Here is a 56,851-nt window from a genome sequence, read left to right on the forward strand (position 1 = left end):
CCGATCTTGGGAACGATTTGGACTAATTGGGTCAAACCCTGTGTCCCGAACCCCTCGCCAGGTCATCAAAGAACTGCCCGAGCCATTCGGGTACGACTTGGAAGCCACTGTTACAGGATTCGGGATGCTTGAATTAGTTGCCGCGTTTATCTGCCTCACCACCCTCCTCACCTACGTCAACTACCGCTTCATCGGCCTGCCACCCGCCATTGGCGTGATGGTCACCGCGTTATTGTTCTCCCTGATGCTGCAGGGCCTGAGCCTGATCGGCTTCCCTGGCCTGGAAGAACGCGTCGAAGGCCTGATGAACCAGATCGACTTCAACGATTTGCTGATGCACTGGATGCTGGCGTTCCTGCTGTTCGCCGGCGCCTTGCACGTCAACCTCTCGGACCTGCGCAGCTATCGCTGGCCGATCGGCCTGCTGGCCACCATCGGTGTGCTGATCGCAACCGTGGTCATCGGCTACCTGTCGCATTGGGTGTTCGCGATGTTCGGCTGGGAGGTGCCGCTGATCTATTGCCTGCTGTTCGGCGCGCTGATTTCGCCCACCGACCCGATTGCCGTGCTCGGCGCATTGCGTACCGCCAATGCATCCAAGCCACTGAAAACCACCATCGTCGGCGAATCGCTGTTCAACGATGGCACCGCAGTCGTGGTGTTCACTGTGCTGCTGGGCATCATCCAGCTGGGCGAAACCCCCAGCGTCTACGACACGGCGGTGCTGTTCGCCCGCGAGGCCATTGGCGGCGTGGTGTTCGGTGGGCTGATCGGCTACGCCACCTACCGCATGATCAAGAGCATCGAGCAGTACCAGGTCGAGGTCATGCTGACCCTGGCGCTGGTCATCGGTGGCTCGGCGATGTGCTACGAGCTGCACGTCTCGGCGCCGATCGCCATGGTGGTGGCCGGCCTGATCATCGGCAACATGGGGCGCAACCTGGCGATGAACGACATGACCCGTCGCTACATGGACGGTTTCTGGGAGTTGATCGATGACATGCTCAACGCCTTGCTGTTCGCGCTGATCGGCCTGGAGCTTCTGCTGCTGCCGTTCAACTGGATGCACCTGGCGGCCGGTAGCGTGCTGGCGTTGGCGGTACTGCTGTCGCGGCTGTTGACCGTGGCCCCGGCAATCGTGCTGCTGCGGCGCTGGCGCCCGGTCCCCAAAGGCACTGTGCGGGTGCTGACCTGGGGTGGTCTGCGCGGTGGGGTTTCGGTGGCCCTGGCGCTGTCGCTGCCGCTGGGCGAAGAGCGCGACCTGCTGCTGTCGATCACCTACATCGTGGTGCTGTCGTCGATCCTGGTGCAGGGGCTGAGCATTGGCCGCGTGGTGCGCAAGGTCAGCGCCCAACCCTGAAAAACAACGGGGCCGCTTTGCGGCCCCCTGGTTTCACTCCACCGCAGAATCCGGGAACTGGTCCTGCACGTACTTGATCTCGGTCCGCCCATGCGCCGCCGGCTGGCCATCTTCACCGAGGTTGACGAAGACCATCTTGTCGACCGTCAGGATGCTCTTGCGGGTGATCTTGTTACGCACCTCGCACTTGAGGGTGATCGAGGTACGGCCGAACTCGGTTGCGGTAATACCCAGCTCGATGATGTCGCCCTGGCGCGAAGCACTGACGAAGTTGATCTCCGACATGTACTTGGTCACCACACGCTGGTTGCCCAGTTGGACGATGGCGTAGATGGCCGCCTCCTCGTCGATCCAGCGCAACAGGCTGCCACCGAACAGGGTGCCATTGGGGTTGAGGTCTTCGGGTTTTACCCATTTGCGGGTGTGAAAGTTCATCTGTACTCCTGACCTGCTTGGCTAACGTGTACTCATGATGGCAGAGCGGCCGTCACCGCTCCATTGAACATCGACTATCGTCTCGATTAATCGACAGAAAACCTTGGGCGAAGGTCCCGGTCACGGCTATAATCTGTGCCGTTTTACATGGCCACCCGCCGCGGGGCCATGCCCGCCACCTGTCCGAGGGGCGCTGCAGCAGGCTAGGCCTGTCAGGCTCGGATGGGGCGTTGTCCGCTTCTGCGGACGCTCAACGCACAACGGCGCCCATTCGCACACTACGAATGGAGGCTCTCATGAGCGCTGTAAACACGCCTGCTGGTTTTACCGATTTCAAAGTCGCTGACATCTCCCTGGCCGCCTGGGGCCGTCGCGAAACCATCATCGCCGAATCGGAAATGCCTGCACTGATGGGCCTGCGCCGCAAGTATCTCGCCGAGCAACCGCTCAAGGGCGCGAAGATCCTGGGCTGCATCCACATGACCATTCAGACCGCCGTGCTGATCGAAACCCTGGTTGCCCTGGGTGCCGAGGTGCGCTGGTCGTCCTGCAACATCTTCTCCACCCAGGACCAGGCCGCTGCCTCCATCGCCGCCGCCGGTATCCCTGTGTTCGCCTGGAAAGGTGAAACCGAGGAAGAGTACGAGTGGTGCCTGGAGCAGACCATCCTCAAGGATGGCCAGCCATGGGACGCCAACATGATCCTCGACGACGGCGGCGACCTGACCGAGCTGCTGCACAAGAAATACCCGGCCGTGCTGGACCGCGTCCACGGCGTGACCGAAGAAACCACCACCGGCGTGCACCGCCTGCTGGACATGCTGGCCAAGGGCGAGCTGAAAGTCCCGGCGATCAACGTCAACGACTCGGTCACCAAGAGCAAGAACGACAACAAGTACGGCTGCCGTCACAGCTTGAACGACGCCATCAAGCGCGGCACCGACCACCTGCTGTCGGGCAAGCAAGCCCTGGTGATCGGCTACGGTGACGTGGGCAAGGGCTCGGCCCAGTCCCTGCGTCAGGAAGGCATGATCGTCAAGGTCACCGAAGTCGACCCGATCTGCGCCATGCAGGCGTGCATGGACGGCTTCGAGCTGGTCTCGCCGTTCATCGACGGCATCAACGATGGCAGCGAAGCCAGCATCGACAAGGCCCTGCTGGGCAAGATCGACCTGATCGTCACCACCACCGGTAACGTCAACGTCTGCGACGCCAACATGCTCAAGGCCCTGAAAAAGCGCGCCGTAGTGTGCAACATCGGCCACTTCGACAACGAGATCGACACCGCCTTCATGCGCAAGCACTGGGCCTGGGAAGAGGTCAAGCCGCAGGTACACAAGATCCACCGTACCGGCGCTGGCGATTTCGACCCGCAAAACGACGACTACCTGATCCTGCTGGCCGAAGGCCGTCTGGTGAACCTGGGTAACGCCACCGGTCACCCAAGCCGCATCATGGACGGTTCGTTCGCCAACCAGGTGCTGGCCCAGATCTTCCTGTTCGAGCAGAAGTACGCCGACCTGTCGGCCGAGAAGAAAGCCGAGCGCCTGACCGTTGAAGTGCTGCCCAAGAAGCTCGACGAAGAAGTGGCCCTGGAAATGGTCCGCGGCTTCGGCGGCGTCGTCACCAAACTGACCGCGCAGCAAGCCGAGTACATCGGTGTGACTGTCGAAGGCCCGTTCAAGCCGCACGCCTACCGCTACTGATAAGCGGCAAGCTTGAAGCTGCAAGCGGCAAGAAAAGGCGCCCCGTGCCGCTGTCGCTTGTGGTTCATGCACTAACGATCTTGAACGATGCCAAGCCAGATCGGCCATCACCGATCTGGCTTTTACTTGCAGCTTGCCGCTAGCAGCTTGCTGCTTGAGGAAAGAGTGATGTCACAAGAACGCCGCTACAGCTTCGAATTCTTCCCGACCAAGACCGATGCCGGTCACGAAAAGCTGATGGGCGTTGCCCGCCAGCTGGCCACCTACAACCCGGACTTCTTCTCCTGCACCTACGGTGCCGGCGGCTCTACCCGCGACCGCACGCTGAACACCGTGCTGCAGCTGGAAAGCGAAGTGAAGGTACCTGCCGCACCGCACCTGTCGTGCGTTGGCGATAGCAAAGAAGAGCTGCGCAGCCTGCTGGCCGAATATCAGGCAGCGGGCATCAAGCGTATCGTCGCCCTGCGCGGCGACCTGCCCTCGGGCATGGGCATGGCCAGCGGCGAGCTGCGCTACGCCAGCGACCTGGTCGAGTTCATCCGCCAGGAAACCGGTGATCACTTCCACCTGGAAGTGGCCGCCTACCCCGAAATGCACCCGCAGGCGCGCAACTTCGAGATCGACCTTGCCAACTTCGTGCACAAGGTCAAAGCCGGTGCCGACAGCGCCATCACCCAGTACTTCTTCAACGCCGACAGCTATTTCTACTTTGTCGAGCGTGCGCAGAAACTGGGCGTCGAGATCCCGGTGGTGCCCGGCATCATGCCGATCACCAACTACAGCAAGCTGGCACGCTTCTCCGACGCCTGTGGCGCCGAGATCCCGCGCTGGATCCGCAAGCAGCTCGAAGCCTATGCCGACGACACCGCCAGCATCCAGGCATTCGGCGAAGAAGTGATCACCCGCATGTGCGAACAGCTGCTGCAAGGCGGCGCACCGGGCCTGCACTTCTATACGTTGAACCAGGCCGAAGCGAGCCTCGCGATCTGGAACAACCTGAAGCTGCCCCGCTGAAACGTCTTGGCAATATCTGTTTAAGAAATGATTAAGGCTTTGGTCATAGACTAAGGCCTTATTTATTTTCGGGTTAAACAGGTCTTGCCTGACATGCAGCATCCCCAGCCATCGCGCCCTCAGCTCGTCTACCTGGCTTTCGGCCCGGCCACCTACCATCAGGAAGCCTGCTTCAGCATCGTCAGTGCCCTTGCCCACCTGGGCCGGTCGGCAGGCGAGGCCCTGGACATCCAGGTCTACACCGACAACCCAGCGCCGTATGCCAAGCTGCCGGTCACGGTGCATCTGCTCGACGAAGCCACCCGCACAGCGTGGAATGCGCCCCACGGTTATCACTTTCGCAGCAAGCACGTGCTGCTCCGTCAGGTACTCGAGCAGCACCCACTGGCCATACTGATCGATACCGACACCTTCTTCCGGCACTCGCCGATGCGCCTGTTCGAGCGCGTCAAGCCCGGCCAACTGCTGTGCAACGCCATCGGTGGCCGCTACGGCGCCAACCAGAAGTGTCTGTTGTACAAGAACCTGCTGGCTGTTCTCCAGGACCGGGGCCTGGCCGATTGCCAGATGCCGCTGATCAACTCTGGCGTGATCGGGCTCAGCGCCGAAGACGCGCCGACCCTGGACCACTCCATCGCCATGATGGACGAGTTCTACCCGCTGGCCCGCGAGGCCTACACCCTGGAGGAGTTCTGCCTGGCGGTGGCGGCCTACCGCACGCTGAAAGTGGCCGAATGCACCGACGTCATTCACCATTACTGGAGCCGCAAAGCCCAGTTTCGCGCCAAGATCCAGGCCTGGCTACGCAAGCACGGCGATGAGCCGCTTTGCGAGGCGGCGCTGGCCGATGTCGCGCGGGTCAACGATCAACTGCCACGGCCGCCAACCCTGCACCGTTTGGGTTACAAGGCACTGAGCCTGACCCTGCCCCGCCACGAGCGGCAGTTTGCCCGCGAATTGCTCTACGGCAGCTACCCCTACCCCAATGAATTCGACCGCGCCTGTGCATCGGCCTGGTGGGACAAAGCCCTGGAAAACTTCAATACGCGCCACGGCCGCATCGAGCCCGAGCAGTTGCGCCAGTGCCTGCGCCACCCGGGCTTGCGCCTGTCGCTGGGGGCGCGGCGCAAGGATATCGAAGCGCACCTGCTGTGCTCGAAGCAGGCCTGAACAGCCTGCTCTTCACTGGCCTTGAGCAGGCCGAGCGCGTAATCTGCGGGCCATGCCCGCCATCACCCGCCTGTTCTGGATCCTGCTGCTCGCCTGCCTGAGCCCGTTGGCCCAGGCCGAACGCCTGCGCCTGGTGTCCGACGACTGGGCGCCGTATGTCTACCAGCAGAACGGCCAGCCCCGAGGCATCGATTACGAGGTCACCACCCAGGTCTTCAAGCGCCTGGGCGTGGAGGTGGAATGGCAGTTTCTACCCTGGAAGCGCTGCCTGGCGATGATCGAGCAAGGGCTGGCGGACGGTATTGTCGATATCTTTCAGATCGACGCGCGCAGGCCTTTTCTGATCTACCCGTCGGAGCCCATGTCGGATGTCGAGTTTGTGCTGTTCCAGGCCCGCAGCCGTCGGCACACAGTGACCAGCCTGAATGACCTCGCCGGCCTCAGCGTAGGCACATCGCCCGGCTATACCTACGGCGCGGCCTTCAACGGCTCGTCCCGTTTCCGACGTGAAGCAGCCCCCACCCATGAAGCCAACCTCGGCAAGTTGGTGCTTGGCCGCATCGATCTACTGATTACCGACCGCAGGGTTGGCCGCTACCTGATGCGTCAACTGGGCCTGGAACAGCAGGTCGAGGAACTGCCACTGCTGATCAGCCGACAGACGCAGTACCTCGGGCTGACCCGTAAACCTGGGCGAGAATCGTTGGCCCAGGCGTTCGCCGAAGAATTGCAGCGCTTCAAGCAAGAACCCGCCTATGCCGCCATCAACAACCGCTACACAGGCGACATCGGAAACATTCTCAACGCCGTTGAGCAGCAGGAAAGCAGCACGCCGCGATAGCTCTGTTATACTCGGGCCTTCCCGCCAGGCTTACGCCCGGACGCTCGGCCTAGCAACAGGCATCCCGATCGGCATCGACGCCCTACCGCGTCAGCCCTCCGCTTCCTGGATGTGCAGTGAAAGCCAAGCTGGACCGGACGCGATCGCATCTCACCGATGCCCGTCGCGCCAGGCAGAACATCCCAACGGGCCCAGCCCACACGAGAACAGGATCGCCCATGTCCTTTGCTTCCCTCGGTCTCTCCGAGGCTCTTGTCCGCGCTATCGAGGCTGCGGGCTACACCCAGCCGACTCCGGTGCAACAGCGGGCTGTTCCCGCCGTGTTGCAAGGCCGCGATCTGATGGTCGCCGCACAGACAGGTACTGGTAAAACCGGCGGCTTTGCCTTGCCGATCCTCGAGCGCCTGTTCCCCGGTGGCCACCCCGACAAGTCGCAGCGCCATGGCCCACGCCAGCCCCGCGTACTGGTCTTGACCCCGACCCGCGAACTGGCGGCCCAGGTGCATGACAGCTTCAAGGTCTATGCCCGTGACCTGCCACTGGTCAGCGCCTGCATCTTCGGCGGTGTCGGCATGAACCCGCAGATCCAGGCCATCGCCAAGGGTGTCGACGTCCTGGTGGCGTGCCCTGGTCGCCTGCTCGACCTGGCCGGTCAAGGCAAGGTTGACCTGTCCCATGTAGAAATTCTGGTCCTCGATGAAGCCGACCGCATGCTCGACATGGGCTTCATCCACGACGTCAAGAAGGTCCTTGCGCGCCTGCCGGCCAAGCGCCAGAACCTGCTGTTCTCGGCCACCTTCTCCAAAGACATCACCGACCTGGCCGACAAGCTCCTGCACAACCCGGAGCGCATCGAGGTCACGCCGCCCAACACCACGGTCGAACGCATCGAGCAGCGCATCTACCGCCTGCCCGCCAGCCACAAGCGTGCACTGCTGGCACACCTGATCACCCAGGGTGCCTGGGAACAGGTACTGGTGTTCACCCGTACCAAGCACGGCGCCAACCGCCTGGCCGAGTACCTGGAAAAGCACGGCCTGACCGCCGCCGCCATCCACGGCAACAAGAGCCAGAACGCCCGCACCAAAGCCCTGGCCGACTTCAAGGCCAATGCCGTACGGGTTCTGGTTGCCACCGACATCGCCGCCCGCGGCCTGGACATCGATCAGTTGCCCCACGTGGTCAACTTCGAGCTGCCCAATGTCGAAGAAGATTACGTGCACCGTATCGGCCGTACGGGCCGTGCAGGCCGTTCGGGTGAGGCTATTTCCCTGGTCTCGCCAGACGAAGAGAAGCTGCTCAAGAGCATCGAGCGGGTCACCAAGCAGAAGATTGCCGATGGCGACCTGATGGGCTTTGATGCAAGCCAGGTGGAAGCCGAGAAGCCTGAAGTACGCGAACGCCCGCAGAACACCGGCCGTGGTGGTCGCAACCAGCCACGCGGCGAAGGCGGTAAAGATGCCAACGGTGGCCGCAAGGACAAAGGCAAGGAAAAAGGCAAGGCCAAGCAGCCCGCTGCCGACAAGCCTGCCGAGAAGGAAAGGTCCGGCGACAAGCCGCAGCAGCGCAAGCCGCGTGACAACAAGCCACGCCAGCAGCAAGCCAGCCAGAACAGCACGCCCAAAGCGCCATCTGACCGTGCACCGGATGAGTTCCTGGATGACGAAGTCGACAACTTCGGTAACCGAGCCGACTACGTCAGCCCGTACCAAGGCAAGAACCAGGGGCGTAACCGTCGTCCTGGTGGGGGCGGTGGTACTGGTGCAGGCCAGAGCCAAGGTACTGCCCCGCGCAGCAACGGTGGCGCTGGCGCTGGCCAGGCTCGCAATGGCGGCCAGCCACGCAGCGCCAGCGGCGAGAAGCGCCCACCGCGCAACAACAATGGTGGCGGTGCACGCCGTGATGGCGGTGGTAGCGGCCGTGGTCGCCCGGTGCGCGATGATGCTGCCCGTCAGGAACCTGCAGTGCGCAGCTCGCGTGAGCCGCAGAACCAGCCGGTGATCATCCGCAAGGAATCCAAGCTCGACCGTTACCCGACGCCTGAGCAACTGGACGACTTGCCAAGCCGCCCTCGCGGTGAGCGCCCGGCGCTTTTGACGCGTAATCGCTAACCACTGGTGAGTCAGCAATAAAATGCCGCCCAATGGGCGGCATTTTTATTTGCAGTTTCGCCCTGCAGTGCACGCGGACTGGGAGATTACGAGCAAAAGATGCCTAGGCTCTGTACGAAACGTTTTGTGGGGGCGGCGGTGCGGCGATCCGACAACGATGGATGACCCTACTTTTCGTAAAAAACCTAGTGTGGTGTTTCACAAATACCGCTGAAAATCTGAGCTAGGCTCTGTAGAAGCCAACTCTCCAAGGGCATCGACATGGGCTGACCAGCAACCGTCATTACCCTTTCCGAAACTGAAAAGTCGGAACTGCTACGCCGGATCAAACTTCGCAAAGGCGCTCAGGATGCCCGCCTGCGCGCAGAGATAATTCTCGGCTGTGCCGCAGGCGAATCAGGCAATGACATCGCTCAGCGCTTAGGCACGAGCAAGGATGTGGTTTCGCGGTGGCGTCAGCGCTTCTCTAAGTTGGGGCTGCTGGGGCTGAACGATGAACCGCGCTCTGGCCGGCCTCGCACTATTTCCGATGAGCAAGTTCAGCAAGTGGTAAACCAAGTGCTGCAAGGTAAGCCCGACGACTCCAGTCATTGGAGCACGCGACGGATGAGTCGTGAGACGGGCCTGTCTCCTGCAAGCGTGATGCGCATCTGGCACGCGTTTGGGATCAAGCCGCACTTGGAAAAGACCTTCAAGCTTTCCACTGATCCGTTGTTTGTCGACAAGGTTCACGACATCGTTGGGCTCTACTTGAACCCACCCGAACGAGCTTTGGTGCTTTGCGTTGATGAGAAGAGCCAGATCCAAGCGCTGAACCGCACGCAGCCGGGCCTACCGCTTTCCCCAGGTAACTCAGCAACCCGCACACATGACTACAAACGACACGGAACGACCTCGTTGTTCGCAGCCCTGGATGTGGCAACCGGTGAGGTGATTGGCCGACTCAAACGACAACATCGCAGTACCGAGTTTCTCGCCTTCCTAAGGGAGATCGATGTGTCAGTGCCTGCCGATATGCCGATCCATCTGATCATGGACAATTACGCGACTCACAAGACCGACAAAGTCAGGGCGTGGCTTGCGGCGCGACCGCGCTACAACATCCACTTCACGCCGACCTCGGCATCTTGGCTGAATCTGGTTGAGCGGTTTTTCTCAACGCTGAGCGAGAAGTGGATCAAGCGGCAGGCACATATCAGCGTTAAAGATCTGGAGGCGTCGATCGAGTACTACCTGGAAACCTACAACCAGAACCCGAAGCCATTTCGGTGGCACAAGAAGGCCGAGGACATCCTTGCCTCAGTCGCTCGCGCGGCGCGAGCGCTGGGCAAATGATTTTCAGTGGTATTTCTGAAACACCACACTAGTTCTGAACTCTCTCGCACGTTTACGCCCTAGCATTTCTGCCAGTTGTGACCCGTGTGGGCTGACGCCATCATAAAAACTCTTATATGAGGTGATGCCCCATGAAAGCTCAGGATGAACGTCTACCCGTTGATTCACTTACGGGCACCTGTCACGCGCTGAACTGTTGCGACACGGTCGCCCTGCAATCACCCTCTCTTGCACTCGATGTTGGCCCGACAATCGAGACGTTCTCACTGAGGTTCCGGCAAGGTACGAACATAGACGTCCGGGGCAGCACCTCCGCGCGCGGTGGGCTGGTGCATGCACTGACAACGGAAGGCTGGAAAGCCATCGCCGACGTGCAGAGCGATGGCACATTCTCGAATCCAAATCTGCCTGAAAGCTACCTCACCGCCCACAACACTTTGACCATCCGCGTAGAACACAATGGTACTTCTCATCCTGTAACCGCCACCAACCACTTTGTCCACTCACGTTCACTTTCGATATACCCCACGGCCACTAAACCGCAAGACCAACAGTTCTATCAGTGGCGCCTGCAATGGGCAGATTATCAACCCACCGGCTATTGGATTCCTGCCCAGACCCGGGTGCCAATCTGGCTTGAGGGCGATGATCAACAGGTGACGGCCTACATTGGCACACAAGGCCTCGCCGAGATGAATGATCGCAGCCGACAAACTGAAAACATGCGGGCTATCTCGCTGAAGCGCGGCGAGAACCTGCTGCCCTTGGACCCAGGCGGCGCGCTGCATATCAGTAATAATGGCCGTTCCGCATGTCGCGTTATCATTGGCCCTGAAGCAACACCTCTGGCTTTCTTCCGATTGCACCATACGGACCCCGCTGACTGGTATCAAATGCTCGAAAGAAGCCAGCGCTTACCCGTTCAACTCGTAGGAGACAGGGTGGCAATTACTTGTCATACCGACACCTACAGGCGCCACGCCCATGCTGATGTGGGGGAGATCGTCAGGTCTCATGAAGAGGTCTTGAGCATTGAAGCTCAAGCCGCAGGGCTGGATGGTTCCGCACCTCTTCATACCCGCAGCACTATGTGGATACATGCAGTAGAAGCGGCCTCCTCCCTTCCCCCACATGCAACTACAGGTTATATCGGCCTGCCCCACGCTTCGGCCCCTGGCAACCCGTACATGGAAGCGTTGGTAGGCGGCGTTGCACATAACCGCTGGGTCACGCTTCATGAGTACGGCCACCACTTTCAGAATCGTACTAACACGGTTTCGCCTCAGTTTGACGAAAACACGGTCAACATCTACTCACTGGCAGTCCATCGGCTTCATCGAAATGAATACACTGATGTATTTCCGACAAGATGGCCCGCGCTTCAAGCGTGGCTGGCCAGGCCCCGCCCGCAGAAAAATTATATGGAATCACCCGACACGCAAGCGATCTTCGAACAGTTACGGCTTGAGTTTGGTCCTAACTTCCTGATCAACTGGGACCGCTACGCAAGAGAACACCCTTCAGCCAATAACGACCTGACCAACTTTGCCACTTCGCTCTCCCGAGTGGCGGGGCGAAACCTGGCACACTTCTTCGCGGACTGGGGGGTTATTCGTGAAAATGACGCGGTCTGGCAGGCATTGCATGCGTTGAGTCTTCCCCACGCACCTGACAGTTTGACCCGCCGGGTGCCTTATACATAAACACGCGGCCAACGAAAACGCCGCCCAGTGGGCGGCGTTCGGCTGGTATCACATGAAGCGAATTTACTCCTGCTTCACGCCTTCGACGCTGATATCCAGGTCCAAGGTCTGCGAAGTCGCGCCTGGCCCTTTGATACCGAAGTCATTCAGGTTCAGCGTCGTGGTGGCGTTGAAGCCAGCACGCTCGCCGCCCCATGGGTCCTTGCCTTCACCGTTGAACGTGGCCTTGAAGGTGACCGGCTTGGTCACGCCATGCAGGGTCAGGTCACCGGTCACGTCAGCCGTTTTGTCACCGGTCGATTTGACGGCAGTGGAAACGAACTTGGCGTCTGGATATTTCTTCACATCCAGGAAGTCTTTGCTGGCGATGTGCTTGTCACGCTCAGCGTGGTTGGACCACAGGCTGGCAGTCTTCAGGTCGACGCTGATCTTGCTCGCCTCAGGCTTGGCGCTGTCCCAGCTGAAGTTGCCGTCGAAGTCCTTGAAGGTACCGTGGATGAAGCTGTAGCCCAGGTGGCTGATCTTCCAGTCGACGAACGCGTGCTGGCCTTCCTTGTCGATCTTGTACTCGGCGGCCATGGCGCCAGCGGAGAACAGCGCAGTACCGAGCGCCAGAGCGGCAAAAGTCTTTTTCAACATCCTTTCTATTCCTTGCAATTGAGGTTGAGGGTCAAGCTTTGCGGCCCAGCATACGGGTCAGGGTCGCGTCACGGTCAATGAAGTGGTGTTTCAATGCTGCCAGGCCATGAAGCACGGCAAAAACCACCAGGCCCCAGGCCAGCCAAAGATGAATCACGCCAGCCAGGTCCGCCTGATCGGGCAGGTCACTGACCAGTGCCGGTACTTCGAACAGCCCGAATACCGGAATACCGACGCCGTCGGCGGTGGATATCAGGTAACCGGCGATCATCACCGCGAACAGCCCCACATACAGTGCCAGATGGCCCAGCTTGGCGGCCACGCGGGTGAGTGCCCCGTGGTTGGCCGGCGCCGGCGGTGGCGGGCTGATGAAACGCCAGACGACACGCAGCAGCATCACCGCGAGCAGCATCAGACCGATGCTTTTGTGCAGGTCTGGGCCAGATTTGCGCCAAGGGTCGTAGTAGTCCAGACCGACCATCCACAGCCCCAGGCCGAACAGGCCAAAGACTGCCAGCGCTACACCCCAGTGCAGGATGATGCTGACCACGCCGTAGCGAGAAGGTGAATTGCGCAGTTGCATGTTGGCGTGTTTCCCCGTGAAAGCTGTGCACAGACTAACGCGTAACGTATCGAATAAAAGCGGAAAAAATTGCTTCGGATTATCGAGAAATCCGATATTTATTGTGAAAGCTTCCCATTAAGGAAACATTAACGATAGTTGGATTAGCGCGGGGCGCCAGTGCCGGCCCTTAAGCCGGCACTGGGAGGAGGTCAGCCTGCCTTGGCCTGGGTATCGGCCACTGGCTTCTTGGCCGGCGCCGATTTTGCCGTGGCCTTTTTAGCCTCGACAGGCTTGTGCGCCTGTTTTGCCGCCGGCTTGTGTGCTGGCGCATGCTTGGCAGGGGTTGCCTTGGTTGCGGCGGGCTTGGCGGCAGCAGGCTTGGCCGCCTCTTGCTTGGCCTCAACTGCCGGTGCAACGGGGGTTGGCGCAGCAGGCGCCGGTGCCACTTCGTCGGCCTTGGCAAGCGGCTCGGCTTTCACCTCGGGCTTGTCAGCCCCGCCAAACAGGCGCGAGAAGAACCCTGGCTTGTCCTGCTTGGCCTCATCTTTCAGCGGCTCGGCCTTGGCGGGGGCTTTTTCAGCCTTGTCGGTCTTGCCGGACCCGCCACCGAACATGTTCGAGAAGAACCCGCCCTTGTCCTTGGCCGCAGCAGCACCTGCTGCGGCTGCGGCCGCAACCGGCACAGCCTTGGCGGGGTCGAATGACTTGCCGGCCAACAAGTCCTGTGCCTGGCTGGCCGCACGTTGGCCGCTGCGCAGAGCGCCTTCCAGGGTGCCAGGGTAGAGGGCGTCGGTATGCTCGCCGGCAAAGGTGATGCGCTGCACCGGGCGCTCCCACAGGCGCCAGTACTTGCTGATCTGCCCCGGGCCATAGGCCAGGTAGGCGCCGCCCATACCGGCGTCGGTGCTGTAGCGCTTGACCTCGTAGCCGGTGAACGAGCCACGGGCCTGTGGATAAAACGCGTGCAGGCGGATCAACACCTGGTCGACCATCTGCTTGTCACCGAACGCCTGCAGCAGGCGGGCGTTGTCGCCGGACAGGTTGATCACCACGTTGGCGCCGCCTTTGAGTGCCGGTTCGATCCACAGCATGCCCAGGCCGGCGTTGCTGAAGATTTCGCCAGACATGCGCGCCCGGCTTTCCCACACCGGCTTCTTGAACTTGAGCATCAGCTGGTCGCGCCAGCCATAGTTGGTGCCCTTGATCGCCGCCAGGTGCTGGTTGTCCAGGCCCGGGGTCATCTGGATCTTGGCCAGGGCGCGCAGGGGCACAGCCATGACCAGGTAATCGGCCTGGTAGCCCACGCTGCCCACCTTGACCGTGACGCCGTCCTTGTCCTGGACGATGGCGGTGACGGGCGAGCTGGTCTTGATGGTCTTCAGCTGTTTGACGAAAGCCTGAGCCAGTACCGGGCTGCCACCGGGCAGGCGCGCGGCGCGCAGGTCACGGTCACTGACACCCCGATACACGCGATTCTGCTGGGCGAAGTACAGCAGCGACAGGCGGGACGGCTCATCGTAGCGGCTACGGATCTGCTGGTTGACCAACTGACGCGCGGTGGCCGGCAGTTGCAGCTTGTCGAGCCAGGTGGAAACGTTGATCTGGTCGAGGGCGAACAGTGTGCTGGTCGCCTGGGGGTTCAGCGGGTCGTCGATCGACCGGGCCAGGTCATCGAGGGTTTTCTCATAGCGCTTGAGCGCCTCGGCGGTGGCGGGCTGCTTGGTGGCCAGGTCGGTGGCACTGAAGTATTCACCGTCGATCAGGTAACCCGGCGTGCGCACGAACTCCGGCGCAGGCAGTGTTTCAAGCTTGAAACGGTCGAGGTACTGGTTGAGCACCGGCTGCGCCTTGGCATTGCCGATCCACTCGCTGGTCGCCAGGCCCGAGCGGCCGCCCATGCCCGACTTGGCCTCCAGCAGCGTCACCTGCCAGCCCTTGCTCTGTAGCTCGTAGGCTGCAGTAAGGCCCGCCAGGCCGCCACCCACGACGATGGCCGTGGGCGTTTTGTCCTTCGCCAGCGCGGCGCCGCTGGACACACCGATCAATACCAACGCGCACAGGCGCACCCAAGCAGCAGCCATGTTGGCGAACTCCGAGTCAGACGTTTCAGAAAAAGAGGGAGGCAGAAATGCCCCGAGACAGATGCGTTAAGAATACGTCAGGTCTGCCAACCCTGCCACCACAGCGACATCAAGTCCTTTTGGCAACTGACATTTTTGTCAGTAGCCAGCTCGCACCACGGCAGGCGATGCTGACGCGAATGGCCAAACGCCCGCCAGGAGGGCCTGCAGATGATCTTCGAGGAGTGTTTCACTCACGTCGCACGGCAATTTCTCTGGCACAAACAAACCTTGTGCACGGCATCTGGCCTGAGTATTCGCGCCAACAGCACATCCTGGACGGGCTTTCACGAAGCGTTCAGGGGCGACGATGGCACGGAACTGGTAATTGGCGAAAACAGCGATGTGGAGATTACCTTCGCCCAAGAGGTCGAATGCTTGCGACTGGAGTACTACGTGGTCAGCGACTTCCTGTGCGACGACCTGCACATGCTGTTCGATGCCGAAGACCACAATTACGACCTGGCCGCTCCCGCGCCACGCAACTTCTACTGGCTCACTATCGAAGGCAGCGGCTTTACCGACCTGATGCCCGGCCCCATCGCCACACAACCCTATCACCAGGTCATCGACGGGCCTTTCCGGCGCCTGACCATTTCCACTTCCCAGGCCGGCACCGTACATATTCGCAAGCTCGAATGGACCGGCACCAAACGTCATTGATGAGCAGCGGTTGTCCTGCCCTGCAGCTTTGCTTAGGCTTACGCGGTCCAAGCCAGCAGTGCAGCCAGGAGAAGTACCCATGGGCCTCAACGATCAGTGGATGCAACGTGACCTCAAGGTCCTGTGGCACCCCTGCACCCAGATGAAAGACCACGAGCAGTTGCCGCTGATCCCGATCAAGCGCGGTGAAGGCGTGTGGCTGGAAGACTTCGAAGGCAAGCGCTACCTGGACGCCGTGAGTAGTTGGTGGGTCAACGTGTTCGGCCATGCCAACCCACGCATCAACCAGCGCATCAAGGACCAGGTCGACCAGCTGGAACACGTGATCCTGGCCGGTTTCAGCCACCAGCCGGTGATCGAGCTGTCCGAACGCCTGGTCGCCATGACCCCGGCGGGGCTAGACCGGGTGTTCTACGCCGATAACGGCTCGTCCTGCATCGAAGTCGCGCTGAAGATGAGCTTCCATTACTGGCAGAACATTGGCAAACCCGAGAAGAAGCGCTTCGTCACCCTCACCAACAGCTACCACGGCGAAACCATTGCCGCGATGTCGGTGGGCGACGTGCCGCTGTTTACCGAAACCTACAAGGCGCTGCTGCTCGATACCATCAAGGTGCCCAGCCCGGATTGCTACCTGCGCCCCGAAGGCATGAGCTGGGAAGAACACTCGCGCAACCTGTTCCAGGCCATGGAGCAGACCCTGGCCGAACACCACGCCAGCATCAGCGCGGTCATCATCGAGCCGCTGATCCAAGGCGCGGGCGGTATGCGCATGTACCACCCGATCTACCTCAAGCTGCTGCGCGAAGCCTGTGACCGCTACGGCGTGCACTTGATCCACGACGAAATCGCCGTGGGCTTCGGCCGCACCGGGACGATGTTCGCCTGCGAACAGGCCGGTATCCGTCCTGATTTCCTGTGCCTGTCCAAGGCGCTGACCGGGGGCTACCTGCCGCTGGCGGCGTGCCTGACCACCGACACCGTGTACCAGGCCTTCTACGACGACTACCCGACGCTACGCGCGTTCCTCCACTCGCACAGCTACACCGGCAACCCACTGGCTTGCGCCGCCGCACTGGCGACGCTGGATATCTTCGAGCAAGACAACGTGATCGAGGCCAACAAGCCCCTGGCCGCACGCATGGCCACGGCCACCGCGCACCTGGCCGATCATCCGCATGTGGCCGAGATCCGCCAGACCGGCATGGCCCTGGCCATCGAGATGGTCCAGGACAAGGCTGGCAAGGTCGCCTACCCCTGGCAGGAACGCCGTGGCTTGAAGGTCTTCGAGCACGCCCTGACCCGCGGCGCCTTGCTGCGCCCGCTGGGCAGCGTGGTGTACTTCCTGCCGCCGTACGTGATCACGCCCGAGCAGATCGACTTCCTTGCCGAGGTGGCCAGTGAAGGCATCGATATCGCCACGCGAGACAGCGTCAGCGTGGCGGTGCCGGCCAACTTCCACCCCGATTTCCGCGACCCGGGCTAACCAAACACCACGCACTCCCTTGTAGGAGCGGCCTTGCGTCGCGATAGGGGCGCGCAGCGGCCCCGGCGATATTTGTTGCGCCACAGAACCTGGGGCCGCTGCGCGCCCCTTTCGCGACGCAAGGCCGCTCCTACAAGGGTCGATGACTTCTTCACTTTCTGAGCTTAACCATGAGACTGTCCCGCTTCTTCATCGACGCCCCCATGAGCCTTGGCGAGCATGACTTGCCCGAGGCCCAGGCCCATTACATCGGCCGCGTGCTGCGCATGGCCCCGGGCGATGCCGTGCAACTGTTCGACGGCAGCGGCCAGGAGTTTCGCGGCCAGCTGCTCGAAGTCGGCAAGAAAACCGTGCGTGTAGCACTGGACCAGGCCCTTGCCGGCCAGGCCGAATCGCCGCTGCACATCCACCTCGGCCAGGGCTTGTCCCGTGGCGAACGTATGGATTGGGCGATCCAGAAAGCCACCGAACTGGGCGCCAATGAAATTACCCCGATCGTCAGCGAACGCTGTGAAGTCCGCCTGAAAGACGAACGCGCCGACAAACGCCTGGCCCACTGGCGCCAGGTGGCCATCAGTGCTTGCGAACAGTGCGGCCGGTCGAGCGTGCCGGTAATTCACTCGCCAGTGACACTGGCCGAATGGGTCAAACACACCGAGGCCGACCTGAAACTGGTCCTGCACCCGGTGGCCGAACCGCTGACCAGCCACGCCACGCCTTCACGCCTGGCCTTCTTGATTGGCCCTGAAGGTGGCCTGAACGACGCCGAAGTCGACCAGGCCAAGGCCGCCGGCTTCCACGCCGCCCGCCTCGGCCCACGCGTGCTGCGCACCGAAACAGCGCCAGTGGTGGCGTTGTCGGTGGCACAGCAGTTGTGGGGCGACTTTTAACCCAGCGCCTAGCGCACGTAGAACGACACGGCAATGAAGTGCATCACACTGCCGGCGATCACGAACAGGTGCCAGATGCCGTGCCAGTGTCGAAAACGGCTGTCGAAGGCAAAGAAGATGATGCCCACCGTGTAGAACACGCCGCCGGCCGCCAGCCAGGCGAAGCCGGCGGTGCCGAGGCTGCGCAGCAGCGGGTCGACCGCCACCAGGACGATCCAGCCCATCACCGCATAGATGATGATCGACAAGATTCGCGCCTCGGAGCGGGGCTTGATCTCCTGCAGCATACCGATCACTGCCAGCCCCCAGACCACTCCAAACAGGCTCCAGCCCCAAGGCCCGCGCAAGCTGACCAGGCAGAATGGCGTATAGCTGCCGGCGATCAGCAGGTAGATGGACAGGTGATCGAGCTTGCGCATGATCACCTTCGCCCGCCCGCGCGTGCTGTGGTAGAGGGTGGAGATGCTGTACAGCAGCAGCAGCGTGCCGCCGTAGATGGAGAAACTGACGATCTTCCAGGGGTCGCCCTGCAGGCCCGCGACGACGATCAGCCAGATGGCACCTATGCAGGCCAGGACGGCACCTACCAGGTGGGTCCAGGCGTTGAAGCGTTCACCGTAATACATGCAAACACAGACCTCCTTTGGCGGGCTGGGTTCCTGAGGTACTCCGTTCGTCCCTCTTCGCGGGGCAAGCCCACTACCACAGGTTGGACAAAACGCTGTGCCTGTGGGCGCGGGCTTGCGCCGCGAAGAGGTCCGATCAAACGCCCTATTATCCAGCCTCAGGTTGCAATTGCGCGTCACGCACCAAGCGCTCCAGCGCCACCAGGTCCGGCACCCGCGCCACCTGCTCGCCCACCTGCACCGCTGCCAGCTCCAGGCTGCCCAGCGCCACGTCCACGTAATTGAGCTGGCTGTCGAGCTTGCACGAACGCGGGATGTCCTGCAGCAGTACCGCCAGGTAACGCAGCCCGGTATCCCCCAGCGCATTGAGCACCACGATACGCGCCCGCTCACCACACGGGGTATCCCCCCCGCACGCCGCCTCGAAACCGATCAGCGGCAACCGTTGCTGGCGCCAGTCGATCCAGCCCAGGTGCCAGGCAGGCTCGCCACGCTGACACAGCAGGTTGCGCTGGGCGATCAGTTCGGCCACGGCAACATTGGGCAAGACCAAAGTCCGGTCGCCCAAGGGCAGCAACAGGCCGGTCAGGCTGCTGCGCTGGCCGGAGATAAGTTCAAGCATGGGCCTGGCTCCAATGGGCGATGCTCTGCAACAACACAGACTCTTGATAAGGCTTGCCCAGGTACTCGTTGACACCGATGGCCATGGCACGGTCGCGGTGCTTCTGCCCTGTGCGTGAGGTAATCATGATGATCGGCAAGCCCTTCAGGCGCTCGTCACGGCGGATGCGCGTGGCCACCTCGAAACCGTCCATGCGCGGCATCTCGATATCCAGCAGCAACACATCGGGGCGATGCTCTTCCAGCTGCGCCATGGCATGGACGCCGTCCTTGGCCGTCAGTACGCTCATGCCATGACGCTCCAGCAGCCGGCTGGTGACCTTGCGTACCGTCACCGAATCGTCCACCACCATCACCAGCAGTGCCCGTCGCGGCGCCGGGCCGAACAGCTGGCGCTGCGCGTCGCCACCACCCGGCAGGCGCGCCAGGCGCCTTTGCTGACCACGCAACTGGCCAAGCAGGTCGAGAATCAGCACCACCCGGCCGTCACCCAGCAAGGTCGCACCAGACAACCCGGCAACCGCGGCGAATTGTGGGCCGAGGCTCTTCACCACGATCTCGCGACTGGGCGACAGGCTGTCGGCCTGGATCGCGAACGACTGCTCCTGGGAATGCACCAGCAGCACTGGCAGCGGCATGCTCTGGCCAAGCAGGCTGGGCCGTGGCAACCCTTGCAGCAGCTCACCCAGGTAGCGCAAAGCGTAGGTGTGGCCCGCGTAGACGTACTGCGGGGTATCCAGCTGGTAACAGGCCGCCAGTTCCGCTGGCGGCACGCGGACGATGCCCTCGATGGTATTGAGCGGGATCGCGTATTGGTCCTCGCCCAGGTGCACCATCAGCGCACGGTTGATCGACACGGTGAAAGGCAGCCGGATCAAAAAGCGCGCGCCCTTGCCCTGGGCCGACTCGATGGTCATCGAACCGCCCAATTGCTTGACCTCTTCGTGCACCACGTCCATGCCCAGGCCACGCCCGGAGATCTGGGTGATCTTCTCGGCGGTGGAGAAACCCGGGCGCAGAATGAACTGCAACACCTCGTGGTCGCTCAAGTGCGCCTGCGGGTCCAGCAGGCCACGCTTGATCGCCTTGCGCCGCACCGCCTCCAACGGCACGCCGGCGCCGTCGTCGGTCATCTCGATGACAATGTCGGCGCCCTCGTGCAACAGGTTCAGGTGAATCGTGCCGTGCTCGGGCTTACCCGCCGCCAGGCGCGCTTCGCGGCCTTCCAGGCCATGGTCGACGGCGTTGCGCAGCATGTGTTCCAGGGGCGCCACCATGCGTTCGAGCACGCTGCGGTCCAACTCGCCCTCGGCATTGCCGACCACCAGCTCGACCTGCTTGCCCAGCTCACTGGCAACCTGGCGCACCACGCGCTGCAAGCGCGGCACCAAGCGTTCGAACGGCACCATCAAGGTCGCGGTCAGGCCTTCTTGCAACTGGCTGTTCACCCGCGCCTGCTGCTGCAACAGGCTATAGGCCTCCTGTGCCCGCTGGGCCAGGGTTTCCTTCAGGTCGAGCAGGTCGGACGCCGACTCGAACAAGGCCCGTGACAGCTGCTGCAACTGCGAGTGGCGGTCCATTTCCAGCGGGTCGAAGTCGTCGTAGGCGTCACCCTCGAACGCCTGCCGGCTGGAGATTCGCCCCTGGGTCTCGACGTCCAGGCGCAGCAGCTGGTCGCGCATGCGCTCCAGGGTGGTTTCCATTTCGTTGAGGGTGAACTGGGCATCGTTGACCTGCTGCTCGATGCGGCCACGGATGACCGAATGCTCACCGGCCAGGTTGCCCAGGTCGTCGAGCAGTTCGGCATCGACCTTGACCATGTCCCCCGCCACCCGCTCCGGTGCCGCCACCGGCGCCTCGAGGGCTGCGGCCTCCTGCGGCCCCTGGCCCGCAGCGCTGTCGGTCAGGGCAGCGCTGCTGAAGTTGCGGATGTAGTCGATCAGCGCCGTGGCCGCGTGCAGCGGCTGCCCCAGGCGCACGGCATCGAGCATGTGCGCCAGGCGGTCATGGCAATTCTGTAACAGGGCAAACAGGGGCGGGCTCGGCGGCAGGCGGCCGGCGGCGAGCAGTTCGTATAGAAATTCCAGTTCGTGGGCCAGGTCGCCGATGGCGGCGATCTCGACCATGCGCGCGCCCCCTTTGAGGGTGTGCAGGTCGCGCAGCAGGTTTTCCACCTCGACGCTGTTGCGCGGGTCAGCCTGCCAGCGCGCCAAGGCCGCAGCGGCGCTCTCGACGATGTCCGAGCTTTCCTCCAGGAAGACGTCCAGCAGCTCCTTGTCGCCTGGGCTGTCAGGCTCCTCGGCCGACAGGTCGCCAGCAGCCGGCATCAACGCAGGACGCGACAGCCCCACGCCAAGCTCCATGTCGGGGTGCAGCGGCGTGACCGAATCGATACCTACCAGGCCGGTGGCGTCCGGGGCCAGGGCCTGCGCCAGCAGGCTGCGCAAGCTGTCGACCAGTGCTGGCCGGGGCGAAATCTCTTGCCCTGCGGCCACTTCGTCGAGCATGTCGAGCAAGGCTTCGTGGCCCGACTGCGCGTGGGCGAAAAAGCGCGGGTCGGCGGCCAGGCTGCCCTCCTCCACGGCGCCATAGACATCGAGCAGGGCCTCGCAGACGTCGTCCATCTGCCACAGGTCGGCCAGGTGCGCCGCATGACCAAGGCTGGTCAGCTCATCGAGCAGAGTATCCAGGGGCCCGCGTTGGCCCGGCTGCTCCTGCCAGCGCGACAGCAACGACTCGGCGTCGAGCAGAATGTCCATGGCCTGGGCCAGGAAGCTGGCGGTCTGCTGCGGGTCGCGCTTGCTGCGTCGCGCATGCTGGGCATCTTCATGCAGGCTGGCCAGGCGCACATCCACCGCCTGGCCGACCTGCTCGATCAAATCGCCAGCGCCGGGGATGGCCGCCAGCGGCGTGCTGTCCAGTTGCGCCAGCCCCAAGTGGAACAGTGAACGCCCCGCTTCCAGCCATTCGAGCTCGGCCACTTGCAGGGGCAACTGGTGGCCCTTGTACTCGCGCGCCAGGCGGTCGAACGCGGTGGCCAGCTCGGCGACCGGCATCACCCCGGCCATCGCAGCGCTGCCCTTGAGCGTATGCAGGGCGCGCTGCAGGCTGTCGCTGACCGGCGTGTCCTGGCCCTCGGCGCCCTGCAAAAATGCCTCAAGGCTGGCCAGATGGCCGTGCGCCTCGTTGCGGAAGATATCCAGCAATTGTGGGTCGAGGCCATCGATGTCAGCGGCGGGTGGCGCATCGTTTTCGGCCAGCGCGTGCAGATGCCCGGCCAGTTGCTCGATTTCGGTCAGTTGCGGCAACTGCCCGGCAGCAAAGTCGGACAACAGGTCCGGCAGGTGCACGAACGCCTGCTGCAAGGCCACCACGCCTTCCGGGGTAAGCACGATACGGCCTTCGAGCATGCGGTTGAGCAAGTGCTCCGCGCCCCAGGCCAGTTCCGCCACCGCCTCGGCATGCACCATTCGGCCGCTGCCCTTGAGCGTATGCAGCGCGCGGCGCACCTCCAGCAAGGCATCGCGCTGCTGGTTGTCGGCACGCCAGCGCAACCAGTGGCGTTCGATTTCCGGCAGCAGCTCACCCGCTTCTTCCAGGAACACTTCGCGCAGCTCGTCATCGATGCCGTCGCCGTTGTCGTCCAGGTCGAGGCCGGTTTCGCTGACCAGGCACGTCACGCCCAGTGCCGCCAGGCTGACACGCGCCATGTCGATGAAGGGCTGGCCATCGGCCAACGGGTCGGCCACCCGCCACTGCAGATAGCACTCGGCGGCGCTCAGGGCGTCGGCCAGGTGTGCCAGCTCATCGGCCGGTGGTTCGACGTCCAGGTGCTGCAACCAGCGCTGCACGTAGCTCGCGCACCCGGCAAAGACCTCGGCTGGCCCGGGCAGCATCAGCATCGCCAACGCCCCGCGCACTTGCTGCAGCAACCCCGGCAGCGGTTGCAGGCGTTGCCGCGGCCAATCGGACTCCAGGCAATCACCGATCAAGTCCTTGGCCTGCTGCAAGACCGCCAGCGACTCGCTCAGTACCAACTGGCGGATCTCGGCCAGGTCCGAGCCCGGCATGCCGCCCTGGCCGCTTTCTTCCAGCGGGCCGACCATGCCATTGAGCGTCGCCTCCACATACAACAGGGCACCCGCCACATCCATCAACACCGCGTCATCCACCGAGCCCTCGCCCGGTGCCAGGGCCTGCAGCGCCAGCACCTGGTCGATGATCACCCGCCGCGGCTGCTGGAAGCCCAGTACCGCCAGGGTGTCGGCGACATGGCGCAAGGGGGCGAGCAAGGCTTGCGATTGTTCACTGTGCGGCAGGTCGCCACGCACGAACTGGTCCAGGCGTTCCTTGATACGCATCAGGTCGTCGCACAGCGCGCTCACCACCGAGCGCAAGGCATCGCGACCGGGCCCGGCCTGCATCTGCTCCCGCCAGTTGCCCAGCGACAGGTCGAGGTTGGCCAGGTCGTCGGAACCGGCAAAGCGCTGCGCCGTACCGCTGATCAGGCTGGCCTGGGCCAGGGGTTCCACGCCACGGCAGGCGCGCAGTTGGTTGAGCAACGGCAGCATCACCAACGGCAGGTCGTGGCGGGCGCCGCGCAGCCGCTCCAGGTACGACGGCAGTTGCTCCAGGCCTCGGAACAATGCCCCCAGGCAGTCACCCCGAGGGCTGACCTGGCCCTCGGCCAAGGCCCGGGCGAACAGCTCCAGCTCTTCGGCCAGGCGCGTCGCGCCGCGCAGTTCGAGCATGCGCAGGCAACCGTGCACCTGGTGCAGGTTGTCGACCACGAACGCCAGCATGGACAAGTCGCCCGGCTCGCCGGCAAAGCGCTCCAGGGCCTGTCGCGCCTGGCCCAGGCAGTCGAGGATGGCGGCCTTGGTCCAGGCCAGCGCTACCGTTTCGTGGCGCTCGGGGCTTACAGCAGCAGAAGCCATGGGCATTCCTCAGCGCGGCTCGGCGGGGGCCGGCAGGGTAAAACCAGAGACAGACCGGCGCATTTCGCTGGCCATGCGTGCCAGGTGGCGGATGCTGTCGGCCGTGGCGCCGGACCCTGCCGATGTCTGTGCGGTGATCTGCTGGATGACCGCCATGGTGTGGGAAATCTGCCCGGCAGAGGACGTCTGCAACTGGGCCGCGTCGGAAATACTGTGGATCAGTTCGGCCAGGGTCTGTGACACCCCTTCGATTTCCGCCAGCGCCACCCCGGCATCCTGGGCCAGGCGCGCGCCGCGCACTACTTCGGCGGTGGTCTGCTCCATGGAGATCACCGCCTCGTTGGTATCGGCCTGAATGGTCCGTACCAGCGCTTCGATCTGTCGCGTGGCCGACGACGACCGTTCGGCCAGCCGCTGCACCTCGTCGGCAACCACCGCAAAGCCCCGCCCGGCTTCACCGGCCAGCGACGCCTGGATCGCCGCGTTGAGGGCGAGGATGTTGGTCTGATCGGCAATGTCGTCGATCAGGCTAACGATGTCGCCGATCTCCTGGGACGATTCACCCAGGCGCTTGATCCGTTTGGCGGTGTCCTGGATCTGCTCGCGAATGTTGTCCATGCCGTTGATGGTGTTGTGCACCACCTCGTTGCCCTTGTTGGCAATCGCCACCGAGCGCTCGGCCACCTTGGCCGACTCGTAGGCATGCGCCGAAACCCGGTCGATCGACTCGACCATGTCGCCCACCGCCTCGGACGCCTCGCTGATCTGCTCGGCCTGGTGTTCGGAGGCCTTGGCCAGCTGGCGGGCTGTGTTCTGCGTGTCCTGCACGGCAGCGGCCACCTGTACGGCGCTGTGGTTGATGGTGGCGACCAGGTCGCGTAGCTGGTCGACCGAATAGTTGATCGAGTCGGCGATGGCGCCAGTGAAGTCCTCGGTAACCGACACGGTCACGGTCAGGTCGCCATCGGCCAGCTCTTCGATTTCGTCGAGCAGGCGCATGATCGCCTGCTGGTTGCGTTCGTTCTTTTCCGCCGTCTCGCGCAACTGCCGGTTGGTGGTGCGCACCATGACCAGGCCGATCAGGATGATCGAGGCCAGCGCCAACAGGCCCAGGGCGTAGCCGCCGACGGTATCGAGGGTGCGCCCGCCGGCCAGGTTCTCGAAGCTGTTGGCCAGGTGCGAGGCCTCGTCGAGCAGGGTCTGCGACAGGCTGAAGATGTTGCCCGCCGCTTCGCGCACGCGGAACAGCTCAGGCGATGTTTCGAGGATTTCGTCAACCGAGCCTGCGACGAACTGGAACAGCTCGGCGATTTCGGCCAGCCGCGCCCGCGCATCGGCGTCCTCGACGCGGGTCACCTGGATGGCCGGGTTGCCGCCGAGCATGCCCTCAAGCACCTGGCCAAAGCGCCCGGCATCGCGGCCAAAAGCGTCGGCGGCCTGGGCCGCGGTGTCATCACCGGCCAGCACGGTATTGACCGAGCCGAGGATACGTTCGGCCAGTAGCAACTGACGCTGGGCCACGACTACCTGGTTGGCCGGGGCGCCGCTCTGCAGCAGGATTTCGACCACTTTTTCGTATTCGACCTGCAATTGCGGCACGGTCTCGGCAAGGGTCGCGGCCACTTGGTGCAGGGACAACACCGTCTGCTCGCTGGCCAGAATGGTGTCGGTGTTCTTGCGCAGGTTCTCCCAGTCCTGGCGCACCGCCTCCATCTCATCGCGCACCGTGACTGGCGCCGCCGGCAGGCCGGTGGACTTGTCGCCTTCACGCAGGTAGCTCCAGCGCCGTTCGAAATCGTTGCGTGCATCCGACAGCAGCTTGAACGCCAAGGCCTTGCCGGCCGCCGCCTCGGTGGCGTTCTTGGCAATGCGCTGGGACAACACGCGAAGCTCGCCGGCATGGCCGATGTACTGCTTGTCGTAGTTGGACTGGGTGCTCAGGTAGGCAAAATTGGCGAACAGCAGGATGATCGACAGGATCAGGATCAGAAACAGCACGGTGATCTGCGCGATGCTGCGCGTGCGCGGAGCCATGGGCGTTGCGGTAGCACGGGTGGCGGGGTTGTTCACGTTCGCAGGTCCTATAACGCCACATCGAGAAAGCCCGGCGCCTGGGCCAGGGCGAAGGGGCTGAAGATCGCCCAGTTGCGTTCACGCGGGAAATGCCCCTGCACGAAGCGGGCAGCCGCGCGGATCAACGGCTGCGGTGGCGACAGTTCCAGGCTGCTCAAGGCAAAGTGCTGCAGGCCCAGCACCTCGTCCACCAGCAGGCCGACGAACAGGTCTTCGTGGTCGAGCACCAGCACCCGCCGCTGCTTGCCGGGCGCCGCCGGGCCGAGCCCGAAGAAACTGCTCAGGTCCATGACCGGCAATAACCGCCCGCGCAGGTTGGCCACCCCGCAGACCCAGGGTTGCACCCCCGGCACACGGCTGCTGCGCGGCTCGCGCAGCACTTCGGCGACTTCGCCCATGGGCGCGACGAACCACTGCCCGGCGATGCGAAAGCCGATCCCGCTCCACTGTTGCAGGCGGGTGTCCTGCGGGGGTTGGTCCGCCACCAGCAGGCGGCAGCGCCGGTCGATGTCCAGCAACAACTCGAAGGCGGTCAGCGACGCGCCCTGCGGGCGGGTGGTCAAGCCCCCAGCACTGCTTTGAGCTTGGCGATCAGCGCGTCCTCTTCGACCGGTTTGGTCAAAAAGTCGCGAGCGCCCTGGCGGGTGGCCCAGATGCGGTCGGTTTCCTGGTCCTTGGTGGTGACCACGATCACCGGGATGGCACTGGTTTCCAAGTCCTTGCTCAACTGGCGGGTGGCCTGGAAGCCGTTCATGCCGGGCATGACGATGTCCATCAGCACCGCGTCGGGCTTTTCCTGACGCGCCAGGGCCACGCCGTCGGCACCGTTGTTGGCCTTAAGCACCTCGTAACCGTGCTTTTCCAGCCATTCGGTCAATCTGTACATCTCTGTCGGCGAGTCGTCGACAATCAGAACTCGGGCCATGCTGTTTCCCCATCAGGAAAGAAAGACCGCGCCATGGCGGACGCGGTCAGGGTGCGTGTTGTTGGTGTTCGGCAAAACCGGGCACATGGGCCCTGATCGCGTCGAGCAGTTCTTCCTTGCTGAACGGCTTGGTGAGGAACTGGTCGGAGCCCACCACCCGCCCGCGGGCCTTGTCGAACAGGCCGTCGCGCGATGACAGGAGGATCACCGGTATGTCCTTGAAGGCACTGTTGTGCTTGATCACGGCGCAGGTCTGGTAACCGTCCAGGCGCGGCATCAGCACATCAACGAAGATGATCTGTGGCTGGTGGTCGACGATCTTGGACAGGGCATCGAAGCCATCGCTGGCGGTAATCACCTCGCAACCCGCTTCGCCGAGCAACATCTGCGCGGTACGGCGGATCGTGCGTGAGTCGTCGATCACCATCACCTTCAGGGGTTGTTCCATAGACGCCTACCAATAGGAATGAAGCTGCAAACTGCAAGCTACAAGCTACAAGAACAGCGGCTCGGCGCATGAATGCTCTTTTCTTGAGGCTTGTAGCTTAAGGCTTGCAGCTGCATTTTTAGCATACTCCGGGTGGCCATTCCATCTGCTGCGCCCCTTGACCATCGGCGCTCCCGGCGCCACCCTGAGCCACTTTTCTTTCGATCCATCGCGGCTGCACGCCGCCAAGAGGAACCACCCATGAGCGTTCGCCTCGGCATTGTCATGGACCCCATCGCGTCCATCTCCTACAAGAAGGACAGTTCGCTGGCCATGCTGCTGGCCGCCCAGGCACGCGGCTGGAGCCTTTTCTACATGGAACAGCGCGACCTGTACCAGGGCGAAGGCAAGGCGCGTGCGCGGATGCGCCCACTGAAGGTATTCGCCGACCCGGCTCGCTGGTACGAACTGGGCGAGGAGCAGGACAGCACCCTGGCCGAGCTGGACGTGATCCTGATGCGCAAGGACCCACCGTTCGACATGGAGTTCGTCTACAGCACCTACCTGCTGGAGCAGGCCGAGGCCGACGGCGTGCTGGTGGTCAACCGCCCGCAAAGCCTGCGTGACTGCAACGAAAAGCTGTTCGCCACGCTGTTCCCGCAGTGCACGCCACCGACGCTGGTCAGCCGCCGCCCGGACATCATTCGTGAGTTCGCCGCCCAGCATGGCGATGTAATCCTCAAGCCGCTGGACGGCATGGGCGGTACCTCGATCTTCCGCCACCGGGTCGGCGACCCCAACCTGTCGGTGATCCTCGAAACCCTGACCGCGCTGGGCGCACAGCAGATCATGGCGCAAGCCTACCTGCCGGCGATCAAGGACGGCGACAAGCGCATCCTGATGATCGACGGCGAGCCAGTGCCCTACTGCCTGGCGCGCATCCCGGCCAGCGGCGAAACCCGTGGCAACCTGGCCGCCGGTGGCCGTGGCGAAGCGCGCCCGCTGAGCGAGCGTGACCGCTGGATCGCAGCCCAGGTCGGCCCGACCTTGCGCGAGAAAGGCCTGCTGTTCGTCGGCCTGGACGTGATTGGCGACTACCTCACCGAAATCAACGTCACCAGCCCGACCTGCATCCGCGAGATCGACAACGCCTTCGGCACCGATATCGGCGGGCAATTGATGGACGCCATTGATCGCCAGCTGAAGGCGCGCTGACCGGCAACGCGCGGCATAAACCCTGGAGTGGGGTATGATGCTCTGCCGCGAGCTTCAAGCTGAAAGCTGCAAGCCGCAAGAAAAGGCCGGCCTGCACCAATCTGCACTTACCTTGCGGCTTGCGGCTTGTAGCTTGATGCTGACTGTGGATACCTGATGACGCTGCCCGCTGACATCCCCTCCGACCTGCTGCCACCCCGCGTTCGCCCGGTGGACCGGCTTGGCTTTACCTTGTTTCTGGCTGCCCTGGTGCACCTGGCGCTGATCCTTGGGGTCGGCTTCAGCGTGGTCAAACCTGCCGAAATCCGCCACACCATGGACATCACCCTGGCCACCTTCAAAAGCGAGAAAGCGCCCGAGAAGGCTGACTACCAGGCCCAGGACAACCAGCAAGGCAGCGGTACCCTGGAGAAGAAGGCGGTGCCCAAGACCACCGAGGTCGCACCCTTCCAGGACAGCAAGATCAACAAGGTTACGCCGCCACCAGCGGCCAGGCCCGAAGTGGTGCCGCCGCCCACGCCCGAGAAGTCGGCGGTGGTGACCCAGGCCGCCAAGCCTCATAAAGTCGAGCCCAAGCCCAAGGAAAGCAAGGCGCAGCCAAAGCCGGCAACGCCGACGCCCGATTTTGACAGCTCGCAGCTGTCCAGCCAGATCGCCAGCCTTGAAGCGGAGCTGTCCAACGAACAGCAGTTGTACGCCAAGCGCCCGCGCATCCATCGCCTGAATGCGGCCTCGACCATGCGCGACAAGGGCGCCTGGTACAAGGAAGAGTGGCGCAAGAAGGTCGAACGGGTGGGCAACCTGAATTACCCCGACGAAGCGCGGCGCCAGCAGATCTACGGCAACCTGCGCATGATGGTGTCGATCAACCGCGATGGCTCGCTCTACGAGGTGCTGGTGCTGGAATCGTCCGGGCAAGCGGTGCTGGACCAGGCCGCGCAACGCATCGTCAGGCTGGCGGCGCCGTTTGCGCCCTTTACCGGCGACCTGGCCGAATATGACCGGCTGGAGATCATTCGTACCTGGCGGTTTGCCCGTGGGGACCGGTTGTCCAGTAATTGATTTACGCCTGTGCCGGCCCTTGCGCGGAGCAAGCACAGGCGACACAAACCACCTTGTCAGCCTCGCCACCTGGCGCCACACTATCCCCCATGAAAACCCTCGCCCCGAGCTACCTCAAGCATCAGTTCCTGATCGCCATGCCACACATGGCCGATCCGAACTTTGCCCAGACCCTCACGTACATCGTCGAGCACAACGCCAATGGCGCCATGGGCCTGGTGGTCAACCGACCGCAGGAGCTCAACCTGGGCGACATCCTCGAGCAGTTGCGCCCGGACGACGAACCGCCGGCCAGCACCTTGCACGTGCCGATCTACCAAGGTGGCCCGGTGCAGACCGATCGCGGTTTCGTGCTGCACTCCAGCGAATGCACCTACCAGGCCACCGTCGAGCTGCAGGGCCTGTCGTTGTCCACCTCGCAGGATGTGCTATTTGCCATCGCCGAAGGCGTCGGGCCGCAAAACAGCCTGATCACCCTGGGCTACGCCGGCTGGGAAGCAGGCCAACTGGAAGCGGAGCTGGCCGACAATGCTTGGCTCAACTGCCCGTTCGACGCCGACATCATCTTCGGCCTTGCCAGCGACCAGCGCCTGAACGCCGCGGCCGCCAGCCTTGGCATCAACCTCAGCCTGCTGACCAGCCAGGCGGGCCACGCCTGATGGCCGAACTACGCCTGCTGCTGGGCTTTGACTACGGCACCAAACAGATCGGCGTGGCCGTTGGCCAGGTCATCACGGGCCAAGCCCGCGAGCTGTGCACCCTGAAGGCGCAAAACGGTGTGCCGGACTGGGCCCAGGTGGAAAAACTGGTCGCCGAATGGAAACCCGACGCCATCGTCGTCGGCCTGCCGCTGAACATGGACGGCACGCCGAGTGAAATGAGCGCGCGCGCCGAGAAGTTCGCCCGGCGCCTGAACGGCCGCTTCAACCTGCCCGTGCACACCCACGACGAACGCCTGACCACCTTCGAGGCCAAGGGCGAACGCCTGAGCCGAGGCGGCCAGCGCGGCAGCTACCGCGACAACCCGGTCGACGCCATTGCCGCCGCCCTGCTGCTGCAAGGCTGGCTGGAGGCCAACACCTGATCATCTTTGCCGCCGGGCCAAGCCGGCGGCCCCCGAGGAGCACGCAATGAGCCTACCCAATCCCGCCGATCTGATCCGGCAGATGGCTGTCGACCTTCGCGCCCACCTGGCCCGCCGTGCTATCACCGAGCCGCGCTTCATCGGCATCCGCACGGGCGGCGTCTGGGTCGCCCAGGCGCTGCAGGAGGAGATGGGCGATACCAGCCCCATGGGCACGCTGGATGTGTCGTTCTACCGTGATGACTTCAGCCAGAACGGCCTGCACCCGCAGGTGCGCCCGTCCGACCTGCCATTCGAAATCGAAGGCCAGCACCTGGTGCTGATCGACGACGTGCTGATGAGCGGCCGCACCATTCGCGCCGCGCTCAACGAACTGTTCGATTACGGCCGCCCGGCCAGCGTCACCCTGGTCTGCCTGCTCGACCTGGACGCCGGTGAACTGCCGATTCGTCCCAATGTGCTCGGTGCCACCCTGTCGCTGGCGGCCCATGAACGGGTAAAATTGACCGGACCCGCACCGCTCGCCCTCGAGCGCCAGGACCTCGCCTCCGCTTCCGCCCTTTAAGAGTCCCCCGCGATGACGCCAATCGACGCCAAGCGCCCGCTGCAGCTCAATGATCAGGGCCAGCTGCGCCACTTTCTCTCGCTCGACGGTTTGCCCCGCGAACTGCTGACCGAGATCCTCGACACCGCCGACTCCTTCCTGGAAGTCGGTGCCCGGGCCGTGAAAAAAGTCCCGTTGCTGCGCGGCAAGACCGTGTGCAACGTGTTCTTCGAAAACTCGACCCGCACCCGTACCACCTTCGAACTGGCCGCGCAGCGCCTGTCGGCCGACGTGATCAGCCTCAACGTGTCGACCTCCTCGACCAGCAAGGGCGAAACCCTGTTCGACACCCTGCGCAACCTGGAAGCGATGGCCGCCGACATGTTCGTCGTGCGCCATTCCGACTCGGGCGCCGCGCACTTCATCGCCGAACACGTGTGCCCCGACGTTGCCGTGATCAACGGCGGCGATGGCCGCCATGCGCACCCGACCCAGGGCATGCTCGACATGCTGGCCATCCGCCGACACAAGGGCAGCTTCGAGAACCTCTCCGTGGCCATCGTCGGCGACATCCTGCATTCGCGCGTGGCCCGCTCCGACATGCTCGCGCTCAAGGCGCTGGGCTGCCCGGACATCCGCGTGATCGGCCCGAAAACCCTGATCCCGATCGGCATCGAGCAATACGGCGTGAAGGTGTACACCGACCTCGCCGAAGGCCTCAAAGACGTCGATGTGGTGATCATGCTGCGCCTGCAGCGTGAGCGCATGGCCGGCGGCCTGCTGCCCAGCGAGGGCGAGTTCTACCGCCTGTTCGGCCTGACCACCGCGCGCCTGGCCGGCGCCAAGCCGGATGCCATCGTCATGCACCCTGGCCCGATCAACCGCGGCGTGGAGATCGAATCGGCGGTGGCCGACGGCAAGCACTCGGTGATCCTCAACCAGGTGACGTACGGCATCGCCGTGCGCATGGCCGTGCTGTCCATGGCCATGAGCGGGCAAAACACGCAACGCCAACTCGACCAGGAGAACGCCCTGTGAGCATCAGCATTCTTGGCGCCCGGGTCATCGACCCCAACAGCGGCCTGGACCAGGTCACCGACCTGCACCTGGATGGCGGCCGCATTGCCGCGATCGGCGCGGCACCGGCCGGTTTCAGCGCCAGCCGCACGATCCAGGCCGAGGGCCTGATCGCAGCACCTGGCCTGGTCGACCTCGACGTGGCCCTGCGCGAGCCGGGCTACAGCCGCAAGGGCAGCATCGCCAGCGAAACCCGCGCCGCCGTGGCCGGTGGCGTGACCAGCCTGTGCTGCCCACCGCAGACCAAACCGGTACTGGACACCTCGGCCGTGGCCGAGCTGATCCTCGACCGCGCCCGCGAAGCCGGCAACAGCAAGGTCTACCCGATCGGCGCCCTGACCAAGGGCCTGGAAGGCGAACAGCTGGCCGAGCTGGTGGCCCTGCGCGACACCGGTTGCGTGGCCTTCGGCAATGGCCTCAAGGAAATCCCCAACAACCGCACCCTGGCCCGTGCCCTGGAGTACGCCGCCACGTTCGACCTGACCGTGGTGTTCCACTCCCAGGACCGTGACCTGTCCCAGGGCGGCCTGGCCCATGAGGGCGCAATGGCCAGCTTCCTCGGCCTGCCCGGCATCCCCGAGACTGCCGAGACGGTGGCCCTGGCACGCAACCTGTTGCTGGTCGAACAGTCCGGCGTGCGCGCGCACTTCACCCAGATCACCAGTGCCCGCGGCGCGCGGCTGATCGCCCAGGCGCAGGAGCTGGGCCTGCCGGTTACCGCCGACGTGGCGCTGTATCAGCTGATTCTCACCGACCAGTCGCTGCGCGAGTTCTCCAGCCTGTACCACGTGCAGCCACCGCTGCGCACCGCCGCCGACCGTGACGGCCTGCGCGCAGCGGTCAAGTCGGGCGTGATCCAGGCGATTTCCAGCCATCACCAGCCCCATGAGCGCGATGCCAAGCTGGCCCCGTTCGGTGCCACGGAGCCTGGTATCAGCAGCGTCGAAGTGCTGCTGCCACTGGCCATGACCCTGGTCGAGGACGGCTTGCTCGACCTGCCGACCTTACTCGCGCGCCTGAGCAGCGGCCCGGCTGCCGCCATGCGCCTGCCGGCAGGTGAGCTGAAGGTCGGTGGCGCAGCGGATTTGGTGCTGTTCGACCCGAAAGCCTCAACGGTCGCCGGCGAGCAATGGCTCTCGCGTGGCGAGAACTGCCCGTTCATCGGCCACTGCCTGCCAGGGGCGGTGCGTTATACCTTGGTCGATGGGCACGTCTGCCACGAAGCCTGACCACCAGCTGTAAGCCTCAAGCTGCAAGCCACAAGAAAAAGCAGGCATGGCGCCGACGCGCTTTTTCTTGCAGCTTGCAGATGGTCGCTAATGGTTGAAATCCTTCCCCCCACCCCCATATGAGTCTGCATCAGGCACTTTCGCCCCGCTGCGTGGAGACTCTCCCTTGACCACCATCGTTTCTGTCCGCCGTAACGGCAAAGTCGTCATGGGCGGCGACGGCCAGGTTTCCCTCGGCAACACCGTGATGAAAGGCAACGCCAAAAAGGTCCGTCGCCTGTACCACGGCCAGGTCATTGCCGGGTTCGCCGGCGCCACCGCCGATGCGTTCACCCTGTTCGAGCGTTTTGAAGGGCAACTGGAAAAACACCAGGGCCACCTGGTCCGTGCCGCCGTCGAGCTGGCCAAGGAATGGCGCACCGACCGCTCCCTGAGCCGCCTGGAGGCCATGCTGGCCGTGGCCAACAAGGACGCCTCGCTGATCATCACCGGCAACGGCGATGTGGTCGAACCCGAAGACGGCCTGATCGCCATGGGTTCCGGTGGCGCCTACGCCCAGGCAGCAGCCCGTGCCCTTCTGAACAAGACCGACCTCTCGGCCCGCGAAATCGCCGAGACTGCCCTGAACATCGCTGGTGACATCTGCGTGTTCACCAACCATAACCTGACCATCGAGGAGCAGGACCTGGCCGACTGATCAGTTGTTTTGGCGTCCCGCCCGCGGCGGGACTTTTCCACACTGATTGCTCTGCTCGAGGACCATTTTCATCATGTCCATGACCCCCCGCGAAATCGTTCACGAACTGAACCGCCACATCATCGGCCAGGACGACGCCAAGCGCGCCGTGGCCATCGCCCTGCGCAACCGCTGGCGGCGCATGCAGCTGCCGGCCGAGCTGCGTGCCGAGGTGACCCCGAAGAACATCCTGATGATCGGCCCCACCGGTGTCGGCAAGACCGAAATCGCCCGCCGCCTGGCCAAGCTGGCCAACGCGCCGTTCATCAAGGTCGAAGCGACCAAGTTCACCGAAGTCGGCTATGTGGGCCGTGACGTCGAATCGATCATCCGCGACCTGGCCGATGCCGCGCTGAAGATGCTCCGCGAGCAGGAGATCATCCGCGTGCGCCACCGCGCCGAAGACGCCGCCGAAGACCGCATCCTCGACGCCCTGCTGCCGCAGGCGCGGGTTACCAACTTCAGCGAAGAAGCCGCGCAGACCAGCAGCGATTCCAACACTCGCCAACTGTTCCGCAAGCGCCTGCGCGAAGGCCAGCTGGACGACAAGGAAATCGAGATCGAAGTGGCGGATGCCGTGGGCGTCGAGATTGCCGCGCCGCCTGGCATGGAAGAGATGACCAACCAGCTGCAGAACCTGTTCGCCAACATGGGCAAGGGCAAGCGCAAAGCGCGCAAGCTCAAGGTCAAGGAAGCGCTGAAGATGGTCCGCGAGGAAGAAGCGGGCCGCCTGGTCAACGAAGAAGAGCTCAAGGCCAAGGCCCTGGAAGCGGTCGAACAGCACGGCATCGTGTTCATCGACGAAATCGACAAAGTGGCCAAGCGCGGCAATGTCGGCGGCGCCGATGTGTCCCGCGAGGGCGTTCAGCGTGACCTGCTGCCGCTGATCGAAGGCTGCACCGTCAACACCAAACTGGGCATGGTCAAGACCGACCATATCCTGTTCATCGCTTCGGGTGCGTTCCACCTGAGCAAGCCGAGCGACCTGGTGCCCGAGCTGCAGGGCCGTTTGCCGATCCGTGTCGAACTCAAGGCACTGACCCCGGAAGATTTCGAGCGCATCCTGCAAGAACCGCACGCTTCGCTGACCGAGCAGTACCAGGCGTTGCTCAAGACCGAGGGGCTGAACATCGAGTTCCTCACCGACGGTATCAAGCGCCTGGCCGAAATTGCCTACCAGGTCAACGAGAAGACCGAGAACATCGGTGCTCGCCGCCTGCACACCCTGCTCGAGCGCCTGCTCGAAGAGGTGTCGTTCAGTGCCGGTGACCTGGCCAGCACGCACGACGAAGCGCCGATCCAGATCGATGCCGGGTATGTAAACAGCCACCTGGGTGAGCTGGCGCAGAACGAAGACCTGTCGCGCTACATCCTGTAAGCGGCAAGCCTTGAGCTGCAAGCGACAAGCTGTTCAGTGTCGCTTGCAGCACCGCGAGGCATGATTTTTCCGCGATGGCTTGAATATCACTTCTTGAAGCTTGAAGCTTGCAGCTTGAAGCTCAGAAGAGATCCAGCCCATGGCCCGCCTGCCCACCGCCATCAACCTGCACAAAGCCTCCAAGACCTTGAGCCTGACCTACGGCCCAGACGAGGTCTACCACCTGCCCGCCGAATTCCTGCGCGTGCACTCGCCTTCCGCCGAGGTCCAGGGCCACGGCAACCCCATCCTGCAAGTCGGCAAGATCAACGTCGGCCTCGTCGGCCTCGAACCCGCCGGCCAATATGCACTGAAACTGACCTTCGACGACGGCCATGACAGCGGCCTGTTCACCTGGGAGTACCTGGAACAGCTGTGCCTGCGCCAGGCGCAACTGTGGGCCGAGTACCTCGACGCGTTGCATCAGGCCGGAAAGTCCCGCGATCCGGCCGAATCCGTTGTGAAACTCATGCTCTAGCTCAAGCCGCCTACGGTTTAGAGCGCATTTTCTAATCTCATCTGCTTGAATGCCCTACAGACAGCTCAGTGACGAGCTGTCTTGCGCATTACATGAAAGTCGGGTAACCAATGGAGCTGGCAAGGTCCCTGCATTGTCTTCAAGGCAACCAGGACCAGGCCGGTATGTAGAGGTCGCGAGCGAAAGCAGGCTGTCTTCACACGCAGAACTCCCCGCAGCTCATCACCCATGCATCCGGCCCGCAGCACCGCTGTTCCTTATCACTGGTCACCCGAGTAGCAGTACCGGGCTCTGGACTGTGCACTCCGCCACAGGCAACCGGTACTCGTCTCTGGACAACGGAGCGTCGTAGATGAGTAACAAGAACAACGATGAGTTGCAGCGGCAGGCCTCGGAGAACACCCTGGGGCTGAACCCGGTCATCGGCATCCGCCGCAAGGACCTGCTGAGTTCGGCACGCACCGTGCTTCGCCAGGCCGTGCGCCAACCGCTGCACAGCGCCAAGCACGTGGCGCACTTCGGCCTGGAGCTGAAGAACGTGCTGCTGGGCAAGTCCAGCCTGACGCCCGAAAGCGACGACCGTCGCTTCAACGACCCCGCCTGGAGCAACAACCCCCTTTACCGCCGCTACCTGCAAACCTACCTGGCCTGGCGCAAAGAACTGCACGAATGGATCGGCAGCAGCGACCTGTCGCCCCAGGACATCAGCCGTGGCCAGTTCGTCATCAACCTGATGACCGAAGCCATGGCGCCGACCAACACCTTGTCCAACCCGGCGGCGGTCAAACGCTTCTTCGAAACCGGTGGCAAGAGCCTGCTCGATGGCCTGTCCAACATGGCCAAGGACATGGTCAACAACGGTGGCATGCCCAGCCAGGTCAACATGGACGCCTTCGAGGTGGGCAAGAACCTGGGCACCAGCGACGGCGCCGTGGTGTACCGCAACGACGTGCTCGAGCTGATCCAGTACAGCCCCATCACCGAACAGGTGCATGCGCGGCCGCTGCTGGTGGTGCCGCCGCAGATCAACAAGTTCTATGTATTCGACCTGAGCCCGGAAAAAAGCCTGGCGCGCTTCTGCCTGCGCGCCCAGCAGCAGACCTTCATCATCAGCTGGCGCAACCCGACCAAGGCCCAGCGCGAATGGGGCCTTTCGACCTACATCGATGCGCTCAAGGAAGCGGTCGACGCGGTGCTGGCGATTACCGGCAGCAAAGACCTGAACATGCTCGGCGCCTGCTCCGGCGGCATCACCTGCACGGCGCTGGTGGGCCATTACGCCGCCCTTGGCGAGAAGAAGGTCAATGCCCTGACCCTGCTGGTGAGCGTGCTGGACACCACCATGGACACCCAGGTCGCGCTGTTTGTCGACGAGCAGACCCTCGAAGCCGCCAAGCGCCACTCCTACCAGGCCGGCGTGCTGGAAGGCAGCGAGATGGCCAAGGTGTTCGCCTGGATGCGCCCCAACGACCTGATCTGGAACTACTGGGTCAACAACTACCTGCTGGGCAACGAGCCACCGGTGTTCGACATCCTGTTCTGGAACAACGACACCACGCGCCTGCCGGCCGCCTTCCATGGCGACCTGATCGAGATGTTCAAAAGCAACCCGCTGACCCGCCCCGGTGCACTGGAAGTGTGCGGCACCCCGATCGACCTGAAGCAGGTCACGTGCGACATCTACAGCCTTGCTGGCACCAACGACCACATCACCCCGTGGCCATCCTGCTACCGCTCGGCGCACCTGTTTGGCGGCAAGATCGAGTTCGTGCTGTCCAACAGCGGCCATATCCAGAGCATCCTCAACCCACCGGGCAACCCCAAGGCACGCTTCATGACCGGCGCCGATCGCCCTGGCGACGCGGCGGCCTGGCAGGAAAACGCCACCAAGCATGCCGACTCGTGGTGGCTGCACTGGCAGAACTGGCTGGGCGAGCGTGCCGGCGAGCTGAAAAAAGCGCCGACCCGCCTCGGCAACCGCGCCTATGCCGCAGGCGAGGCATCACCGGGCACCTACGTTCACGAACGTTGAGTTGCAGCGCCGTGGCCACCTGCAGGTGACCACGGTGTTTACTTCACCACAGAGCCACGCGCATGCCGCAACCCTATATCTTCAGGACCGTCGAACTGGACCAGCAGTCCATCCGCACTGCCGTGCGCCCTGGCAAACCGCACTTGACGCCGCTGCTGATCTTCAACGGCATCGGCGCCAACCTGGAGCTGGTGTTCCCGTTCATCGAAGCACTGGACCCGGACCTGGAAGTCATCGCCTTCGACGTACCGGGCGTGGGCGGCTCGTCCACGCCGCGCCAGCCCTATCGCTTTCCGGGGTTGGCCAAGCTGACGGCACGCATGCTCGACTACCTCGATTATGGCCAGGTCAATGTGATTGGCGTGTCCTGGGGCGGCGCGCTGGCCCAGCAGTTCGCCCACGACTACCCCGAGCGCTGCAAGAAGCTGGTGCTGGCAGCCACGGCTGCGGGCGCGTTTATGGTGCCGGGCAAGCCCAAGGTGCTGTGGATGATGGCCAGCCCGCGGCGCTACATCCAGCCTTCCCATGTGATCCGCATCGCCCCGCTGATCTACGGCGGTGGCTTTCGCCGCGACCCGGACCTGGCCATGCAGCACGCATCCAAGGTGCGTTCCGGCGGCAAGCTGGGCTACTACTGGCAACTGTTCGCAGGGCTGGGCTGGACCAGCATTCACTGGCTGCACAAGATCCAGCAGCCCACGCTAGTGCTGGCAGGGGATGACGACCCGTTGATTCCGCTGATCAACATGCGCCTGCTGGCCTGGCGGATTCCCAATGCCCAGCTACACATTATCGACGACGGCCATCTGTTTCTGATCACCCGGGCCGAGGCCGTCGCCCCGATCATCATGAAGTTCCTTCAGCAAGAGCGTCAGCGCGCAGTCATGCACCCTCGCCCAGCTTCGGGCGTGTAGGCGCGGGTTTGCCTGCGATGAGGGCATCAGGCGCAAGGGTCAAGACCAGGGAGTGTTGCCATGAAAGACAAACCGGCCAAAGGAACGCCAACGCTTCCCGCCACCAGCATGAACGTACAGAACGCCATGCTCGGCCTGCGCGGCCGCGATTTGATATCCACCCTGCGCAGCGTCGGCCGCCACGGGCTGCGTAACCCGCTGCACACCGCCCGCCACCTGCTGGCCCTGAGCGGCCAACTCGGCCGGGTGATGCTCGGCGACACGCCCTACCAGCCAAACCCGCGCGACACGCGCTTCAGCGACCCGACATGGAGCCAGAACCCGCTGTACCGGCGTGGCCTGCAAGCCTACCTGGCCTGGCAGAAGCAGACCCGCCTGTGGATCGAGGAAAGCCACCTGGACGCCGATGACCGGGCCCGTGCGCAGTTTCTGTTCACCCTGATCAACGACGCCCTGGCGCCCAGCAACTCGCTGCTCAACCCGCTGGCGGTGAAGGAGCTGCTCAATACCGGCGGCCAGAGCCTGCTGCGTGGCGCGGCGCACCTGCTCGACGATCTGCGCCACAACGACGGCCTGCCTCGCCAGGTCGACGAGCGCGCATTCGAGGTGGGCGGCAATGTGGCGGCAACCCCAGGCGCCGTGGTGTTTCGAAACGAGTTGCTGGAGCTGATCCAGTACCAGCCGATGAGTGAAAAGCAGCACGCCCGCCCCCTGCTGGTGGTGCCGCCGCAAATCAACAAGTTCTACATCTTCGACCTGAGCGCGACCAACAGCTTCGTCCAGTACATGCTCAAGAACGGCCTGCAGGTGTTCATGGTCAGCTGGCGCAACCCCGACCCACGGCACCGCGAGTGGGGCCTGTCCAGCTACGTTCAGGCCTTGGAAGAAGCGCTCAATGCCTGCCGCAGCATCAGCGGCAACCGCGACCCCAACCTGATGGGCGCCTGCGCCGGCGGCCTGACCATGGCGGCGCTGCAAGGCCACCTGCAAGCCAAGCACCAGCTGCGCCGGGTACGCAGCGCCACGTACCTGGTGAGCCTGCTCGACAGCAAGTTCGAAAGCCCTGCCAGCCTGTTCGCCGACGAGCAGACCCTCGAGGCGGCCAAGCGCCGCTCCTACCAGCGCGGCGTGCTGGACGGCGCCGAGGTGGCGCGCATCTTCGCCTGGATGCGGCCCAACGACCTGATCTGGAACTACTGGGTCAACAACTACCTGCTTGGCAAGACCCCGCCAGCCTTCGACATTCTCTACTGGAACGCCGACAGCACGCGCCTGCCCGCCGCATTGCATGGCGACCTGCTCGACTTCTTCAAGCTCAACCCACTGACCCACCCGGCGGGCCTGGAGGTCTGCGGCACGCCCATCGACCTCAAGCAGGTCGACCTCGACAGCTTCACCGTGGCCGGCAGCAACGACCACATCACCCCCTGGGACGCCGTGTACCGCTCGGCCCTGCTGCTGGGCGGCGAACGGCGCTTCGTGCTGGCCAACAGCGGGCATATCCAGAGCATCATCAACCCACCCGGCAACCCCAAGGCCTATTACCTGGCCAACCCCAAGCTGTCGAGCGACCCGCGCGCGTGGTTCCACGACGCCCAGCGCAGCGAGGGCAGTTGGTGGCCCTTGTGGCTGGAGTGGGTCACACCCCGTTCCGGCCCGCTGAAGGCGCCGCGCACCGAACTTGGTAATGCAACCTATCCGCCGCTGGGCCCTGCGCCAGGCACCTATGTCCTGACCCGATGAGCACACCGCCTGGATGAAAACCCGCGACCGTATCCTTGAATGCGCCCTGCAGCTGTTCAACCAACAGGGCGAACCGAACGTCTCGACCCTGGAGATCGCCAACGAGCTGGGCATCAGCCCTGGCAACCTGTACTACCACTTCCACGGCAAGGAGCCTGTGGTGCTGGGCCTGTTCGAACGCTTCGAAGAGGCGCTGATGCCCCTGCTCGACCCGCCGCTGGAGGTGCGCCTGGATGCCGAGGACTACTGGCTGTTCCTGCACCTGATCGTCGAACGCATGGCGCAGTACCGTTTCCTGTTCCAGGACTTGTCGAACCTGACCGGGCGCCTGCCCAAGCTGGCCCGTGGCATGCGCAGCTTGATCAATGCGCTAAAGCGCACCCTTGCCGCGTTGCTCGCCAGCCTCAAGGGCCAGGGGCAGGTGGTGAGCGAGACCCAGGCACTGGGGCAACTGGTGGAGCAGATCACCCTGACGCTGATGTTCTCGCTGGACTACCAGCGTGTGCTGGGGCGCGAGGGGGATGTGGGGATTGTGGTGTATCAGGTGATGATGCTGGTGGCACCGCACCTGCAGCCCCCGGCACGGGCGGCGGCGGAGCAATTGGCGGTGAGGTACCTGGAGGGGTGAGGCTGTTCAATCGGCAGTGACTTCTTCGCGGGGCAAGCCCGCGAAGAAGTCACGCAGTATCAGGCTTCGGTAACTGCGCTCACCGGTGCCGACGGTGTATTGCTGGCCGGTGCCGCGCTTGGCGCTGGCGCTGCGGTGGCAGCGGGTGCGGCGCTGGTGGCCGGTGCTGCCGGTTTGGCCGCAGCCGGTTTGGCCGGGGCCTTCTTCACCGCAGGTTTCTTCGCTGCAGCAGGCTTGGCCGCAACAGGCTTGGCAGCCGGTTTTGCCGCCGGCTTGGCAGCGGCAACCTTGGCCGCGGGTTTGGCCGCAGCAACCTTGGCCGCAGGCTTGGCAGCAGCGGTTTTAGCAGCCGGTTTGGCAGGCGCCTTGGCCAACGGCTTGGCCGCAGTCTTGCTCGCAGCAGCTTTGCTCGCAGCAGCCTTGGAAACCGGCGTGACCGAAGCACCGGTCAGCTTCTCGATCTGCTTGGTCAGGCTGTCCACCTGCTGGTGCAGGGCCTTGATCTCGTTACGGCTAGGTACGCCCAGGCGCGAGATGGCGCTGTTCAGGCGCTTGTCGAAGGCTTCTTCGAGCTCGCTCCACTTGCCCAGCGCACGGTCCTTCACGCCAGACACCCGCGAGGTGGTCGAAGACTTGGCGGTTTCGGCGACATCTTCAGCGGTCTTCCTGGCCTGCTTCTCGGCCTTCTCGCCGTCTTTCACCAGCGTGTCGAACAGCTTCGGGCCGTCCTGGTCGATCTTCGAATAGATACCCAGCCCGGCCAGCCAGATCTTGCGGGAGTACTTCTCGATCCCGCCGACCCAGGAGCTGCTTTCTTTATCGGAATTCTTCTTGCCAGCCATCCTGCTCTCCTTATGGTTTGTGCGCGACGCGCTCAAGCAGCTCGTGCAGCTGTTCAAGCTTGATGGACAACGCCTCAACGTCATGTTTAGACGGAATGCCAAGGCGATTCAAGGCGCGACCAACCCGTGCGTCGAAAGCTTTTTCGATCTTGTCCAGTTGAACTTCGACCTTGCCGCGTACGCGACTGACTTCCTGGGTCGCTTCGTCAATCTGGGTATTGGCGGCATCGAGCTCTTTGTCGATGCGTTTCTTGCCACGTTTTTCAACGCCTTCGCCGGCCTTGACCAGCTCGCTGAAGTACTCGGAACCTTCCTGGCCGACGCGGGCGTAAGCGCCGATACCTGCCAGCCAGATCTTGCGCGCGTAGCCGCGCACCTCGCCCAGGGTGCCCAGGGCGTCGTCCTTTTTCTTCACATTCACTTTGGCCATGCTCTGTACCTCATGCTCATGAGTGGAGAGGAACCGCCCAGGGAGGTTGGGCTTGAGCATAAGGTAGAGCGCGAAATTAGAATTCTCACCCTAAGGTGGCAGGCCTCAGGCCAGGGCTTTGTCCAGCGCCCGCTCGATCTCGCCCTTGATGGTGCCGCTCATCATCGACAGCATCATGCCCAGTTTCAGCTCGACGCGGATGCTGTCGTCACCGATGTGCACGCTGCCGTTGGCGCCACTGCGTGCCACGTCGACGCGGTCGCCGTTCCAGGTGGCCTTGAGGTCATATTCGCGGCTCAGCTTGTCCACCAGCGCTTCGGCCTTGGCGCGAGCGGCCTCGCGGCCAAGGGAGTGTTTGCGTTCGACGCTGATCTGGGTCATGCGGGTGTTCCTGGATATGAAGACATAATCGGCATTATGCCCGCCCCTGCCCCCCGGCACACCCCGCCAAGACAAATCCGCCCGTTCGCCCTAGAATGGCGGTAATTTTTTCCGGTGAAGCGATATGAACGACCAGCGCAAAGGCGAACACGCCGAACCCACCACCCATTTTGGCTACCAGGACGTCCCCGAGAGCCAGAAAGCCAAGAAAGTCGCCGAGGTGTTCCACTCGGTGGCGGCCAAGTACGACCTGATGAACGACGTGCTTTCCGGCGGCATGCACCGCCTGTGGAAGCGCTTCACCATCGAGCTGTCGGGCGTGCGCAGCGGCAACCGCGTGCTGGACATTGCCGGCGGTACCGGTGACCTGGCCGCCAAGTTCTCGCGGCTGGTCGGCCCGACCGGGCAGGTGGTGCTGGCCGACATCAACGAGTCGATGCTCAAGGTTGGCCGTGACCGCCTGCTCGACCGTGGCGTGGCGGGCAACATCGAGTTCGTCCAGGCCGACGCCGAGAAGCTGCCGTTCCCGGACAACCACTTCGACTGCGTGACCATCGCCTTCGGCCTGCGCAACGTCACCCACAAGGACGAAGCCATCCGCTCGATGCTGCGCGTGCTCAAGCCGGGCGGGCGCCTGTTGATCCTCGAATTCTCCAAGCCGACCAGCAAGCTGATGTCCAAGGCCTACGACGCGTACTCGTTCGCCTTCATGCCACTGGCCGGCAAGCTGATCACCAACGACTCGGAAAGCTACCGCTACCTGGCCGAATCGATCCGCATGCACCCCGACCAGGAAACCCTCAAGGCCATGATGGTCGACGCCGGCTTCGACCGCGTCACCTACCACAACATGACCAGCGGCATCGTCGCCGTGCACCGGGGAATCAAGCCCTGATGCTGCTGGCCGGGCTGCTCGCCAGCGTCGAACATGGCCTGAACCGCGTCCTGCGCATGGACAGCACGGCATTGCCGCGGCTGGCTGCGCTCGAAGGCAAGGTCATCGAGATCGATTGCCGTCAGCCGGCCCTGCAGGTATTCATCTTGCCCGATGAAGACGGCCTGATGCTGGCCGCGCACTGGGAAGGCGAGGTCGACTGCAGCCTGCGCGCCCCCGCTGGCAGCCTGGCGCAACTGGCCTTGGCCAGGGACAAGACCGCCGTGCTGCACAGCCCGCAGGTCGAACTGCATGGCGACAGCGCCGTACTGCTCGACCTGTTCGGCGTGTTGCAGGACCTGGAGCTGGACTGGGAGCACGAGCTGCAGCGTTGGCTCGGCCCGGTCGCCACCGCGCTGCTGGCAGGCCACATCCGCCTGCGCGCGCGCTGGACCCGCCAGGGCCTGACGCGCTTCAGCCAGAACCTCTCCGAGTACCTGGCCGAAGAGTCCCGCACCCTGGTCGGCAAACGCGAAGCCGAAGCCGCCTTCAGCGAGCTCGATGCCTTGAAGGTCGATACAGAACGCTTGGAGGCGCGCCTGCTGCGCCTCTCCCGATCCCTTGATACCAGCGATAACGCATGAAGCTGCTCGCCGTCCGCCGTCTCTTTCGCATCCAGCGCGTGGTGATCCGCTACCGCCTCGATGACCTGCTGTTCGACCTGCCCCTGCCCTGGTGGCTGATGAGCCTGCGCCTGCTGATGCCCTGGCGCTGGCTGCCGCGCACGCCCTCCGCGCTCAGCCGTGGCGCGCGCCTGCGCCTGGCGCTGCAGGACCTGGGGCCGATCTTCATCAAGTTCGGCCAGCTGCTGTCCACCCGCCGCGACCTGCTGCCCACCGACATCGCCGACGAACTGATGCTGCTGCAGGACCGCGTGCCGCCGTTCGACCCGAAAAAGGCCGTGGCATTGATCGAGGAGCAGCTCGGCGCCAAGGTCGGCGAGGTGTTCAGCCGTTTCGACGTCGAGCCGCTGGCCTCGGCCTCGGTGGCCCAGGTACACGCCGCGCGCCTGAAGAGCGGCGAAGAAGTCGTGGTCAAGGTGGTACGCCCGGGCCTCAAACCGATCATTGCCCAGGACCTGGCCTGGCTGTTCCTGATCGCCAAGGGCGCCGAGCGGGTGTCTGCCGACGCTCGCCGCCTGCACCCGGTCGAAGTGGTCAACGATTACGAAAAGACCATCTACGACGAACTCGACCTGCTCCGCGAGGCGGCCAACGCCAGCCAGTTGCGGCGCAACTTCGAAGGCTCCGAGCTGATGTACGTGCCTCAGGTCTACTGGGACCTGTGCCGGCCCAAGGTGCTGGTGATGGAGCGCATCTACGGCGTGCCGGTCACCGACATGGCAACCCTGGCCGACCAGCGTACCGACATGAAACTGCTGGCCGAGCGCGGTGTGGAGGTGTTCTTCACCCAGGTGTTCCGTGACAGCTTCTTCCATGCCGACATGCACCCCGGCAACATTTTCGTCAGCACGGTAAAGCCCTGGAGCCCGCAGTACATCGCCATCGACTGCGGCATCGTCGGCAGTCTCACCGCAGAGGACCAGGACTACCTGGCGCGCAACCTGATCGCCTTCTTCAAGCGTGATTACCGCCGCGTCGCGCAACTGCACATCGATTCGGGCTGGGTGCCGGCGCACACCAAGGTCAATGAGTTCGAAGCAGCGATCCGTACCGTGTGCGAGCCGATCTTCGAAAAACCGTTGAAAGACATTTCCTTCGGCCAGGTGCTGATGCGCCTGTTCCAGACCGCCCGGCGCTTCAACATGGAGGTCCAGCCGCAACTGGTGTTGCTGCAAAAGACCCTGCTCAACATCGAGGGCCTGGGCCGCCAGCTGTACCCCGACCTGGACCTGTGGAGCACCGCCAAGCCGTTTCTGGAACGCTGGATGCGCGAGCGCTACAGCCCCAAGGCCATGGTCGGCAACCTGTACAGCCAGGCCGAGCAACTGCCGCACCTGGCCGGCATGACCCGCGACCTGCTCGAACGCCTGTCGCAACCGCACCTGCACGACCCCCAACTGCCCCAGCGGCGCCGCCAGGGCGACCGCTGGGCACTGCGCCTGCTCGGCGCCGGCCTGCTTGGCGGTGGCGCGGTACTGGCCGCAGGTGCCGCCGAGGCCGCCAGCCTGGCCGCCCCGGCCGCCTGGCCGGCATGGCTGATGCTGGCCGCTGGCCTTTACCTGATCGTGCGCCAATAGCCAGCCGCGCCTCTGGCTGGCAAACTAGCGCAAAGGGCCCGGCACAGGAGCGGGCCCGTTTTGGAGTCGACGATGAAAGACTGGCTGGACGAGATCAAGTGGAACAGCGATGGCCTGGTACCGGCCATTGCTCAGGACCACAAGACCGGACGCGTGCTGATGATGGCCTGGATGAACCGCGAATCCCTGGCCCTGACTGCCGCCGAGCAACGCGCCATCTACTGGTCGCGCTCGCGTGGCAAACTGTGGCGCAAGGGCGAGGAGTCCGGCCATGTACAGAAATTGCACGAAATGCGCCTGGACTGTGATGCCGACGTGATCATCCTGTTGGTCGAGCAACTGGGCCATATCGCCTGCCATACGGGCCGCGAAAGCTGCTTCTACCGCGTCTACGAAGACGGCCAATGGCAAACCGTCGACCCGGTCCTGAAGGACCCGGACGCCATCTATAGCGCAGGACACTGACATGAGCGACACCCTCAACCGCCTGGCCGAAGTGCTTGAACAACGCAAGCACGCGGCGCCCGACAGCTCCTACGTGGCAAGCCTGCATCACAAGGGCCTGAACAAGATCCTCGAGAAGCTCGGCGAAGAGTCCGTCGAGACGATCATTGCCGCCAAGGATGCTGCGATCAGCAAGGATTACAGCGATGTCATCTATGAAACCGCCGACCTGTGGTTTCATAGCATGGTGATGCTCAGCGCGTTGGGGCAGCATCCACAGGCCGTGCTTGATGAACTGGAGCGCCGTTTCGGGCTCTCCGGGCATGACGAGAAGGCTGCGCGTCAACCTTCCGCCTGACTGAATAGAATTCTAGGAGAGCAACATGGGTATCTTTGACTGGAAACACTGGATTGTACTGCTGGTGGTGGTGGTGCTGGTGTTCGGCACCAAGAAGCTGAAAAACTTCGGCAGCGACCTCGGCGAGTCGATCAAGGGCTTTCGCAAGGCCATGAGCGACGAAGAGAACAAGCCGGCCGAGCAGACGCCGCCGCCTGCACAGCCCGTTCCGCCGGTGCAGAACACTGCCCAGCAGGCCCAGGGCCACACCATCGAGGGCCAGGCCCAGCCGGTCCAAGAGCCACAGCGGAAAGACTGACCCATGTTCGGCATCAGTTTCAGTGAGCTGCTGCTCGTAGGCCTCGTCGCCCTGCTGGTGCTCGGCCCCGAGCGCCTGCCCGGCGCCGCGCGTACGGCCGGGCTGTGGATCGGGCGTCTCAAGCGCAGCTTCAACAGCATCAAGATGGAAGTCGAGCGCGAGATCGGCGCCGACGATATCCGTCGGCAACTGCACAACGAGCACATCCTGCACATGGAAGAGGAAGCCCGGCGCATCCTCAACCCGCAGACGCCAACGGTGCAGCCACCGGTCACCACGGCCACAGTGCAGCCTCCCGCAGGGCTCGAAGCTACGCCAGACGCCACGCCTGCCGCCCCGGCCGCACCCTCTGAACCGCCACAACCGCCGCGAGCCCCATGAGCGAAAATCCGGAACACGACCAGCCCATGCCGCTGGTCTCGCACCTGACCGAACTGCGCACCCGCCTGCTGCGTTGTGTCGCCGTCATCTTCCTGATCTTTGCCGGGTTGTTCTCCTTCGCCCAGCAGATCTACACCCTGGTCTCGGCGCCGCTGCGCGACCACCTGCCGGCCAATGCGACGATGATCGCCACCGACGTGGCCTCGCCGTTCCTCACGCCGTTCAAGTTGACCATGATCGTGTCGTTGTTCCTGGCGATTCCGTTCATTCTTCAACAGATCTGGGGCTTCATCGCACCCGGGCTGTATCGCCATGAAAAACGCATTGCCATTCCGCTGCTGGTGTCGAGCATCTTCCTGTTCTACGCCGGCATGGCCTTCGCCTATTTCCTGGTGTTCCCACTGATTTTCGGCTTCTTCGCCAGCGCCACACCAGAAGGCGTGTCGATGATGACCGACATCGCCAGCTACCTCGACTTCGTCATGACCCTGTTCTTCGCCTTTGGCGTTGCCTTCGAGATCCCGGTGGCCGTGGTGTTGCTGGTGTGGATCGGCGTGGTCGACGTGAAGTACCTGAAGAAGGTTCGCCCTTACGTGATCATCGGCTGCTTCGTGGTCGGCATGGTCCTGACCCCACCGGATATCTTCTCCCAGACCTTGCTGGCAGTGCCCATGTGGCTGTTGTTCGAGGTCGGTGTGCTGTGTGGCAGCCTGATCCGCAAGCGCAGCGAGCACGATGAAGCCGCGAACGATCACAACGACCAACCCCCTGCGACTCAACCGTGAACCTGCTGTTACTCGAACAAGCCGATTTCATCGCGGCCGACCGCGTGGTCCTGGCCGACCGGCGTTTCACCCACATGCAGGAGATTCACCGGGTGGCGGTGGGCGATAGCTTGCGCGTCGGGCAGGTCAACGGGTTGATGGGGCGCGCCACGGTGGTGCGCCTGGAAGGCCACGAAGCGGAACTGCAAGTGGGCTTCGACCAGCCGCCACCGGCCAAGCTGCCGCTGACCCTGGTGCTGGCGGTGCCGCGGCCGAAAATGCTACGCCGGCTGTTCCAGACCGTCGCCACCCTGGGTGTCGAGCGCCTGATCCTGGTGAACAGCTACAAGGTCGAAAAGAGTTTCTGGCAAACGCCTTTCCTTAACCCCGAAAGCATTCGCGAAAACCTCATCCTGGGCCTGGAGCAGGCCCGCGACACAGTGTTGCCCGAGGTGATCATCGAGAAGCGCTTCAAGCCGTTCGTCGAAGACCGCCTGCCGGCCATCGCCGAAGGCACCCTGGGCCTGGTGGGCCACCCCGGCCCCTACCCTGCCTGCCCGCGGGCCGTCGAGCAAGCGGTGACCCTGGCCATCGGCCCGGAGGGTGGCTGGATCCCCTATGAAGTCGAGCTGCTGGGCAAGGCTGGCCTTGCGCCCGTGCAGCTGGGTGAGCGAATCCTGCGCGTGGAAACTGCCGTAATCGCGCTGTTATCGCGTATTTTCTGACGTAATCGTCAGGCTTTTCACCCATCAAGTTTCTCTCTCCCAGGCCGATGCCTTGGCAACACAATAATTAACCGTGCTGCCAAGTTACCGGGGAGTCGAACATGTACCGATGGTTAGCCCACGTGCTGGGAAATGTAAGCGTCAATCGCAAGCTGGGGCTGGGCTTCGGCCTGGTACTGCTACTGACCCTGGCCATTACCCTGACCGGCTGGCACGGCCTGGACAGCGTCATCGACCGCGGCGACAAGCTGGGTAATATTTCGGTGATCCAGCAATACACCCAGGAACTGCGCATCGCCCGCCAGCATTACCAGCGCGACCGCAATGACGCCGCTGTGGCCGAGCTGGAAAAGGCCCTGGCCAATCTTGATCGCCAGGTGCAACTGATGCTGGGCCAGATCGAACTCCCCGCCGACCGCCAGCGCCTCGAACAGCAGCGCGAGGCCGTGCGCATCTATCAACAAGCGTTCAACGACCTGAAACAGGCTGGCCAACGCCGCGAAGCCAGCCGTGCCGTGCTTGGCGACAGCGCCGACAAGGCCGTCGAGCTGGTCGGCCGGGTCCAGCGGGGCCTGCTGCAGGGCGGTGATATCAGCCAATACCAGTATGCGGTGGACGTCAGCGCACTGCTGCAACAAGCGCGCTTCCAGGTCCGTGGCTATACCTACAGCGGCGACGCGCAGTATCAGCAGACCGCACTGAAGGCCATCGACCAGGCCCTGGCCGAACTCAAGGCGCTGCCGGCCAAGGTGCCCGCCGAACATGCCGCCAGCCTCGACGATGCCGCCACCGCCCTGGCCGGCTACCGTGACGCGGTCAACCAGTTCGGCAGTGCGCAGGCTGCCAGCGAGCAGGCACTGCAACACATGGCCGACCAAGGCTCGGTGCTGCTGCAGACCAGCCAGACGATGACCACCTCACAGACGGCAGTGCGCAACGCCGGTGCCAGCCAGGCCAAGACCCTGCTCGCCGCCGCCACCGCCCTGGCGCTGGCGCTGGGCCTGCTGGCGGCCTGGGCCATCACCCGGCAGATCATCATCCCGCTGCGCCAGACCCTGAGCGCTGCCGAGCGCGTGGCCAGCGGCGACCTGAGCCAGGACTTGCCGGTACAACGCCGCGACGAACTGGGCCAGTTGCAGGCCAGCATGCAGCGCATGACCCAAGGCCTGCGTGAGTTGATCGGCGGCATCGGCGACGGTGTCACGCAGATTGCCAGCGCCGCCGAGGAACTGTCGGCGGTGACCGAGCAGACCAGCGCCGGGGTCAACAACCAGAAGGTCGAGACCGACCAGGTGGCGACGGCCATGAACCAGATGACTGCCACCGTGCACGAGGTGGCACGCAACGCCGAACAGGCCTCGGAAGCCGCGTTGATGGCCGACCAACAAGCCCGCGAGGGTGATCGGGTGGTGGGTGAGGCGGTGGCCCAGATTGAGCGCCTGGCCTCTGAGGTGGCCAACTCCAGCGAAGCGATGAACCAGCTCAAGGCCGAGAGCGACAAGATCGGCAGCGTGCTCGATGTGATCAAGTCGGTGGCCCAGCAGACCAACCTGCTGGCCCTCAACGCGGCGATCGAGGCAGCACGGGCCGGCGAGGCCGGGCGTGGCTTTGCCGTAGTCGCCGACGAAGTGCGCAGCCTGGCCCAGCGTACGCAGCAGTCGACCGAAGAAATCGAAGAACTGATTGCCGGCCTGCAAAGCGGCACGCAACGCGTGGCCAGCGTGATGGACAACAGCCGCCAGCTGACCGACAGCAGTGTCGAACTGACCCGCCGCGCCGGGGGCTCTCTGGAGACCATCACCCGTACCGTGTCGTCGATCCAGGCGATGAACCAGCAGATTGCCACGGCGGCGGAAGAACAGAGCGCGGTGGCCGAGGAGATCAACCGCAGCGTGATGAATGTGCGGGATATCTCCGATCAGACCTCGGCGGCCAGTGAAGAAACGGCCAGCTCCAGTGTGGAACTGGCGCGGTTGGGCACGCACCTGCAAGGGCTGGTAGGGCGTTTCAGGCTCTGATCATGCACGGCCTGCGGGCTTTGTGTAGGAGCGGCCTTGCGTCGCGAACGGGGCGCGTAGCGCCCCCAGCACTCTCTGCGGCGAAGCTGAAAAACCAGGGCCGCTACGCAGCCCGTTCGCGACGCAAGGCCGCTCCTACACAAGCGTCGCGGCGGGCCCCGCAGAAATTCATACAGTCTTTGCTGAATTTTCCTACGGGATTATCAGGTCAAGTCCTACGCCTCCGCTGCCGATGGGCAGGGGTGTCATGCCGGCATTGCGTCGGCATGCCCTCTCTCAAACGGACGGAGAATCATCATGCTCGGTTACCTCAACCGCAGGCTCGGCAACGTCAGTGTCGGTGCCAAGCTTGCCCTCGGCTTCGCCGTGGTCTTGCTGCTTACCCTGGCCACCACCCTCAGCGGCTGGCGCGCGCTGGATGGCGCCATCATCCGCTCGGAACAACTCAGTGAAATCGGCCTGATCAACGACCTGGTCAAGGACCTGCGCGCAGAGCGCATCACCTATCGCGTACTAAGCGACGATGCCAGCAAGTCGCGCATCGTGCGCATCCTCGATCAACTCGAAGGCATGCTGACCACCCTGCAGCAACGCAGCAACGTCGATGAATCACGCCAGATGCTCACCCACAAGCTGCAACTATTGCAGCGCCTGCGCGACGACTTCGCCGAACTGCAGCGCACGGTCACCCAGCGGCACGCGCTGCGCGAGGCCATGCAGGCGCAGGAGCAGAAACTCAACGACGTCATCGACGAACTACAGACCCAGGCCTTGCTGAAGATGCCTGCCGACAGCCAGCAAAGCGGCGTGCTGGGCCTGATGGATACCCTCAGCCGTCACGTCGACGGTGCCAACCAGCAGAGCCTGGTACCCGCTTATACCTTCTCGCCCGTCGAGGGTTTCGCCAAGGTCGGCGATGGCGCACTGAACGCCGCTGACAACAGCCTTGGCCAGTTGCTCAAGGGCCTTGCGCCCCTGGGCCTGCCACGCACGCTGACGGAACTGCCCGGCGTCGAGTTGGCCAAGTACCGCACCAGCCTGGATCAGTACCGCCGCGCCGCCGTACGGGTCGAGCAGTTGCAAGGCAACATGGAAAAGATGGGCGATGAGTTGAGCGCCGTCAGCGTGGAACTGGGCGAGCGCAAGGTCGAGCAACGCGACAGCGAGGCCCTGGCAGCCCGCTCGTTGCTGACCAGCGTGGCCATGCTGGCGCTGGTGGTGGGGGTGATCGCCGGCTGGCTGATCACCCTGCAGATTACCCAGCCGCTGCGCCAGACACTGGCCGTGGCCGCGCGTATCAGCAAGGGCGACCTGAGCCAGGTCGAGCCGGTGCTGCGCCGTGACGAGATGGGCCAATTGCAGTCCAGCATGCGCGACATGACCTTGAGCCTGCGCGAGCTGATTGGCGGCATCGACCAAGGTGTCGGCCACCTGTCACAGGCGGCCTCGCAACTGGCCGCCAGCAGTGAGGACACCAAGCTGCGTATCAGCCAGCAACGCGAGGAAACCGATCAGGTGGCCACCGCCATGAACCAGATGAGCGCGACCGTGCAAGAGGTGGCGCAGAACGCCGAACAGGCATCGCTGGCCGCAACCAATGCCGACCAGCAGGCACAGGTGGGCGATCAGGTGGTGGCCGAAGCCATCAGCCGCATCGAGCAACTGGCCGGGCAGATGGACGATTGCCTGGCAGCCATGCAGCATCTGGCGGGCGAAAGCCAGCGCATCGGCAGCATCCTCGATGTGATCAAGTCGGTGTCCGAACAAACCAACCTGCTAGCCTTGAACGCGGCGATCGAGGCCGCCCGGGCCGGTGAAGCCGGGCGTGGTTTTGCGGTGGTCGCCGATGAGGTACGCGGGCTGGCGCAACGGACCCAGCAGTCGACCGAGGAGATCGAACAACTGATCGACAGCCTGCACAGCGGCACAGACGAGGTCACGCACCTGCTCGACAACAGCAAGCGCCTGACCGAGCAGAGTGTCGAGCTGAGCCGCAAGGCAGGGCATGCGCTGGGGCAGATTACCGATACGGTGTCGAGCATCCAGGGCATGAACCAGCAGATCGCCACGGCCAGCGAAGAGCAGAGCGTGGTGGCCGAGCAGATCAACCGCAGTGTGCTGAATGTGCGCGATGTGTCGGACCAGACCAGTGCGGCCAGTGAACAGACGGCGGCTTCGAGTGGCGAGCTGGAGCAACTGGGGCGGCAGTTGCGGGGGATGGTCGGGCGGTTCAGCCTGTGAGATTGCCGGGGGCGCAATGCGCCCCCAAGCGGTTACAGCACCTGGCGCAAGAACGCCTGCGCCCGGGGGTCCTTCGGCGTATCAAAGAACTGCGCCGGCGAGGCATCTTCCAGCAACTTGCCATGGTCGAAGAACAGCACCCGGTCAGCCACTTCCCGGGCAAAGCCCATCTCGTGGGTAACGCAGACCATGGTCATGCCTTCCTGGGCCAGGGTCTTCATCACATCCAGCACTTCGCCGACCATTTCCGGGTCGAGCGCCGAGGTCGGCTCGTCGAACAGCATCACCTTCGGCTCCATGGCCAAGGCACGGGCAATCGCCACGCGCTGCTGCTGGCCGCCGGACAACCGCGACGGGTACTCGTTGGCCTTCTGCGCGATACCGACCTTCTCCAGCAGCGCCCGGGCCTTGGCCTCACGCTCGGCCTTGCCGCGCTTGCGCACCACCTTCTGCGCCAGGCACAGGTTCTCCAGCACGGTCATGTGCGGGAACAGGTTGAAATGCTGGAACACCATGCCGACTTCGCGGCGGTAGGCGTTGATGTCGGTCTTCGGGTCGGCCAGTTGCAGGCCGTCGATGGCCACATGGCCTTCGTCGAAATGCTCCAGGCCGTTGAGGCAGCGCAGGAAGGTCGACTTGCCCGAACCCGACGGGCCAAGCACCACCACCACTTCGGCCTTGGCCACACGCGTGGTGACATTGTCTACCGCGCGAACCACTTGGCCGCGGGTGTCGAAGACTTTTACCAGATCACGGACTTCAATCACTTTGCGCAAGCCTCCGCTCAAGCCGGCTGGCCAGGTGCGACAGCGGCAGGTTGATCAGCAGGTACAGGCCTGCCACGCAGAACCAGATCTCGAAGGTCGAGAACGAGGTGGTGATGGCCTCGCGGCCGCTCTTGGTCAGTTCGGTGATGGCGATCACCGAGACCAGCGAGGTGTCCTTGACCAGGCTGATGAACTGGCCGGCCAACGGCGGCAGCACGCGTTTGAAGGCCTGGGGCAGGATCACATGGCGCATCGACTGGCTGGCATTCAAGCCCAGCGAGCGGGCCGCCTCGTTCTGGCCTCGGGCGATCGACTGCACACCGGCGCGGACGATCTCGGCCACATAGGCCCCGGTGAACAGCGCCAGCGCCGCAACCCCGGCGAACTCGCGGGACAGGTTGAGCACGGTGCCGATGAAGAAATAGAAGATGAAGATCTGTACCAGCAGCGGTGTGCCCCGCACCAGTTCGACGTAAACCGTCGACAAGTCGCGCAGGGTCGGGTTGTTCGACAACCGGCACAGGCCCGCAAACAAGCCGATTACCAGGCCCAGGGCGCCAGACACCACCGACAACCATAGCGTGGTCCACAGGCCCCACGCCAACGGGCCAGCCGCCCAGTGGCGGGTCACACCGACCTGGTCGCCTTCGGCGACGTCATCGCCACGGCTCAGCAGCAGGCTGTTGCTGTCCACATCGAGCACCTGCTCGGCGCCGTCTTCGCCCTTGAGCGAGACGCGGGCGGTGTCACCGGTTATGACGATGTCCTGCACGGTGCCATTGCTGGCGGCACGCTGGGCGTCTTCGGCCTGGTAGGCAAAATACTGAGGGACGCGGTTCCAGCGCCATTCATAGGACATCAATGAGGTGGCCAGATACAGACTGACCGCCAGGCCAACCAGCACCAGCGCAGTCAGCGCGTGCCAGGGCCACTGGGCTTTCTTGTGTTTGATCACGGGGTTACTCCAGAAAGCGGCAAGCCGCAAGCTACAAGCTGCAAGGAAAACCAGACCGCGTATTGGCCCACCTCCTCTTGCAGCTTGCAGCTTGCGGCTTGAAGCTACTTCTTATTCCATTTCCTTCAGCCAGTCCTTGTTCTTGAACCACTTGTCGTGGATACGATCGTAGGTCCCGTCATGCTTGATCTGGTGCAGGAAGTTGTTGATGAAGTTGATGCTGTCGTAGTCGCCTTTCTTCAGGCCGAATGCCAGCGGCTCGTAGGTGAAGGGTTCTTCGAGGAACAGCAGCTTGCCAGCGCCGGCCTTCTCCACCGCCACCACGTTGTAGGGGGCATCGTAGACGAAGGCGTCGGCCTTGCCGTTGACCACGTCCATCACCGCTTCCTGCTCGTTGTCATAGCCGTGGTACTTGGCTTTGGCGATCAGCTTCTTGGAAACCATCTCGCCGGTGGTGCCGAGCTTGGAGGTGATGCGGTACTTCTCGTTGTTCAGGTCTTTGTAGGTCTTGATCTCGCCCGCCAGGTCCTTGCGGATCAGCAGGGTCTGGCCGACCACAATGAAGGGTTCGCTGAAGTTCAGGCGCAGGTTACGTTCCTGGGTCAGGGTCATGCCGCTGCCGATCATGTCGAACTTGTTGGTCAGCAGGGCCGGGATGATGCCGTCATAGGCGGTGGAGACGGTCTCCAGCTTGACGCCCATGGACTTGGCCATGGCTTTGAGGATATCGACCTCGAAGCCGATGATCTCGCCACGCTTGTTGGTCATCTGGAACGGCATGTAGGTTGGGTCCATGCCCACTTTCAGGGTGCCGCGCTTGACCGCGTCTTCGATGGCGCCAGCCTGGGCTGCCGAGACGGCGACCAGGGCGGTAACACCGACCAGCAGTCGCGAAAGGTATTTCTTGATCATCACCAAGTCCCCTAGCAAGAAAAGAAGCAAATCTTATTGTTGGCACGGCCGTACTGGCCGAAGCGTCTATCGGAGAGGGATGCTAACGCATGGCGGCTCAGGGACCTAGCGCCGGGGGGGACTTTGTTGGCCAAAATCAATTGCATGGCCGGTCTGAAGCTTCGCGGGGCAAGCCCGCTCCTACAGGGACAGCACAGCATTGAAGAACTGTGAAGTCGCAGTGGGAGCGGGCTTGCCCCGCGAATGCTATGGATCAGGCGCCGACGAGTGCCGGCTGGCCTTCATTCTCCGGGTGCAACGGCAACAACGGCGAATGCGGGTCGTTGTTGATCGAAGCACGCCATACATCGATCCAGGCAGCCTTGTGCTCGGCCCAGACCCGATCATGCAGGCGG

The 56,851-nt window shown here is 63.5% G+C and carries 54 protein-coding genes, 2 pseudogenes and 1 riboswitch (1 of these 57 cut by a window edge); of the genes and pseudogenes, 38 read left to right on the forward strand and 18 right to left on the reverse strand.

Annotated features, from left to right (window positions below; all coding sequences use genetic code 11):
* Positions 1 to 124 precede the first annotated feature (124 nt).
* Complete coding sequence (locus tag NP534_RS00380) at positions 125 to 1,360, forward strand: cation:proton antiporter (protein ID WP_274097388.1); 1,236 nt, start codon at positions 125 to 127, stop codon at positions 1,358 to 1,360.
* Positions 1,361 to 1,393: 33 nt separating this feature from the next.
* Here the strand turns inward: NP534_RS00380 and NP534_RS00385 are convergent, their stop codons facing one another.
* Positions 1,394 to 1,795 carry an acyl-CoA thioesterase gene (locus NP534_RS00385; protein WP_012312432.1) on the reverse strand — a complete coding sequence of 134 codons (402 nt, stop codon included), beginning with the start codon at positions 1,793 to 1,795 and terminating at the stop codon, positions 1,394 to 1,396.
* A gap of 179 nt (positions 1,796 to 1,974) precedes the next feature.
* Positions 1,975 to 2,071, forward strand: a riboswitch (S-adenosyl-L-homocysteine riboswitch).
* A gap of 20 nt (positions 2,072 to 2,091) precedes the next feature.
* On the opposite strand from NP534_RS00385, the gene ahcY reads away from it, so the two are divergent.
* The 7 genes from ahcY (at position 2,092) to NP534_RS00420 (ending at position 11,675) form a co-directional block, all read left to right on the forward strand.
* A complete protein-coding gene (ahcY, locus tag NP534_RS00390; RefSeq protein WP_033701894.1) occupies positions 2,092 to 3,501 on the forward strand; it encodes an adenosylhomocysteinase in 1,410 nt (469 codons plus the stop codon).
* Positions 3,502 to 3,669: 168 nt separating this feature from the next.
* Positions 3,670 to 4,515, forward strand: a complete 846-nt coding sequence (gene metF, locus NP534_RS00395; protein ID WP_186652837.1) for a methylenetetrahydrofolate reductase [NAD(P)H] — start codon at positions 3,670 to 3,672, stop codon at positions 4,513 to 4,515.
* 93 nt (positions 4,516 to 4,608) lie between these two features.
* Complete coding sequence (locus NP534_RS00400) at positions 4,609 to 5,685, forward strand: hypothetical protein (protein WP_274097389.1); 1,077 nt, start codon at positions 4,609 to 4,611, stop codon at positions 5,683 to 5,685.
* A 52-nt stretch (positions 5,686 to 5,737) separates the two neighbouring features.
* Entirely contained in the window at positions 5,738 to 6,526 is a 789-nt protein-coding gene (locus tag NP534_RS00405) for a substrate-binding periplasmic protein (protein WP_274097390.1), read from the forward strand.
* Positions 6,527 to 6,744: 218 nt separating this feature from the next.
* A complete protein-coding gene (locus tag NP534_RS00410; RefSeq protein ID WP_274097391.1) occupies positions 6,745 to 8,637 on the forward strand; it encodes a DEAD/DEAH box helicase in 1,893 nt (630 codons plus the stop codon).
* Positions 8,638 to 8,919: 282 nt separating this feature from the next.
* Entirely contained in the window at positions 8,920 to 9,972 is a 1,053-nt protein-coding gene (locus tag NP534_RS00415) for an IS630 family transposase (RefSeq protein WP_274097423.1), read from the forward strand.
* Positions 9,973 to 10,103: 131 nt separating this feature from the next.
* Positions 10,104 to 11,675 carry a M60 family metallopeptidase gene (locus tag NP534_RS00420; RefSeq protein WP_274097392.1) on the forward strand — a complete coding sequence of 524 codons (1,572 nt, stop codon included), beginning with the start codon at positions 10,104 to 10,106 and terminating at the stop codon, positions 11,673 to 11,675.
* Between the two features lie 63 nt (positions 11,676 to 11,738).
* Here the strand turns inward: NP534_RS00420 and NP534_RS00425 are convergent, their stop codons facing one another.
* The 3 genes from NP534_RS00425 to NP534_RS00435 form a co-directional block, all read right to left on the reverse strand.
* Positions 11,739 to 12,314, reverse strand: coding sequence for a YceI family protein (locus NP534_RS00425; protein WP_274097393.1), 576 nt, complete (start codon positions 12,312 to 12,314; stop codon positions 11,739 to 11,741).
* 31 nt (positions 12,315 to 12,345) lie between these two features.
* Positions 12,346 to 12,897: a cytochrome b gene (locus NP534_RS00430; RefSeq protein ID WP_274097394.1), complete on the reverse strand. Its 552-nt coding sequence runs from the start codon at positions 12,895 to 12,897 to the stop codon at positions 12,346 to 12,348.
* A 191-nt stretch (positions 12,898 to 13,088) separates the two neighbouring features.
* On the reverse strand, positions 13,089 to 14,960 hold the full coding sequence (locus NP534_RS00435) for a flavin monoamine oxidase family protein (protein WP_274097395.1): 1,872 nt from the start codon (positions 14,958 to 14,960) through the stop codon (positions 13,089 to 13,091).
* 210 nt (positions 14,961 to 15,170) lie between these two features.
* On the opposite strand from NP534_RS00435, the gene NP534_RS00440 reads away from it, so the two are divergent.
* The 3 genes from NP534_RS00440 to NP534_RS00450 all read left to right on the forward strand — a co-directional run bounded on the left by NP534_RS00440 (position 15,171) and on the right by NP534_RS00450 (position 18,038).
* Complete coding sequence (locus NP534_RS00440) at positions 15,171 to 15,662, forward strand: hypothetical protein (protein WP_274097396.1); 492 nt, start codon at positions 15,171 to 15,173, stop codon at positions 15,660 to 15,662.
* 79 nt (positions 15,663 to 15,741) lie between these two features.
* Complete coding sequence (locus NP534_RS00445) at positions 15,742 to 17,148, forward strand: adenosylmethionine--8-amino-7-oxononanoate transaminase (RefSeq protein ID WP_274097397.1); 1,407 nt, start codon at positions 15,742 to 15,744, stop codon at positions 17,146 to 17,148.
* A gap of 170 nt (positions 17,149 to 17,318) precedes the next feature.
* Positions 17,319 to 18,038, forward strand: a complete 720-nt coding sequence (locus tag NP534_RS00450) for a 16S rRNA (uracil(1498)-N(3))-methyltransferase (RefSeq protein WP_274097398.1) — start codon at positions 17,319 to 17,321, stop codon at positions 18,036 to 18,038.
* A gap of 8 nt (positions 18,039 to 18,046) precedes the next feature.
* Here the strand turns inward: NP534_RS00450 and trhA are convergent, their stop codons facing one another.
* The 7 genes from trhA to NP534_RS00485 all read right to left on the reverse strand — a co-directional run bounded on the left by trhA (position 18,047) and on the right by NP534_RS00485 (position 27,668).
* A complete protein-coding gene (gene trhA, locus NP534_RS00455) occupies positions 18,047 to 18,664 on the reverse strand; it encodes a PAQR family membrane homeostasis protein TrhA (protein ID WP_274097399.1) in 618 nt (205 codons plus the stop codon).
* Between the two features lie 148 nt (positions 18,665 to 18,812).
* Positions 18,813 to 19,286, reverse strand: coding sequence for a chemotaxis protein CheW (locus tag NP534_RS00460; protein WP_274097400.1), 474 nt, complete (start codon positions 19,284 to 19,286; stop codon positions 18,813 to 18,815).
* Positions 19,279 to 24,222 (reverse strand): hybrid sensor histidine kinase/response regulator, encoded by a 4,944-nt coding sequence (locus tag NP534_RS00465; protein WP_274097401.1) that lies wholly within the window; start codon positions 24,220 to 24,222, stop codon positions 19,279 to 19,281. The genes NP534_RS00460 and NP534_RS00465 overlap by 8 nt, the downstream gene beginning before the upstream one ends.
* Positions 24,223 to 24,231: 9 nt before the next feature.
* Entirely contained in the window at positions 24,232 to 26,256 is a 2,025-nt protein-coding gene (locus NP534_RS00470) for a methyl-accepting chemotaxis protein (RefSeq protein ID WP_156310511.1), read from the reverse strand.
* A gap of 47 nt (positions 26,257 to 26,303) precedes the next feature.
* Entirely contained in the window at positions 26,304 to 26,858 is a 555-nt protein-coding gene (locus NP534_RS00475) for a chemotaxis protein CheW (protein WP_033701910.1), read from the reverse strand.
* Positions 26,855 to 27,220 (reverse strand): twitching motility response regulator PilH, encoded by a 366-nt coding sequence (gene pilH, locus NP534_RS00480; protein WP_186652859.1) that lies wholly within the window; start codon positions 27,218 to 27,220, stop codon positions 26,855 to 26,857. Before pilH ends, NP534_RS00475 begins: the two co-directional genes overlap by 4 nt.
* A 46-nt stretch (positions 27,221 to 27,266) precedes the next feature.
* Positions 27,267 to 27,668: a response regulator gene (locus tag NP534_RS00485; protein ID WP_033701912.1), complete on the reverse strand. Its 402-nt coding sequence runs from the start codon at positions 27,666 to 27,668 to the stop codon at positions 27,267 to 27,269.
* A gap of 240 nt (positions 27,669 to 27,908) precedes the next feature.
* Here NP534_RS00485 and gshB point away from each other — a divergent pair, with 240 nt between their 5' ends.
* The 14 genes from gshB (at position 27,909) to NP534_RS00555 (ending at position 41,806) form a co-directional block, all read left to right on the forward strand.
* Complete coding sequence (gshB, locus tag NP534_RS00490) at positions 27,909 to 28,862, forward strand: glutathione synthase (RefSeq protein ID WP_033701913.1); 954 nt, start codon at positions 27,909 to 27,911, stop codon at positions 28,860 to 28,862.
* Between the two features lie 156 nt (positions 28,863 to 29,018).
* On the forward strand, positions 29,019 to 29,924 hold the full coding sequence (locus NP534_RS00495; protein WP_033701914.1) for an energy transducer TonB: 906 nt from the start codon (positions 29,019 to 29,021) through the stop codon (positions 29,922 to 29,924).
* 89 nt (positions 29,925 to 30,013) lie between these two features.
* Positions 30,014 to 30,583 (forward strand): YqgE/AlgH family protein, encoded by a 570-nt coding sequence (locus NP534_RS00500; protein WP_033701915.1) that lies wholly within the window; start codon positions 30,014 to 30,016, stop codon positions 30,581 to 30,583.
* Entirely contained in the window at positions 30,583 to 31,008 is a 426-nt protein-coding gene (gene ruvX / locus NP534_RS00505) for a Holliday junction resolvase RuvX (protein WP_033701916.1), read from the forward strand. Before NP534_RS00500 ends, ruvX begins: the two co-directional genes overlap by 1 nt.
* A 46-nt stretch (positions 31,009 to 31,054) precedes the next feature.
* Entirely contained in the window at positions 31,055 to 31,573 is a 519-nt protein-coding gene (pyrR, locus tag NP534_RS00510) for a bifunctional pyr operon transcriptional regulator/uracil phosphoribosyltransferase PyrR (RefSeq protein ID WP_033701917.1), read from the forward strand.
* 12 nt (positions 31,574 to 31,585) lie between these two features.
* Positions 31,586 to 32,590, forward strand: a complete 1,005-nt coding sequence (locus tag NP534_RS00515; RefSeq protein ID WP_033701918.1) for an aspartate carbamoyltransferase catalytic subunit — start codon at positions 31,586 to 31,588, stop codon at positions 32,588 to 32,590.
* Positions 32,587 to 33,858, forward strand: a complete 1,272-nt coding sequence (locus NP534_RS00520; protein WP_162525079.1) for a dihydroorotase — start codon at positions 32,587 to 32,589, stop codon at positions 33,856 to 33,858. The genes NP534_RS00515 and NP534_RS00520 overlap by 4 nt, the downstream gene beginning before the upstream one ends.
* Positions 33,859 to 34,024: 166 nt before the next feature.
* Positions 34,025 to 34,555: an ATP-dependent protease subunit HslV gene (gene hslV / locus NP534_RS00525; RefSeq protein WP_003249309.1), complete on the forward strand. Its 531-nt coding sequence runs from the start codon at positions 34,025 to 34,027 to the stop codon at positions 34,553 to 34,555.
* A 73-nt stretch (positions 34,556 to 34,628) separates the two neighbouring features.
* Positions 34,629 to 35,972 carry an ATP-dependent protease ATPase subunit HslU gene (gene hslU / locus NP534_RS00530; RefSeq protein WP_033701920.1) on the forward strand — a complete coding sequence of 448 codons (1,344 nt, stop codon included), beginning with the start codon at positions 34,629 to 34,631 and terminating at the stop codon, positions 35,970 to 35,972.
* Positions 35,973 to 36,111: 139 nt separating this feature from the next.
* The gene (locus NP534_RS00535; protein ID WP_274097402.1) at positions 36,112 to 36,489 is read left to right on the forward strand and encodes a DUF971 domain-containing protein; all 378 of its coding nucleotides are present in this window, start codon (positions 36,112 to 36,114) and stop codon (positions 36,487 to 36,489) included.
* A 352-nt stretch (positions 36,490 to 36,841) separates the two neighbouring features.
* Positions 36,842 to 38,521, forward strand: a complete 1,680-nt coding sequence (gene phaC / locus NP534_RS00540; RefSeq protein WP_274097403.1) for a class II poly(R)-hydroxyalkanoic acid synthase — start codon at positions 36,842 to 36,844, stop codon at positions 38,519 to 38,521.
* A 62-nt stretch (positions 38,522 to 38,583) separates the two neighbouring features.
* Positions 38,584 to 39,435, forward strand: coding sequence for a poly(3-hydroxyalkanoate) depolymerase (gene phaZ / locus NP534_RS00545; RefSeq protein ID WP_274097404.1), 852 nt, complete (start codon positions 38,584 to 38,586; stop codon positions 39,433 to 39,435).
* 60 nt (positions 39,436 to 39,495) lie between these two features.
* The gene (gene phaC / locus NP534_RS00550) at positions 39,496 to 41,178 is read left to right on the forward strand and encodes a class II poly(R)-hydroxyalkanoic acid synthase (RefSeq protein WP_274097405.1); all 1,683 of its coding nucleotides are present in this window, start codon (positions 39,496 to 39,498) and stop codon (positions 41,176 to 41,178) included.
* Between the two features lie 13 nt (positions 41,179 to 41,191).
* Positions 41,192 to 41,806 carry a TetR/AcrR family transcriptional regulator gene (locus NP534_RS00555; RefSeq protein ID WP_033701926.1) on the forward strand — a complete coding sequence of 205 codons (615 nt, stop codon included), beginning with the start codon at positions 41,192 to 41,194 and terminating at the stop codon, positions 41,804 to 41,806.
* A gap of 59 nt (positions 41,807 to 41,865) precedes the next feature.
* Here the strand turns inward: NP534_RS00555 and NP534_RS00560 are convergent, their stop codons facing one another.
* The 3 genes from NP534_RS00560 to NP534_RS00570 all read right to left on the reverse strand — a co-directional run bounded on the left by NP534_RS00560 (position 41,866) and on the right by NP534_RS00570 (position 43,459).
* Positions 41,866 to 42,648 carry a phasin family protein gene (locus tag NP534_RS00560; RefSeq protein WP_274097406.1) on the reverse strand — a complete coding sequence of 261 codons (783 nt, stop codon included), beginning with the start codon at positions 42,646 to 42,648 and terminating at the stop codon, positions 41,866 to 41,868.
* Between the two features lie 10 nt (positions 42,649 to 42,658).
* Complete coding sequence (locus tag NP534_RS00565) at positions 42,659 to 43,078, reverse strand: phasin family protein (protein ID WP_033701928.1); 420 nt, start codon at positions 43,076 to 43,078, stop codon at positions 42,659 to 42,661.
* A 105-nt stretch (positions 43,079 to 43,183) separates the two neighbouring features.
* Positions 43,184 to 43,459, reverse strand: a complete 276-nt coding sequence (locus tag NP534_RS00570) for a polyhydroxyalkanoic acid system family protein (protein WP_033701930.1) — start codon at positions 43,457 to 43,459, stop codon at positions 43,184 to 43,186.
* Positions 43,460 to 43,583: 124 nt separating this feature from the next.
* Between NP534_RS00570 and ubiE the strand changes: the two genes are divergently transcribed.
* The 13 genes and pseudogenes from ubiE to NP534_RS26760 all read left to right on the forward strand — a co-directional run bounded on the left by ubiE (position 43,584) and on the right by NP534_RS26760 (position 53,822).
* Positions 43,584 to 44,354, forward strand: a complete 771-nt coding sequence (ubiE, locus tag NP534_RS00575) for a bifunctional demethylmenaquinone methyltransferase/2-methoxy-6-polyprenyl-1,4-benzoquinol methylase UbiE (RefSeq protein ID WP_033701931.1) — start codon at positions 43,584 to 43,586, stop codon at positions 44,352 to 44,354.
* Complete coding sequence (locus NP534_RS00580; protein ID WP_033701932.1) at positions 44,354 to 44,977, forward strand: ubiquinone biosynthesis accessory factor UbiJ; 624 nt, start codon at positions 44,354 to 44,356, stop codon at positions 44,975 to 44,977. The genes ubiE and NP534_RS00580 overlap by 1 nt, the downstream gene beginning before the upstream one ends.
* Positions 44,974 to 46,593, forward strand: coding sequence for a ubiquinone biosynthesis regulatory protein kinase UbiB (gene ubiB / locus NP534_RS00585; protein ID WP_033701933.1), 1,620 nt, complete (start codon positions 44,974 to 44,976; stop codon positions 46,591 to 46,593). Before NP534_RS00580 ends, ubiB begins: the two co-directional genes overlap by 4 nt.
* 72 nt (positions 46,594 to 46,665) lie before the next feature.
* Positions 46,666 to 47,058 carry a phosphoribosyl-AMP cyclohydrolase gene (hisI, locus tag NP534_RS00590; RefSeq protein ID WP_274097407.1) on the forward strand — a complete coding sequence of 131 codons (393 nt, stop codon included), beginning with the start codon at positions 46,666 to 46,668 and terminating at the stop codon, positions 47,056 to 47,058.
* A gap of 1 nt (position 47,059) precedes the next feature.
* On the forward strand, positions 47,060 to 47,395 hold the full coding sequence (locus NP534_RS00595; RefSeq protein ID WP_274097408.1) for a phosphoribosyl-ATP diphosphatase: 336 nt from the start codon (positions 47,060 to 47,062) through the stop codon (positions 47,393 to 47,395).
* Positions 47,396 to 47,420: 25 nt separating this feature from the next.
* A complete protein-coding gene (locus NP534_RS00600) occupies positions 47,421 to 47,693 on the forward strand; it encodes a twin-arginine translocase TatA/TatE family subunit (RefSeq protein WP_033701936.1) in 273 nt (90 codons plus the stop codon).
* Positions 47,694 to 47,696: 3 nt separating this feature from the next.
* Positions 47,697 to 48,074, forward strand: coding sequence for a Sec-independent protein translocase protein TatB (gene tatB, locus NP534_RS00605; protein ID WP_274097409.1), 378 nt, complete (start codon positions 47,697 to 47,699; stop codon positions 48,072 to 48,074).
* Positions 48,071 to 48,859, forward strand: coding sequence for a twin-arginine translocase subunit TatC (tatC, locus tag NP534_RS00610; RefSeq protein ID WP_033701938.1), 789 nt, complete (start codon positions 48,071 to 48,073; stop codon positions 48,857 to 48,859). The genes tatB and tatC overlap by 4 nt, the downstream gene beginning before the upstream one ends.
* Positions 48,856 to 49,563, forward strand: coding sequence for a 16S rRNA (uracil(1498)-N(3))-methyltransferase (locus tag NP534_RS00615; RefSeq protein ID WP_033701939.1), 708 nt, complete (start codon positions 48,856 to 48,858; stop codon positions 49,561 to 49,563). The genes tatC and NP534_RS00615 overlap by 4 nt, the downstream gene beginning before the upstream one ends.
* A gap of 101 nt (positions 49,564 to 49,664) precedes the next feature.
* Positions 49,665 to 50,726: pseudogene (locus NP534_RS26745) on the forward strand (methyl-accepting chemotaxis protein); the annotation flags it as partial.
* Positions 50,727 to 50,867: 141 nt separating this feature from the next.
* Entirely contained in the window at positions 50,868 to 51,581 is a 714-nt protein-coding gene (locus NP534_RS26750) for a methyl-accepting chemotaxis protein (RefSeq protein ID WP_371856395.1), read from the forward strand.
* Positions 51,582 to 51,878: 297 nt separating this feature from the next.
* A pseudogene (locus NP534_RS26755) lies at positions 51,879 to 52,967 on the forward strand (methyl-accepting chemotaxis protein); the annotation flags it as partial.
* Positions 52,968 to 53,108: 141 nt separating this feature from the next.
* Entirely contained in the window at positions 53,109 to 53,822 is a 714-nt protein-coding gene (locus tag NP534_RS26760; protein WP_443201064.1) for a methyl-accepting chemotaxis protein, read from the forward strand.
* A gap of 32 nt (positions 53,823 to 53,854) precedes the next feature.
* Here the strand turns inward: NP534_RS26760 and NP534_RS00630 are convergent, their stop codons facing one another.
* The 4 genes from NP534_RS00630 to mdoH form a co-directional block, all read right to left on the reverse strand.
* On the reverse strand, positions 53,855 to 54,589 hold the full coding sequence (locus NP534_RS00630; RefSeq protein WP_033702582.1) for an amino acid ABC transporter ATP-binding protein: 735 nt from the start codon (positions 54,587 to 54,589) through the stop codon (positions 53,855 to 53,857).
* On the reverse strand, positions 54,582 to 55,544 hold the full coding sequence (locus NP534_RS00635) for an amino acid ABC transporter permease (RefSeq protein WP_274097412.1): 963 nt from the start codon (positions 55,542 to 55,544) through the stop codon (positions 54,582 to 54,584). The genes NP534_RS00630 and NP534_RS00635 overlap by 8 nt, the downstream gene beginning before the upstream one ends.
* A gap of 111 nt (positions 55,545 to 55,655) precedes the next feature.
* On the reverse strand, positions 55,656 to 56,453 hold the full coding sequence (locus NP534_RS00640) for a transporter substrate-binding domain-containing protein (RefSeq protein ID WP_033702583.1): 798 nt from the start codon (positions 56,451 to 56,453) through the stop codon (positions 55,656 to 55,658).
* Between the two features lie 256 nt (positions 56,454 to 56,709).
* Positions 56,710 to 56,851 carry the end of a glucans biosynthesis glucosyltransferase MdoH gene (gene mdoH / locus NP534_RS00645; RefSeq protein ID WP_274097413.1) on the reverse strand. 2,432 nt of this gene lie beyond the right edge of the window, so only the last 142 of its 2,574 coding nucleotides appear in the window; the start codon falls outside the window, past its right edge — the gene reads right to left on this strand; it ends in the stop codon at positions 56,710 to 56,712.

This window comes from Pseudomonas sp. 39004 (genome assembly GCF_028682155.1).
Lineage (GTDB): Bacteria > Pseudomonadota > Gammaproteobacteria > Pseudomonadales > Pseudomonadaceae > Aquipseudomonas > Aquipseudomonas capeferrum.

Coding starts and splice junctions, on each gene's coding strand:
- NP534_RS00380 (WP_274097388.1), top strand. CDS start 125: ATGCTTGAATTAGTTGCCGCGTTTATCTGCCTCACCACCCTCCTCACC.
- NP534_RS00385 (WP_012312432.1), bottom strand. CDS start 1,795: ATGAACTTTCACACCCGCAAATGGGTAAAACCCGAAGACCTCAACCCC.
- ahcY (WP_033701894.1), top strand. CDS start 2,092: ATGAGCGCTGTAAACACGCCTGCTGGTTTTACCGATTTCAAAGTCGCT.
- metF (WP_186652837.1), top strand. CDS start 3,670: ATGTCACAAGAACGCCGCTACAGCTTCGAATTCTTCCCGACCAAGACC.
- NP534_RS00400 (WP_274097389.1), top strand. CDS start 4,609: ATGCAGCATCCCCAGCCATCGCGCCCTCAGCTCGTCTACCTGGCTTTC.
- NP534_RS00405 (WP_274097390.1), top strand. CDS start 5,738: ATGCCCGCCATCACCCGCCTGTTCTGGATCCTGCTGCTCGCCTGCCTG.
- NP534_RS00410 (WP_274097391.1), top strand. CDS start 6,745: ATGTCCTTTGCTTCCCTCGGTCTCTCCGAGGCTCTTGTCCGCGCTATC.
- NP534_RS00420 (WP_274097392.1), top strand. CDS start 10,104: ATGAAAGCTCAGGATGAACGTCTACCCGTTGATTCACTTACGGGCACC.
- NP534_RS00425 (WP_274097393.1), bottom strand. CDS start 12,314: ATGTTGAAAAAGACTTTTGCCGCTCTGGCGCTCGGTACTGCGCTGTTC.
- NP534_RS00430 (WP_274097394.1), bottom strand. CDS start 12,897: ATGCAACTGCGCAATTCACCTTCTCGCTACGGCGTGGTCAGCATCATC.
- NP534_RS00435 (WP_274097395.1), bottom strand. CDS start 14,960: ATGGCTGCTGCTTGGGTGCGCCTGTGCGCGTTGGTATTGATCGGTGTG.
- NP534_RS00440 (WP_274097396.1), top strand. CDS start 15,171: ATGATCTTCGAGGAGTGTTTCACTCACGTCGCACGGCAATTTCTCTGG.
- NP534_RS00445 (WP_274097397.1), top strand. CDS start 15,742: ATGGGCCTCAACGATCAGTGGATGCAACGTGACCTCAAGGTCCTGTGG.
- NP534_RS00450 (WP_274097398.1), top strand. CDS start 17,319: ATGAGACTGTCCCGCTTCTTCATCGACGCCCCCATGAGCCTTGGCGAG.
- trhA (WP_274097399.1), bottom strand. CDS start 18,664: ATGTATTACGGTGAACGCTTCAACGCCTGGACCCACCTGGTAGGTGCC.
- NP534_RS00460 (WP_274097400.1), bottom strand. CDS start 19,286: ATGCTTGAACTTATCTCCGGCCAGCGCAGCAGCCTGACCGGCCTGTTG.
- NP534_RS00465 (WP_274097401.1), bottom strand. CDS start 24,222: ATGGCTTCTGCTGCTGTAAGCCCCGAGCGCCACGAAACGGTAGCGCTG.
- NP534_RS00470 (WP_156310511.1), bottom strand. CDS start 26,256: ATGGCTCCGCGCACGCGCAGCATCGCGCAGATCACCGTGCTGTTTCTG.
- pilH (WP_186652859.1), bottom strand. CDS start 27,220: ATGGCCCGAGTTCTGATTGTCGACGACTCGCCGACAGAGATGTACAGA.
- NP534_RS00485 (WP_033701912.1), bottom strand. CDS start 27,668: ATGGAACAACCCCTGAAGGTGATGGTGATCGACGACTCACGCACGATC.
- gshB (WP_033701913.1), top strand. CDS start 27,909: ATGAGCGTTCGCCTCGGCATTGTCATGGACCCCATCGCGTCCATCTCC.
- NP534_RS00495 (WP_033701914.1), top strand. CDS start 29,019: ATGACGCTGCCCGCTGACATCCCCTCCGACCTGCTGCCACCCCGCGTT.
- NP534_RS00500 (WP_033701915.1), top strand. CDS start 30,014: ATGAAAACCCTCGCCCCGAGCTACCTCAAGCATCAGTTCCTGATCGCC.
- ruvX (WP_033701916.1), top strand. CDS start 30,583: ATGGCCGAACTACGCCTGCTGCTGGGCTTTGACTACGGCACCAAACAG.
- pyrR (WP_033701917.1), top strand. CDS start 31,055: ATGAGCCTACCCAATCCCGCCGATCTGATCCGGCAGATGGCTGTCGAC.
- NP534_RS00515 (WP_033701918.1), top strand. CDS start 31,586: ATGACGCCAATCGACGCCAAGCGCCCGCTGCAGCTCAATGATCAGGGC.
- hslU (WP_033701920.1), top strand. CDS start 34,629: ATGTCCATGACCCCCCGCGAAATCGTTCACGAACTGAACCGCCACATC.
- NP534_RS00535 (WP_274097402.1), top strand. CDS start 36,112: ATGGCCCGCCTGCCCACCGCCATCAACCTGCACAAAGCCTCCAAGACC.
- phaC (WP_274097403.1), top strand. CDS start 36,842: ATGAGTAACAAGAACAACGATGAGTTGCAGCGGCAGGCCTCGGAGAAC.
- phaZ (WP_274097404.1), top strand. CDS start 38,584: ATGCCGCAACCCTATATCTTCAGGACCGTCGAACTGGACCAGCAGTCC.
- phaC (WP_274097405.1), top strand. CDS start 39,496: ATGAAAGACAAACCGGCCAAAGGAACGCCAACGCTTCCCGCCACCAGC.
- NP534_RS00555 (WP_033701926.1), top strand. CDS start 41,192: ATGAAAACCCGCGACCGTATCCTTGAATGCGCCCTGCAGCTGTTCAAC.
- NP534_RS00560 (WP_274097406.1), bottom strand. CDS start 42,648: ATGGCTGGCAAGAAGAATTCCGATAAAGAAAGCAGCTCCTGGGTCGGC.
- NP534_RS00565 (WP_033701928.1), bottom strand. CDS start 43,078: ATGGCCAAAGTGAATGTGAAGAAAAAGGACGACGCCCTGGGCACCCTG.
- NP534_RS00570 (WP_033701930.1), bottom strand. CDS start 43,459: ATGACCCAGATCAGCGTCGAACGCAAACACTCCCTTGGCCGCGAGGCC.
- ubiE (WP_033701931.1), top strand. CDS start 43,584: ATGAACGACCAGCGCAAAGGCGAACACGCCGAACCCACCACCCATTTT.
- NP534_RS00580 (WP_033701932.1), top strand. CDS start 44,354: ATGCTGCTGGCCGGGCTGCTCGCCAGCGTCGAACATGGCCTGAACCGC.
- ubiB (WP_033701933.1), top strand. CDS start 44,974: ATGAAGCTGCTCGCCGTCCGCCGTCTCTTTCGCATCCAGCGCGTGGTG.
- hisI (WP_274097407.1), top strand. CDS start 46,666: ATGAAAGACTGGCTGGACGAGATCAAGTGGAACAGCGATGGCCTGGTA.
- NP534_RS00595 (WP_274097408.1), top strand. CDS start 47,060: ATGAGCGACACCCTCAACCGCCTGGCCGAAGTGCTTGAACAACGCAAG.
- NP534_RS00600 (WP_033701936.1), top strand. CDS start 47,421: ATGGGTATCTTTGACTGGAAACACTGGATTGTACTGCTGGTGGTGGTG.
- tatB (WP_274097409.1), top strand. CDS start 47,697: ATGTTCGGCATCAGTTTCAGTGAGCTGCTGCTCGTAGGCCTCGTCGCC.
- tatC (WP_033701938.1), top strand. CDS start 48,071: ATGAGCGAAAATCCGGAACACGACCAGCCCATGCCGCTGGTCTCGCAC.
- NP534_RS26750 (WP_371856395.1), top strand. CDS start 50,868: ATGAACCAGATGACTGCCACCGTGCACGAGGTGGCACGCAACGCCGAA.
- NP534_RS26760 (WP_443201064.1), top strand. CDS start 53,109: ATGAACCAGATGAGCGCGACCGTGCAAGAGGTGGCGCAGAACGCCGAA.